At 64.0% G+C, this 55146-nt stretch carries 59 protein-coding genes (2 of these 59 cut by a window edge); 34 read left to right on the forward strand and 25 right to left on the reverse strand.

What is annotated here, in order from left to right; genetic code table 11:
* The 4 genes in view from ACZ2GY_RS15620 to ACZ2GY_RS15635 are tightly spaced (at most 41 nt apart) and all read left to right on the forward strand, a layout consistent with a single transcriptional unit that may run on beyond the window.
* On the forward strand, positions 1–895 hold the 3' portion of the coding sequence (locus ACZ2GY_RS15620; RefSeq protein WP_471672394.1) for a rhamnulokinase. The gene continues 548 nt to the left of window position 1, outside the view; 895 of the gene's 1443 nt are visible here — the last part of the coding sequence; the start codon falls outside the window, past its left edge; the stop codon is at positions 893–895.
* A gap of 13 nt (positions 896–908) precedes the next feature.
* Entirely contained in the window at positions 909–2018 is a 1110-nt protein-coding gene (locus tag ACZ2GY_RS15625; protein WP_471672395.1) for a Gfo/Idh/MocA family protein, read from the forward strand.
* Entirely contained in the window at positions 2011–2916 is a 906-nt protein-coding gene (locus ACZ2GY_RS15630; protein ID WP_471672396.1) for a DUF6807 domain-containing protein, read from the forward strand. Before ACZ2GY_RS15625 ends, ACZ2GY_RS15630 begins: the two co-directional genes overlap by 8 nt.
* A 41-nt stretch (positions 2917–2957) precedes the next feature.
* Complete coding sequence (locus ACZ2GY_RS15635) at positions 2958–3647, forward strand: cupin domain-containing protein (RefSeq protein WP_346027660.1); 690 nt, start codon at positions 2958–2960, stop codon at positions 3645–3647.
* A gap of 99 nt (positions 3648–3746) precedes the next feature.
* Here ACZ2GY_RS15635 and ACZ2GY_RS15640 read toward each other — a convergent pair whose 3' ends face one another.
* Positions 3747–4034 (reverse strand): septum formation family protein, encoded by a 288-nt coding sequence (locus ACZ2GY_RS15640; RefSeq protein ID WP_471672397.1) that lies wholly within the window; start codon positions 4032–4034, stop codon positions 3747–3749.
* A gap of 175 nt (positions 4035–4209) precedes the next feature.
* Here ACZ2GY_RS15640 and ACZ2GY_RS15645 point away from each other — a divergent pair, with 175 nt between their 5' ends.
* Complete coding sequence (locus tag ACZ2GY_RS15645; protein ID WP_471672398.1) at positions 4210–5127, forward strand: DMT family transporter; 918 nt, start codon at positions 4210–4212, stop codon at positions 5125–5127.
* Here ACZ2GY_RS15645 and ACZ2GY_RS15650 read toward each other — a convergent pair.
* The 6 genes from ACZ2GY_RS15650 to ACZ2GY_RS15675 form a co-directional block, all read right to left on the reverse strand.
* Positions 5124–6452, reverse strand: a complete 1329-nt coding sequence (locus ACZ2GY_RS15650; protein WP_471672399.1) for a hemolysin family protein — start codon at positions 6450–6452, stop codon at positions 5124–5126. The genes ACZ2GY_RS15645 and ACZ2GY_RS15650 overlap by 4 nt on opposite strands.
* Before the next feature lie 28 nt (positions 6453–6480).
* Positions 6481–6969 (reverse strand): hypothetical protein, encoded by a 489-nt coding sequence (locus ACZ2GY_RS15655; RefSeq protein ID WP_471672400.1) that lies wholly within the window; start codon positions 6967–6969, stop codon positions 6481–6483.
* A 145-nt stretch (positions 6970–7114) separates the two neighbouring features.
* Positions 7115–7945 (reverse strand): DUF1206 domain-containing protein, encoded by an 831-nt coding sequence (locus ACZ2GY_RS15660; protein WP_471672401.1) that lies wholly within the window; start codon positions 7943–7945, stop codon positions 7115–7117.
* A gap of 80 nt (positions 7946–8025) precedes the next feature.
* Positions 8026–8670 carry a dihydrofolate reductase family protein gene (locus tag ACZ2GY_RS15665; RefSeq protein WP_471672402.1) on the reverse strand — a complete coding sequence of 215 codons (645 nt, stop codon included), beginning with the start codon at positions 8668–8670 and terminating at the stop codon, positions 8026–8028.
* Entirely contained in the window at positions 8667–9764 is a 1098-nt protein-coding gene (locus ACZ2GY_RS15670) for a PLP-dependent cysteine synthase family protein (RefSeq protein WP_471672403.1), read from the reverse strand. Before ACZ2GY_RS15670 ends, ACZ2GY_RS15665 begins: the two co-directional genes overlap by 4 nt.
* A gap of 82 nt (positions 9765–9846) precedes the next feature.
* Positions 9847–10617: a MerR family transcriptional regulator gene (locus ACZ2GY_RS15675; protein ID WP_346027665.1), complete on the reverse strand. Its 771-nt coding sequence runs from the start codon at positions 10615–10617 to the stop codon at positions 9847–9849.
* A 78-nt stretch (positions 10618–10695) separates the two neighbouring features.
* Here ACZ2GY_RS15675 and ACZ2GY_RS15680 point away from each other — a divergent pair, with 78 nt between their 5' ends.
* From ACZ2GY_RS15680 to ACZ2GY_RS15710, 7 genes are all read left to right on the forward strand, one after another.
* Positions 10696–11175, forward strand: a complete 480-nt coding sequence (locus tag ACZ2GY_RS15680; protein ID WP_346027666.1) for a nucleoside deaminase — start codon at positions 10696–10698, stop codon at positions 11173–11175.
* Between the two features lie 136 nt (positions 11176–11311).
* Positions 11312–12427, forward strand: a complete 1116-nt coding sequence (locus tag ACZ2GY_RS15685) for an AI-2E family transporter (protein ID WP_277357479.1) — start codon at positions 11312–11314, stop codon at positions 12425–12427.
* A gap of 13 nt (positions 12428–12440) precedes the next feature.
* Entirely contained in the window at positions 12441–13772 is a 1332-nt protein-coding gene (locus ACZ2GY_RS15690) for an APC family permease (RefSeq protein WP_471672404.1), read from the forward strand.
* A gap of 2 nt (positions 13773–13774) precedes the next feature.
* Positions 13775–14530, forward strand: a complete 756-nt coding sequence (locus tag ACZ2GY_RS15695) for a hypothetical protein (RefSeq protein ID WP_471672405.1) — start codon at positions 13775–13777, stop codon at positions 14528–14530.
* The gene (locus tag ACZ2GY_RS15700) at positions 14527–16161 is read left to right on the forward strand and encodes a RecQ family ATP-dependent DNA helicase (RefSeq protein ID WP_471672406.1); all 1635 of its coding nucleotides are present in this window, start codon (positions 14527–14529) and stop codon (positions 16159–16161) included. The genes ACZ2GY_RS15695 and ACZ2GY_RS15700 overlap by 4 nt, the downstream gene beginning before the upstream one ends.
* A 108-nt stretch (positions 16162–16269) precedes the next feature.
* A complete protein-coding gene (locus ACZ2GY_RS15705) occupies positions 16270–16473 on the forward strand; it encodes a hypothetical protein (protein WP_056545214.1) in 204 nt (67 codons plus the stop codon).
* Between the two features lie 133 nt (positions 16474–16606).
* Positions 16607–16945: a hypothetical protein gene (locus ACZ2GY_RS15710; protein WP_471672407.1), complete on the forward strand. Its 339-nt coding sequence runs from the start codon at positions 16607–16609 to the stop codon at positions 16943–16945.
* Here ACZ2GY_RS15710 and ACZ2GY_RS15715 read toward each other — a convergent pair.
* Positions 16926–18056: a winged helix DNA-binding domain-containing protein gene (locus ACZ2GY_RS15715; RefSeq protein ID WP_471672408.1), complete on the reverse strand. Its 1131-nt coding sequence runs from the start codon at positions 18054–18056 to the stop codon at positions 16926–16928. The two genes, ACZ2GY_RS15710 and ACZ2GY_RS15715, sit on opposite strands and share 20 nt — an antisense overlap.
* Positions 18057–18113: 57 nt before the next feature.
* Between ACZ2GY_RS15715 and ACZ2GY_RS15720 the strand changes: the two genes are divergently transcribed.
* The 3 genes from ACZ2GY_RS15720 to ACZ2GY_RS15730 all read left to right on the forward strand — a co-directional run bounded on the left by ACZ2GY_RS15720 (position 18114) and on the right by ACZ2GY_RS15730 (position 19917).
* Positions 18114–18776, forward strand: coding sequence for an alpha/beta hydrolase family protein (locus tag ACZ2GY_RS15720; RefSeq protein ID WP_471672409.1), 663 nt, complete (start codon positions 18114–18116; stop codon positions 18774–18776).
* Positions 18777–18806: 30 nt separating this feature from the next.
* The gene (locus tag ACZ2GY_RS15725; RefSeq protein ID WP_471672410.1) at positions 18807–19553 is read left to right on the forward strand and encodes an alpha/beta hydrolase; all 747 of its coding nucleotides are present in this window, start codon (positions 18807–18809) and stop codon (positions 19551–19553) included.
* A gap of 187 nt (positions 19554–19740) precedes the next feature.
* Entirely contained in the window at positions 19741–19917 is a 177-nt protein-coding gene (locus ACZ2GY_RS15730; protein WP_471673607.1) for a hypothetical protein, read from the forward strand.
* A 56-nt stretch (positions 19918–19973) separates the two neighbouring features.
* Here ACZ2GY_RS15730 and ACZ2GY_RS15735 read toward each other — a convergent pair whose 3' ends face one another.
* Both ACZ2GY_RS15735 and ACZ2GY_RS15740 read right to left on the reverse strand, forming a co-directional pair.
* Positions 19974–20372 carry an ArsR/SmtB family transcription factor gene (locus ACZ2GY_RS15735; RefSeq protein WP_471672411.1) on the reverse strand — a complete coding sequence of 133 codons (399 nt, stop codon included), beginning with the start codon at positions 20370–20372 and terminating at the stop codon, positions 19974–19976.
* 140 nt (positions 20373–20512) lie between these two features.
* Positions 20513–20728: a hypothetical protein gene (locus tag ACZ2GY_RS15740; protein ID WP_471672412.1), complete on the reverse strand. Its 216-nt coding sequence runs from the start codon at positions 20726–20728 to the stop codon at positions 20513–20515.
* Between the two features lie 289 nt (positions 20729–21017).
* Between ACZ2GY_RS15740 and ACZ2GY_RS15745 the strand changes: the two genes are divergently transcribed.
* Genes ACZ2GY_RS15745 through ACZ2GY_RS15755 form a run of 3 tightly spaced genes read left to right on the forward strand, consistent with a single transcriptional unit; the run spans position 21018 to position 23917 of the window.
* On the forward strand, positions 21018–21563 hold the full coding sequence (locus tag ACZ2GY_RS15745; RefSeq protein ID WP_471672413.1) for a GNAT family N-acetyltransferase: 546 nt from the start codon (positions 21018–21020) through the stop codon (positions 21561–21563).
* Between the two features lie 54 nt (positions 21564–21617).
* A complete protein-coding gene (locus ACZ2GY_RS15750) occupies positions 21618–22889 on the forward strand; it encodes a 6-phospho-beta-glucosidase (RefSeq protein ID WP_471672414.1) in 1272 nt (423 codons plus the stop codon).
* Positions 22877–23917, forward strand: coding sequence for an N-acetylglucosamine kinase (locus tag ACZ2GY_RS15755; RefSeq protein ID WP_471672415.1), 1041 nt, complete (start codon positions 22877–22879; stop codon positions 23915–23917). Before ACZ2GY_RS15750 ends, ACZ2GY_RS15755 begins: the two co-directional genes overlap by 13 nt.
* Here the strand turns inward: ACZ2GY_RS15755 and ACZ2GY_RS15760 are convergent.
* The 8 genes from ACZ2GY_RS15760 to ACZ2GY_RS15795 form a co-directional block, all read right to left on the reverse strand.
* Positions 23907–24983: a Gfo/Idh/MocA family protein gene (locus ACZ2GY_RS15760; RefSeq protein WP_471672416.1), complete on the reverse strand. Its 1077-nt coding sequence runs from the start codon at positions 24981–24983 to the stop codon at positions 23907–23909. The genes ACZ2GY_RS15755 and ACZ2GY_RS15760 overlap by 11 nt on opposite strands.
* Positions 24984–24999: 16 nt before the next feature.
* Positions 25000–26019, reverse strand: a complete 1020-nt coding sequence (locus ACZ2GY_RS15765) for a LacI family DNA-binding transcriptional regulator (RefSeq protein ID WP_428831011.1) — start codon at positions 26017–26019, stop codon at positions 25000–25002.
* Positions 26020–26069: 50 nt separating this feature from the next.
* A complete protein-coding gene (locus tag ACZ2GY_RS15770; protein ID WP_471672417.1) occupies positions 26070–27569 on the reverse strand; it encodes a GH1 family beta-glucosidase in 1500 nt (499 codons plus the stop codon).
* Complete coding sequence (locus ACZ2GY_RS15775) at positions 27569–28468, reverse strand: carbohydrate ABC transporter permease (protein ID WP_277357503.1); 900 nt, start codon at positions 28466–28468, stop codon at positions 27569–27571. The genes ACZ2GY_RS15770 and ACZ2GY_RS15775 overlap by 1 nt, the downstream gene beginning before the upstream one ends.
* On the reverse strand, positions 28465–29589 hold the full coding sequence (locus ACZ2GY_RS15780; RefSeq protein ID WP_471672418.1) for a carbohydrate ABC transporter permease: 1125 nt from the start codon (positions 29587–29589) through the stop codon (positions 28465–28467). The genes ACZ2GY_RS15775 and ACZ2GY_RS15780 overlap by 4 nt, the downstream gene beginning before the upstream one ends.
* Positions 29590–29646: 57 nt before the next feature.
* Positions 29647–30942: an ABC transporter substrate-binding protein gene (locus tag ACZ2GY_RS15785; RefSeq protein ID WP_428831024.1), complete on the reverse strand. Its 1296-nt coding sequence runs from the start codon at positions 30940–30942 to the stop codon at positions 29647–29649.
* Between the two features lie 293 nt (positions 30943–31235).
* On the reverse strand, positions 31236–33524 hold the full coding sequence (locus ACZ2GY_RS15790; RefSeq protein ID WP_471672419.1) for a beta-galactosidase: 2289 nt from the start codon (positions 33522–33524) through the stop codon (positions 31236–31238).
* A gap of 41 nt (positions 33525–33565) precedes the next feature.
* Positions 33566–34267 carry a FadR/GntR family transcriptional regulator gene (locus ACZ2GY_RS15795; RefSeq protein WP_471672420.1) on the reverse strand — a complete coding sequence of 234 codons (702 nt, stop codon included), beginning with the start codon at positions 34265–34267 and terminating at the stop codon, positions 33566–33568.
* A gap of 131 nt (positions 34268–34398) precedes the next feature.
* Here ACZ2GY_RS15795 and ACZ2GY_RS15800 point away from each other — a divergent pair, with 131 nt between their 5' ends.
* The 6 genes from ACZ2GY_RS15800 to ACZ2GY_RS15825 all read left to right on the forward strand — a co-directional run bounded on the left by ACZ2GY_RS15800 (position 34399) and on the right by ACZ2GY_RS15825 (position 39318).
* On the forward strand, positions 34399–35916 hold the full coding sequence (locus tag ACZ2GY_RS15800; protein WP_471672421.1) for a four-carbon acid sugar kinase family protein: 1518 nt from the start codon (positions 34399–34401) through the stop codon (positions 35914–35916).
* Entirely contained in the window at positions 35903–36805 is a 903-nt protein-coding gene (locus tag ACZ2GY_RS15805; RefSeq protein ID WP_346027686.1) for an NAD(P)-dependent oxidoreductase, read from the forward strand. Before ACZ2GY_RS15800 ends, ACZ2GY_RS15805 begins: the two co-directional genes overlap by 14 nt.
* Positions 36806–36923: 118 nt before the next feature.
* Entirely contained in the window at positions 36924–38339 is a 1416-nt protein-coding gene (locus ACZ2GY_RS15810) for a GntP family transporter (protein WP_471672422.1), read from the forward strand.
* A gap of 172 nt (positions 38340–38511) precedes the next feature.
* Positions 38512–38769, forward strand: a complete 258-nt coding sequence (locus tag ACZ2GY_RS15815) for a hypothetical protein (RefSeq protein ID WP_471672423.1) — start codon at positions 38512–38514, stop codon at positions 38767–38769.
* Positions 38766–39047 (forward strand): hypothetical protein, encoded by a 282-nt coding sequence (locus tag ACZ2GY_RS15820; RefSeq protein WP_277357510.1) that lies wholly within the window; start codon positions 38766–38768, stop codon positions 39045–39047. Before ACZ2GY_RS15815 ends, ACZ2GY_RS15820 begins: the two co-directional genes overlap by 4 nt.
* Positions 39037–39318 (forward strand): hypothetical protein, encoded by a 282-nt coding sequence (locus ACZ2GY_RS15825; RefSeq protein WP_471672424.1) that lies wholly within the window; start codon positions 39037–39039, stop codon positions 39316–39318. Before ACZ2GY_RS15820 ends, ACZ2GY_RS15825 begins: the two co-directional genes overlap by 11 nt.
* 6 nt (positions 39319–39324) lie before the next feature.
* Here the strand turns inward: ACZ2GY_RS15825 and ACZ2GY_RS15830 are convergent, their stop codons facing one another.
* The gene (locus ACZ2GY_RS15830) at positions 39325–39483 is read right to left on the reverse strand and encodes a hypothetical protein (protein ID WP_471672425.1); all 159 of its coding nucleotides are present in this window, start codon (positions 39481–39483) and stop codon (positions 39325–39327) included.
* On the opposite strand from ACZ2GY_RS15830, the gene ACZ2GY_RS15835 reads away from it, so the two are divergent.
* The 4 genes from ACZ2GY_RS15835 to ACZ2GY_RS15850 all read left to right on the forward strand — a co-directional run bounded on the left by ACZ2GY_RS15835 (position 39427) and on the right by ACZ2GY_RS15850 (position 41656).
* Positions 39427–39642, forward strand: a complete 216-nt coding sequence (locus tag ACZ2GY_RS15835; protein WP_471672426.1) for a hypothetical protein — start codon at positions 39427–39429, stop codon at positions 39640–39642. The genes ACZ2GY_RS15830 and ACZ2GY_RS15835 overlap by 57 nt on opposite strands.
* 53 nt (positions 39643–39695) lie before the next feature.
* The gene (locus ACZ2GY_RS15840) at positions 39696–39932 is read left to right on the forward strand and encodes a type II toxin-antitoxin system RelE family toxin (RefSeq protein WP_471673608.1); all 237 of its coding nucleotides are present in this window, start codon (positions 39696–39698) and stop codon (positions 39930–39932) included.
* Between the two features lie 215 nt (positions 39933–40147).
* Complete coding sequence (locus ACZ2GY_RS15845; protein WP_471672427.1) at positions 40148–40591, forward strand: PRC-barrel domain-containing protein; 444 nt, start codon at positions 40148–40150, stop codon at positions 40589–40591.
* 27 nt (positions 40592–40618) lie between these two features.
* Positions 40619–41656 carry a zinc-dependent alcohol dehydrogenase family protein gene (locus tag ACZ2GY_RS15850; RefSeq protein ID WP_471672428.1) on the forward strand — a complete coding sequence of 346 codons (1038 nt, stop codon included), beginning with the start codon at positions 40619–40621 and terminating at the stop codon, positions 41654–41656.
* A gap of 27 nt (positions 41657–41683) precedes the next feature.
* Here ACZ2GY_RS15850 and ACZ2GY_RS15855 read toward each other — a convergent pair whose 3' ends face one another.
* Together ACZ2GY_RS15855 and ACZ2GY_RS15860 are read right to left on the reverse strand one after the other, a co-directional pair.
* Complete coding sequence (locus ACZ2GY_RS15855) at positions 41684–43645, reverse strand: FG-GAP-like repeat-containing protein (RefSeq protein ID WP_471672429.1); 1962 nt, start codon at positions 43643–43645, stop codon at positions 41684–41686.
* 362 nt (positions 43646–44007) lie between these two features.
* Positions 44008–45900 (reverse strand): FAD-binding monooxygenase, encoded by a 1893-nt coding sequence (locus ACZ2GY_RS15860; protein WP_471672430.1) that lies wholly within the window; start codon positions 45898–45900, stop codon positions 44008–44010.
* Positions 45901–46140: 240 nt separating this feature from the next.
* Between ACZ2GY_RS15860 and ACZ2GY_RS15865 the strand changes: the two genes are divergently transcribed.
* From ACZ2GY_RS15865 to ACZ2GY_RS15890, 6 genes are read left to right on the forward strand one after another with little or no spacing between them, the layout of a single operon-like run.
* Positions 46141–47643 carry a fumarylacetoacetate hydrolase family protein gene (locus ACZ2GY_RS15865; protein ID WP_471672431.1) on the forward strand — a complete coding sequence of 501 codons (1503 nt, stop codon included), beginning with the start codon at positions 46141–46143 and terminating at the stop codon, positions 47641–47643.
* A gap of 1 nt (position 47644) precedes the next feature.
* Positions 47645–48343 carry a GntR family transcriptional regulator gene (locus ACZ2GY_RS15870; RefSeq protein ID WP_277357589.1) on the forward strand — a complete coding sequence of 233 codons (699 nt, stop codon included), beginning with the start codon at positions 47645–47647 and terminating at the stop codon, positions 48341–48343.
* A 24-nt stretch (positions 48344–48367) separates the two neighbouring features.
* A complete protein-coding gene (hpaE, locus tag ACZ2GY_RS15875) occupies positions 48368–49903 on the forward strand; it encodes a 5-carboxymethyl-2-hydroxymuconate semialdehyde dehydrogenase (RefSeq protein WP_471672432.1) in 1536 nt (511 codons plus the stop codon).
* Between the two features lie 36 nt (positions 49904–49939).
* Positions 49940–51031, forward strand: coding sequence for a 3,4-dihydroxyphenylacetate 2,3-dioxygenase (hpaD, locus tag ACZ2GY_RS15880; RefSeq protein WP_471672433.1), 1092 nt, complete (start codon positions 49940–49942; stop codon positions 51029–51031).
* 2 nt (positions 51032–51033) lie between these two features.
* A complete protein-coding gene (gene hpaH, locus ACZ2GY_RS15885; RefSeq protein WP_471672434.1) occupies positions 51034–51819 on the forward strand; it encodes a 2-oxo-hept-4-ene-1,7-dioate hydratase in 786 nt (261 codons plus the stop codon).
* A complete protein-coding gene (locus ACZ2GY_RS15890) occupies positions 51804–52610 on the forward strand; it encodes an HpcH/HpaI aldolase family protein (protein ID WP_471672435.1) in 807 nt (268 codons plus the stop codon). Before hpaH ends, ACZ2GY_RS15890 begins: the two co-directional genes overlap by 16 nt.
* Here the strand turns inward: ACZ2GY_RS15890 and ACZ2GY_RS15895 are convergent.
* From ACZ2GY_RS15895 to ACZ2GY_RS15910, 4 genes are all read right to left on the reverse strand, one after another.
* A complete protein-coding gene (locus ACZ2GY_RS15895; protein ID WP_471672436.1) occupies positions 52607–53182 on the reverse strand; it encodes a HutD/Ves family protein in 576 nt (191 codons plus the stop codon). The two genes, ACZ2GY_RS15890 and ACZ2GY_RS15895, sit on opposite strands and share 4 nt — an antisense overlap.
* 63 nt (positions 53183–53245) lie before the next feature.
* Positions 53246–53680 (reverse strand): DUF2269 family protein, encoded by a 435-nt coding sequence (locus ACZ2GY_RS15900; RefSeq protein WP_277357523.1) that lies wholly within the window; start codon positions 53678–53680, stop codon positions 53246–53248.
* 47 nt (positions 53681–53727) lie between these two features.
* Positions 53728–54435: an ABC transporter ATP-binding protein gene (locus ACZ2GY_RS15905; RefSeq protein ID WP_471672437.1), complete on the reverse strand. Its 708-nt coding sequence runs from the start codon at positions 54433–54435 to the stop codon at positions 53728–53730.
* 49 nt (positions 54436–54484) lie between these two features.
* Positions 54485–55146: the 3' portion of an ABC transporter permease gene (locus ACZ2GY_RS15910; protein WP_471672438.1), read on the reverse strand. The gene runs 418 nt beyond the window's last position; 662 of the gene's 1080 nt are visible here — the last part of the coding sequence; its start codon lies beyond the right edge, outside the window; it ends in the stop codon at positions 54485–54487.

Consider the following 55146-nt stretch of genomic DNA (forward strand, 5'->3'; position numbering starts at 1 on the left):
GACCGGCAACTTCTCGGGCGAACTCTTCGAGGCCCTGAACCTTCCGCGCAAGCTCTTTCCCACACTGATCGAACCAGGTGAAACGATGGGTCCGCTGCTGCCAGCCGTTGCCGAGCGGACAGGGCTGAACGCGGAGACGAGCGTCGTCGCCGTAGGCTCCCACGACACAGCATCCGCCGTGGCCGCAGTGCCCGCGGATGTAGACAACTTTGCCTACATCTCCTCGGGCACCTGGTCGCTGGTGGGGGTGGAGCTGTCGGAGCCGATCCTCACCGAAGCCGGCCGTGCCGCCAACTTCACGAATGAACGCGGCGTTGACGGCACCATCCGGTACCTGCGCAACTGCGGCGGACTGTGGCTGCTCCAGGAGTGCCTGCGTGAGTGGGGGCGATCCGTGACCCTCGAGCAAGTTCTCGCTGAGGCTGCCGAGCTGCCCGCCGGCGGTCCACGAATCGACGCCGATTCCGACGACTTCATCGCGCCTGACGACATGCCACACCGCATCCGCAGCGCGGCGGGCGAAGCGCTTGAGTCTCCTGCCGCCGTCGTTCGCTGCATTTTGGACAGCCTCGCGCAGGTGTATGCACGCACGCTCGAGCAGGCGGCAGAACTTAGCGGTAAGCCGATCGACGTCGTACACATTGTCGGCGGCGGTTCGCAGAACCGGCCGCTCTGCCAGCTCACCGCGGACGCCACCGGACTGCCCGTGGTGGCAGGGCCGGTGGAGGCCACGGCCCTTGGCAACGTGCTGGTTCAAGCGCGTGCCGACGGCGCACTTGGCGCGGGAGCTCTCGGGACGGGGGCCACGCTGGACGACATCCGTACCGCCGTCCGTAGCACAGCCCAGACCACGCGTTATGAACCTTCCCGACAAACCGAAACAGCACTGACCTAGCAAAGGATTCACAGTGGCAGTTCGCACCAGACCCATCCGCACCGCCGTCGTTGGAGCAGGAGGCATCGCGCAGGGGCAGCACCTTCCCGGGCTGCGCGTCCTCGGCGATCGGGTGGACATCGCAGCCATCGTGGACATGGACGGCAGCCGCGCCGCTGAGGTTGCAGCAGAGTGGGGCGCGCCGCTCTCTTTCACCTCCGTGGCCGAGATGCTGGACGAGGTGCAGCCGGATCTCGTGCTGGTGTGCACGCCGCCCGGCTCACACACTGACGCGGTCATCCGCTCGCTCGACGCCGGAGCCTCAGTCTGGTGCGAAAAGCCGCCGACCCTTTCCCTGGCCGAGTATGACGCCATCCTCGAGCACGAAGGCGCCGCGGGCCCGTATGCGTCCTACGTCTTTCAGCACCGCTTCGGCTCAGCAGCGCGAACGCTGCGGTCGCAGATCGCCGCAGGTGATCTCGGGGCTCCTTTGGTGGGCGTCTGCCACACGCTCTGGTACCGGGATACCGTCTATTACGACGTCGCATGGCGGGGTAAGTGGGAGACCGAGGGCGGTGGACCCGCCATGGGCCACGGCATCCACCAGATGGACCTGCTGCTGTCCCTGCTGGGCGACTGGACCGAAATCAGCGCGACCATGGCGACCCTGCGCCGTGATGTTGAGACCGAGGACGTCTCCTTTGCACACGTCACGTTCGAAAGCGGAGCGATCGTATCGGTGGTGAACAGCGTGCTGTCGCCGCGGGAGACCAGCTACCTGCGGTTCGACTTCGCCGATGCCACCGTGGAGGTGGAGCACCTCTACGGGTACGACAATTCGCACTGGAAATGGACGCCGGCTCCGCACGTTGATACGGACACAGTGAGCACCTGGGCGCCGACGCAAAACTTCGCCAGCTCACACGCTGTGCAGTTGGAGGAACTCGTGTCCTCCCTCGAGCGCGGTGAGCGCCCCGCGGCTTCCGGTCACGACGGACGGCGGGTGCTTGAACTGATTGCGGGCCTGTACCAGTCAGCGATTACTGGCCGACGGGTGCAGCGCAACGAGCTGACCCGGGAGAATCCGTTCTACTGGTCGATGAACGGTGCTTCCGCCACATTGAAGGAGACACTCGATGCCTGAACTGCAGCTACGCCGTCCATCCAACAGCGAGCTGGTGATTTCCTGCGGCGCCGTTGACCTGGCGACGTACGTGTTCATCCCGCCCGCCACCCGCTCGGAGGCACCGAAACCGTACCTGCACCCGCTGCGCACCCTGAGCGGTGCGCCGCTTACGGGTTTCCGCCCGTGGGATCACCGCTGGCACAAGGGCCTGCAGATGACGTGGTCCCATGTTTCGGGGCAGAACTTCTGGGGCGGGCCGACCTTCTCTCCGGAGACGGACTACCAGTGGCGGGACAACCTCGGTTCGATCGAACACGAGGGGTTCCCCGGGCTCTCCGCCTCGCCCGACCGAGTCTCACTGGGTGAAGCCCTGACCTGGCGCAACTCCGCCGGTGAGCGTTGGCTCTCGGAGCAGCGCGAGACCGTCTTCTCCAGCGTCGATGTGCAGGAGCAGTCCTGGCAGTTGGACTTCACCACGGAACTGACCAACATCTCCGAGCGATCGCTTGATCTTGGCAGCCCTACCACCCATGGCCGCGCCAACGCCGGGTACACCGGGTTCTTCTGGCGGGGCCCGCGCAGCTGGACCGGTTGCTCGATCTTCGGTCCCGATGGTGCCGAGGGTGAAGCGATGATGGGCACCTCTGCGCCCTGGATTGCCCTCGCCGGGCAGAATGACGAGCTCGACGGCGGTGCCACCATCGTGGCGCTGGCCGGGACGTCGTCGTCGTCGGTTCCGTTAAAGTGGTTCGTGCGTAGCGAGCCGTTTGCTGCGTTGTCGCCCTCCCCCGCCTTCGACGAGGAAATTACGCTGGCGCCTGGGGAGTCGCTTCGCCTGCAGCACCGGTACGTCTTCGTGGACCGGATCTGCGAGCGCGACGACATCGAGCGGATCGCGAAGGGCGCCTCCCTGTGAGCGGATCGCCGCGGCTCCCTCTCTTCCCGGGATCGGTCGGCATGAGCGACCTGCGGGTGTACGAGTGGGAGACCGACGACGGCCACCACGGCGGGACGCCGCACCTGCACACTGTGTCCAACGAGGGTTACGTGGTGATCGGCGGATCAGGTGAGGTTCACACCCTCTCTTCGGAGGGCTATGCGCGGGATCCGCTGAGTGCCGGATCGGTGCTGTGGTTCAGCCCGGGGACGGTGCACCGGCTCATCAACACAGGGGACCTCCGCATCCTCACGGTCATGCAGAACTCAGGGCTGCCGGAGGCCGGCGACGCTGTGCTGACGTTTCCGCTCGAGATCGTTTCCCACGCCGAAAGGTACCGGTCAGCGGTCACGTTGCCCGAGGGCACCGAGGCGGAGCGCGGCGAGGCGGCCCGCCGTCGTCGTGATCTGGCGATCGAGGGCTATGCGGAGTTGCTTTCAGCGCTGGAGGAAGGCGACCGCGGACCGCTCGACGCGTTCTACGCCGCCGCGTCCGCGCTGGTGCAGCCTCGTGTGGAGGAGTGGACGAAGCTGTGGACGGACACGGTGCTTGCCGACGTCGAGACGACCCGGTCCCAGCTGGCAGCCCTTGCGGAAGGGGACGCTTCGCACCTGGGTGATGCCGCCGTCGTACGTGCCGTGCCGAGGCCTGAGCCGCGAGCCTTCGGAATGTGCGGGCGCCTGGGGATCTGGGACGCCGACCGGCGCTGAACCCTGCGCATCGCTACCGCAAAAGTGCCGGTAAGCGGCACGATCGTGGGGACGTCCCCACGATCCTGACAATCACCGGCGCGTTTGCGTGCTAAGACGTTATCGCCCGGAACCCTTCATGCTTCCGGTGAGCAGCTCGCCTTCATCGCCGCTGACGAGGCACAGGATCTCGCGGTCACCGTCGAACGCCCAACTGGCCTTTGTCGGCGTGAAGGATTCGAAATAGAGCGACGACTCCTCGTACTCCGTTCCTATGAACCCGGGGAATTCGTTGTAACAGAACTCTTCTGCCAGAGCGACGATCTCGGAGTCGCCGGGAAAATCACCGTCGGGAAGATCGGTTGTGGCGTACGCTTCCAGGTCGTGCTCGCTGCTGCAGGGCAGCACGTGATCTCGGAGAAGCTGTAGCTTTCCTCCTCGGAGGCCTTCTCCTGTTCCTTGGGGTAGTTTGCGCAGTCATTGAGAATGGGGCCCGACGGCGGCTCGAGACCCCTTCTGCGGGAAGACACGCCGGGATTGTTTGCGTGGATAGGCTTATTCGCATGACGCCCAGCGAGCAGCAGTGACCCACCATCCGGGTGCCGGCATCGGCGCCGTGTTTGTCCTGATCGCGGCGGTGCTGTGGGGAACCACCGGCACCGTTGCCAGCTTCGCGCCAGGCGTCGGCCCGCTCGCTATCGGCGCGGCGGCAATGGGAATCGGCGGCCTGCTTCAGGCAGCCCTCGCCGGACCGGGGCTGGTCCGCGCCCGCCACGAATTACGACGGCGGTGGCCCACCATCGCGCTCGGCGGAGTCGCCGTAGCGGTGTACCCCCTCGCCTTCTACAGCTCCATGCGATTGGCCGGTGTTGCCGTGGGTACCGTCATTTCGATCGGCTCGGCGCCCATCGCGTCGGCGGTCATCGAACGCGTCATTGACGGGCACCGGTTGACGCGGCGCTGGGCGGTGGGTGCCGGCGTCGGGCTGGTGGGAGTAGTGCTGCTTACCTTCGTGGAGCCGGCGCAGGCGGCGGGTGCAGGCAACACCACTGCCGGGATTTTGCTGGGGCTGCTCGCCGGGGTCACGTACGCGCTGTACTCGTGGGCGGCACACCGGACTATGCAGCGGGGCGTGCGTTCCAGGGTTGCAATGGGTGCGATCTTCGGGGCGGGCGGTGTGTTGTTGATGCCGGTGCTTTTCCTCACCGGCGCGCCGTTGCTTGAGTCCTGGCACAACTTTGCCGTCGGCGCCTACATGGCGCTGGTGCCCATGTTCCTGGGCTACGTCTTCTTCGGGCTCGGCCTCGCGCGGGTCATGGCAAGCACGGCGACCACGCTGTCCTTGGCGGAACCGGTCGTGGCGGCGATGCTCGCCGTCGTCATTGTGGGTGAAAGGCTGCCGGCGGCAGGATGGATCGGCGTCGGACTCGTGATTGCGAGCCTTGCAGTCCTCACCGTGCCCGTGCGGCGCAATGTCCGCACAGCGGTTGGCGTTCCCTAGGAGCCCTCTGATGGACCGTTGGACTCGTCGGGCGCTTCACTACGGGTGACACGGACACGTTCGATCCGATGGCTCGCCATCTCCGCAGCTTCGAAACGCAGTCCCTCGATTTCTACGCTATCGCCGGTCTTCGGCATTCTGCCAAGCCGGTCAAGAACCAGGCCGGCAAGCGTCTCATATTGGCCGTCGTCGGGAAGGTCCACACCGATCTCCTCGGAAGCCTCTTCGATGATCAGACCGCCGTCCAGCACGACGCTGCCACCGTCACTGAGCGTGTGCCGCGCGGATGCGTCAACCTTCTCGTCGTCATACTCGTCATAGATTTCACCGACGAGTTCCTCGAGGAGGTCCTCAAGTGTGGCAATACCGTCAGTGCCTCCGTATTCATCGACGACGAGGGCTATGTGGTGCCCTCCTCCACGCATTTGGCTGAGTGTGGGCAGAATTCGGTTCGAACCCGGCACAGCGAGGATCGGCCGGGTAATCGACGCTATGGCATCACCGCCCGATCCTTCGTGGCTGAGGAGGTCGCGGATATGAATGAAACCAACGACGTCGTCGATGGACTCCCGGTACACCGGGTATCGCGTGTAGGGAAGGTCACGGATTGCCGCAGCAGCTTCACTTAACGGCATGGTCTCAGCGAGGAATTCAACGTCAGTGCGCGGTCGCTTCACCTCGTCAATCAGGCGTTCTCCGACGCTGAAAGCGTCAGAGAGAATCTGACGGTGTTCCCTCCGCAGATCCGGGGTCTCCTGAACCAGCTGCCGCAGTTCCGCGGCGGTGTACTCCTCGGTGGTGGCATTCGGATCCCCGCCGACGAGCTTTACGACGAAGTTGGTGGACACCGAGAGCAGCCAGATCACGGGGCGCATCACTCGCGCGAACATGTTGAGCGGAGGCGCCAGGACCCTCGTGAAGCCGACGGCGCGCTGCATGGCCAGTCGTTTGGGAGCGAGCTCACCCAGGACGAGGGACAGGTAGGCGATGACCAGGGTCATCAGAATCAGGGCAACCGTGTCGGCAGTGCCGTCCGGTATGCCGATGTTGATGAGCAGCGGCGCGAGATCGGGGGCAAGAGTCGAGGCGCCGTAGGCCGACGAGAAAAATCCTGCAAGCGTGACGCCGATCTGCACGGCGGAGAGAAAAAGATTCGGGTTGCGAACCAGTTTGGCTGTCCTCATGCCGCTGGGCCCGGACTCCTCGATGCGCTTGATCTGGCCCTCGCGAAGATTGACGATGGCCATCTCGGTGCCTGCGAAAACGCCGCCTATCAGCACGAAAACGAGAACCAGCAGGGCATTCAGGAGAGTGTCGGTATCCACAACGCCACTCTATCCGTGGCGACTCGGCCTACTTCGGTTGTTCAGCCACAGCGAAGATGTACTCCACGCCGGCGGCAGCGGCCGGGTCCCCACTGAAGGTGATGAAGTAGCCGGGCTCCGGCACAGACACGTTGAACCAGGTGGGCCCGCCGCACACGAAGCCGGTCATGCCCTCGCTGCGAGATTGAGTGGTGTAGGCAAATGTGAGCCGGTCCGTTCCGCGGCACTGGGCGTGGACGAGGTACTCGCCCACGGGAAGCTCGGTGTCCGGCCAACCGATGGTTCCCAGCGTGGTGGAATCACCCGCGCCTTCCTGGATGACGTCCGCGGGATCAAGTCCGAGATCCAACGGCGCCGTGGACGCATCGGGTGCACTCGCCACAACCTCGGTAGTGTCTTTCGATTCCTCGCCCACCGCGGCGGATATAGCCGAACACGAGCTAAGAATGAGCGCTGCCCCGCCCCACGCTGCCGCAGTGACTAATCGGGCAAGTGTGTGTCCCCCGGATTTCCCCATCCGCCAACCTTAACTGGAAGTTGCGCTAGCGAACAGAGTTACCTCGTCCAGGCGTCCAACCCCGGCAACTTTCGTGCAGATCCGGTGGCTTCCTACCCCTTCGAAGTCGCCGGACCTGCGCAAAAGTTCCAGAAACGCGTGGGGGCTACATCCGCCCGAACTTCGCCCGCACCAGCGCAAAAATGCCGTAGCAGATAAGACCCACGGCAATGAGGACCAGCAGCGCATCGCCGAAGGGATGGTCCGTCAGCGCTTTCAGGCTTCCATCGAGTCCGGTGGACCGGCTGGGGTCATGGGTGATCACGGCGGCGCCGAACAGGATGCCCACCAGGATGAGGGCAATCCCTTTCGCAACGTGCCCGATGACGCCCAGCACCTCGATGAGGGCCCCGCGGTGCGTGTCTTCGAAGTGCCGGAGCTCAGGCCGGAACTTGCGCGCGAGCCCCTTGAAGACAAAGTAGACACCAATGCCGAAGACGGTGCCGCCTACGGCAACGATCACGAAGACTCCGAAGGGCGAGCCCATCATCGCGGCGGTGAAATCGCGAGTGGATTCGCTCGAATCGACTTCGCCGCCGAAGGCGAACCGGGCGAAGGTGAAGGCCATGCTGCCGTAGATAATGCTCAGTGATCCGGAAGATATTGTCTTGGAGACCCGTTCCCCGGTGGGCAGGTGGCGGGCGCGCAGGGTCGCTTCGCTCAATTGCCAGGCGGCGAGTCCGAGGCACCCGATCGCGCAGGCCCACATGACCCACGGGCCGGACGTTCCACCAGCCAACTGTTCCAGCGCACCGGTCGGCTCAGCCTCGCCGCTTCCCCCGGACGCGATCTGCAAGGCAATGATGCCGATGAGGATATGGACGACGGCGAGAACCGCGAACCCGAAACGCGCGACGGCGTCGAGCACTGCATGATCCGACACCTCTTCTGCGGTGTCAGCGGCCTCCCGCGCCCGGGAGTTTTTATCCGTTGACATGCCACGCTCCTGTATTTCCCTGGTATTTCAGGGTACAACCGCGGGTGACGTTCGATGGGCGGACGTCCACGGGCCAGGGTTCAGCGCCGCCAGAACAGGTGATGGGTTACGCCGCTGGCGCTGGGAACGACGTCGACATGGAAGCGGTCCAGCAGGTCATCGGGCGATTCCCACAAGCGCGACCCGCCGCCGAGTTCAACCGGCGAGACAGCTACATGCAACGTATCCACGAGATCAGCGTCGAGAAACTCCCGGATGGTGGTCGCGCCGCCGCCCAGCCTGACGTCCTTGCCGTTGGCTGCCTTCCGCGCTTCAGCCAGCACCGTTGCCGGATCAGCGCCGGTGAAATGGAACGTGGTGTCGGAAAGGGCGAAGGATGGCCGCTCATGGTGGGTCATCACGAACACTGGAGTATGAAAGGGCGGTTCGTTACCCCACCAGCCCTGCCAGTCCTCGTTCTGCCACGGGCCACGGTGCGGACTGAATTTGTTCCTGCCCATGATCTCCGCTCCGATGTTGTTGCTGAAATCCCGGGTGAAGTAGTCATCGAGTCCGCGGGATCCGCCGGGATCGGTTCGGTTGGGCCAGCTTGCCGTTGCTCCTGCCCAGGCGAACATTGCGCCCGGGTCCGCGTGACCGAACGGCCTTTCCAGGCTCTGGTTCTCACCGGCTCCGAAGCCGTCGCTGGACACACCGAAATTCTGGACCCTCAACAGCTGGTTCACCTGACACTCCTCATCGTGGCAACCGGCCACTCCCCGGTTTCGAAAAAATCCTCCAGCAGCCCGAGCGCAGGCTCCGGATCCAGTCCGCGCGTCGCCAACCAGGCGTCGTCGTTATAGGAACACGCATAACGCTCACCCGAGTCGCAGAGAAGGGAAACGATACTCCCCTGCTGACCCGCTGCCTTCAGTTCGGCGACGAGCTTCCACACTCCCCACAGGTTGGTCCCGGTAGACGGGCCGGCCGAAATCCCCGTCCAGGCACGAAGGTGCCGGGAAGCGGCAACAGAGGCGGCATCGGGGACCTGGATCATCGCGTCAATCACCGAGGGTACGAAACTCGGCTCAGGCCGGGGACGGCCAATCCCCTCGATCCGCGACGGCTTCCCGACAGCGGCGACCCCTTCCGCCCAGGTGGGATAGAAAGCCGAGTTTTCCGGGTCCACCACGGCAAGCCGCGTGGGATAGCGGTTGTAGCGGAGGTACCTGCCGATGGTGGCGCTGGTTCCACCGGTTCCTGCGCCGACCACTACCCACTCGGGGACAGGGAACCTCTCGTGTTCCATCTGCCGGAAAATCGATTCGGCGATGTTGTTGTTGCCGCGCCAGTCCGTGGCACGTTCCGCGTAGGTGAACTGGTCCATGTAATGGCCGCCGGTCTCCGCCGCAATGCGCTCGGCTGCCGCATACACTTCCGAGGCCCCGTCAACAAAGGAGCACGTTCCGCCATACTGCTCAATCAGCGCGATCTTCTCGGGACTGGTGGAACGGGTCATCACCGCAACAAACGGCAGCCCGAGCAGCTGCGCAAAGTACGCCTCGGAAACTGCAGTGGATCCACTGGACGCCTCAACAATGGTGGCGCCCTCCCGGATCCAGCCGTTCACGAGTCCGAAAAGGAAGAGCGACCGGGCGAGGCGGTGCTTCAGGCTTCCCGTCCGGTGCGTCGACTCGTCCTTGAGGTAAACGTCAATCCCCCAGCTCTGGGGCAGGGGCAGCGCAAGCAGGTGGGTGTCAGCGGACCGGTTGCCCTCGGCCTCGATGCGCCGGATGGCCTCATCCGACCATGCGCGGTCAGCGGCAGCGGAAATCGTCATATCTGCACCTTACGGATTCACACCGACAAAGGAACAACGGACGACGACGCCACGATGGGTGCCGCCGTCGTCGTCTCTGCCGCTAGAGGTGGCGGCCGGCGAAGATCTTCAGCGCGTCGCGTACCAACTCCGCGCCCTTCCGGCCGCCGTAGTTCGCGCCGAAGCGGTCATCGGCGACGTACATGTCACCGAGTCCGGTGACGTACTCCTTCGAGGGCCCGTTGCCCGAGGACCCGCTGCCCGACGACGGCGGGCCGGGCACGCCGGCAAGCCACTCGTAGTGCCGCCGCGCCAACTCCTGCGCCTCAGCGCTGTCAGCCGCGACACCCTGCTCCGCAGCGGATGTCCAGTCAGCGCCGAGCTGCGCCGACCGGGCCTTCCAACCGGCTCGCTCAGCATCACTCATGCCGGTCCACCAGCGGTCCCCCGAGGCATAGGCCTCCTTGCCCCACCGCTGCTCCACCTCGTCCTTGTACTGCGTGTGGTCGAAGCCGTTGAACATGTTCTCAGCCATCAGTTGTCCACCTCCTTCCAGTTGTTTAATGGTCAGCGAGACCGACGCGATCTGCCGCGCCAGCCGCTCCTGTTCCTGCCTCAGTAGCTCCAGGTGCTTGTGCAGCGCATGGGCAGGCTCCGCTTCCCTGTCCAGTACCTCCGCGATCGCAGGAAGCCCCAGCCCGAGGTCGCGCAGCAGGAGGATCCGCTGCAGCCGGACCAGGGCGCCGTCGTCGTAATAGCGGTAGCCGTTGCTGCCCACCCTGGACGGCGGCAGCAGGCCCAGCCGGTCGTAATGCCGCAGGGTGCGGCTGGTGGTCCCGACCAGCCGCGCGACGTCCTGAATCGACCTGTCCATATGCTCCTCCGTGCGCCTTTCCCTCACCGTATAGGTTGACGCTGCGTCAAGGTCAATGGCCGGGTGTAGGGTTCGGGAATGAGCATTGGAGAGGAACAGTTCATTGCCCGCGCCATCGATCTTGCAATCCGGAATGTGCACGACGGCGGCGGTCCCTTTGGAGCTGTCATCGTCACCGGTGATGGGCGTCCGTTTGACGGAACCAACCGCGTGACCGCGAATAATGACCCCACTGCCCATGCCGAAGTGATGGCCATCCGCAACGCCTGTTCATCGCTCGGAACCTTTGATTTGAGCGGGTGCGTGCTCTACACGAGCTGCGAACCGTGCCCCCTGTGCCTGTCCGCCGCGCTCTGGGCCCGCGTTGACGGAATTGTGTACGCGGCAGACCGGCACGATGCTGCAAGGGCCGGCTTCGACGACGCCCGCTTCCACGATTTCTTCACTCAACCTGTGGAGGAACGGTCCATGCAGGTCCGGCAGCTTGTCCTTCCGGACTCCTCCGGTGCCAACCCCTTCCGCGCCTGGGCCGAGCTGGCCAACCGCATCGAGTACTGACCCCGCTTCACCTGCTGCGGACGTGCGGACCTACCGCTGCCGCAGCACCGCGCTGACGTCCCTCCAGAAATTACACAGTATGCTTAGCATTTAGTTGCCCGCAGCACATCGAATACTTCCGGGGAAGGGGAAACCTATGGCCGGCTCCCGCTTGCACAGCACCAGATCAAGCCCCTGGACGGACGGTCTCGGCCGGACCGCCTCCCGGTCAGCGCAGATTCTGCTGATTCTGACCCTTGCGGTGGTGGCCATCTACGGGCTGCTCCAAATCCGGCTGCTCGTGATTCCGGTCATCATTGCGCTGATCCTCGCAGCCGCCATCGGGCCGTTCGTCAATCTGCTGCGCCGGCGCGGAGTGCCCGGCGCACTCGCCACGGCCATCGCCTTCCTTGCCCTGCTGATCGCCATCTCCGGCGTCATCACCATCATCGTTTTCTCGGTCCGCAGCCAGGCCGATGAGCTGATTGCCGCGGCCACCGAAGGCCTGGACGAACTGCAGGCCTTCCTGACCAGCGGACCCTTCCCTATTTCGCCGGAACAGCTCGACCAGGCGCGCACCGCGATCATCGATTTCGCCACCAGCGCCCAGTTCCGCTCAGGCGCAATCTCCGGTGTTTCCGTGGTGGCTGAATTCCTCACCGGCGCCACCCTGATGGCCGTGATTCTCTTCTTTTTCCTGAAGGACGGCAAGAAGATCTGGGAGTTTTTCCTCCGACCCTTCAAGGGCGAGCGCGAGCAGAAATTGCGCCGTTCAGGCGCCCGCACCCTGGAGGTACTCGGCAGCTACGTCCGCGGAACGGCAATCGTCGCGCTCGTTGACGCGGTGGCCATCGGCATCGCGCTGCTCATCCTCGGCGTACCGCTGGCCCTGCCGCTGGCCATGATCGTGTTCATCGGTGCGTTCATCCCGCTGGTGGGGGCTACCCTCGCCGGCGTGCTGGCTGCCCTCGTTGCGCTGGTGGCCAACGGGCCGATTGTCGCGCTCATCGTGGTCGGCGTCGTCGTCGCGGTCAACCAGTTGGAAGGCGATCTCCTGCAGCCCATCGTGATGGGGAAGTCACTGCGACTCCATGCACTGGTGATTCTGCTCGCGCTGACAGCAGGAACCATCCTCGCCGGCATCATCGGTGCTGTGCTGTCCGTTCCGATCGCAGCCGTCACCTGGGCCGTCCTGCAGGTGTGGACCGATGAGGATCCAAGAATGGAACCGCTGAACCCGGACCTGCCTCCCGCAGGCTCCGAACCAATCTGAGGAGGGGGAGAGAATGACCACAGAAACAGCTCCATCGAAACTTCGCCAGGGCATCTCCGGCAAGCTGCTCTACCTGTTCATCCTCGGCGACGTGCTCGGTGCCGGCATCTATGCACTGGTGGGTGTCATCGCTGCCGAGGTCGGCGGAGCGATCTGGGTGCCGCTGATCGTTGCACTCGCGCTGGCCCTCCTCACCGCCGGGTCCTACGCGGAGCTGGTCACCAAGTACCCCAAGGCGGGCGGAGCTGCAGTCTTCGCGCAGCGGGCGTACAAAACCCCCTTCATCTCCTTCGTCGTGGGATTCTGCATGCTCGCCGCAGGCGTGACCAGCGCGGCCGGGCTCACCCTCGCATTCACGGGTGATTACCTCTCCGCCTTCATCGCCGTTCCACCCGGCTGGGCGGCAGTGGTGTTCCTCGCGCTGCTGGCACTGTTGAATGCGCGCGGCATCAAGGAATCCGTGCGCTCCAACGTGGTCATGACGGTCATCGAAGTGTCCGGGTTGGTGCTCGTGATCGTCCTGGCTGCCGTATTCCTCGGCCAGGGCGGCGGCAACCCCGAGCAGATTTCCCAGTTCCCGACCAACGCCAACCCTGCCGTTGCCGTCTTGGGAGCGTCCCTCATCGCCTACTACTCGTTCGTGGGCTTCGAGGTCTCCGCTAATGTCGCCGAGGAAGTGCAGAACCCCGCACGCGTCTACCCGAAAGCCCTGTTCGGTGCCCTCGCGACGGCGGGCGCCATCTACCTGCTGATCGGACTGGTGTCCGCTGCCGCGCTACCCGCCGAAGACCTGGCCGGCTCCACCGCACCCCTGCTCGACGTGGTCACGGCCACGGGCTTCGGGATCCCGCCGTGGCTGTTCAGCCTGATCGCCCTCGTAGCCGTTGCAAACGGTGCTCTGCTGACCATGATCATGGCGAGCCGGTTGACTTTCGGCATGGCCGAGGAAGGTCTCCTTCCTCCGGTGCTCGGCAAGGTTCTGCCCAACCGGCGCACGCCGTGGGTAGCAATTATTGCGACGACGGCGGTTGCCATGGTCCTGACCCTCACCGGCGACCTCGCCTCGCTGGCCGAGACGGTGGTGCTGCTGCTCCTGTTCGTCTTCATCAGCACGAACATCGCGGTACTGGTACTCCGCCGGGACCGGGTCGAGCACAAACACTTCCGCATTCCGACGGTGATTCCCTACCTCGGCGTTGCCTCGTGCGTCCTTCTTCTCACCCAGCAGTCAGCGGAGATCTGGCTGCGGGCGGCGATTCTGGTGGGTGTCGGCGTCGTGCTGTATTTCATCAGTGCGGTGGTGACCAAACGCAGCCACCGTAAGCCCCAGGCGGAAGCTGGATAGTCATGACCTTCACCGCGGCCCTGATCGCTTCGCTGGTCATCGCACTCGTACTGGCGGCACTGCACCTCGCCGCCCCGCGCATCCGGAAGCTGCCGTTGGTTCCGGAGAGCGTGACCGGTTCCTTCGCGGGAGGACTCGCCGTTGCGTACGTCTTCCTCCACCTGCTCCCGGAAATCGCGGAGGGTAACGAGGCGATCGGCGAGCTGCTCGAGGACACCATCGAGGTCACGCCGCTGTTTGACCTGGGGATCTTCGTCGTTGCGCTTGCCGGCTTCACCCTGTTCTACGGGCTGGACCGGCTGGCAACCTCGCGGCGGACCAGCAAACGGCCGGATTCCGCCGGCGTCTACTGGCTGCACCTCGGAGCGTTCGCGTTCTACAACGCGCTGATCACGTACACGATGGCGCTGCGCGTCGAAACGGGGTACCTCTTCGCAATCCTGTTCGCCATCGCCATGGGCCTGCACTTTGTGCTCACGGACCGGCACCTCGAGGAGAACTATCCGCACCGCTTTGCTGCCAGCGGCCGGGTGGTTCTGGCGGGCGCGCTCCTTCTCGGCTGGCTGCTGTCAGCCCTGTTTGCGCCGACCAGCACGGTTGTCGTCGCCATTCTGACCGCCCTGCTGGGAGGCTCTGTGCTCTTGAACGTCTTCAAAGAGGAACTGCCGTCAAACCGCGGCTCGAGTTTTCCCTGGTTCCTTGCGGGTATGGTGATCTACTCAGTGCTGCTTGCCCTCATTACAGCGGCCGCCGAATGAGCAGAAAATTCGAAGCCACCGCGCGGGAGCACTTTGGCTGGGACTCGCTCCTTCCCGGACAGCGCAAGGCGCTGGAGGCAGCCGACGGCGGCCGGAACCTCCTCTGCGTCCTTCCCACCGGTTACGGAAAGTCCGCCATCTATCAGGTGGCTGCAATGGCAGCGCCGGGTGTCGCCGTCGTTGTTTCGCCGTTGATCGCCCTCCAGCGTGACCAGGCGGAGGCCATCAATGAGACACTCGGCGAAATCCGCGCCTACGTCCTGAACTCCACCGCGACGGACAGCGAGATCGATGAGGCATGGGCAGCCGCAGAAGATCCGGACGAGGAGCGCCGCGCCAAGTTCCTGTTCCTGGCGCCGGAGCAGCTGGCGCGCGAGGAAACAGCGGCCCGGCTGACGGCGCTGGACGTGTCCTTCCTGGTGATCGACGAGGCGCACTGCGTCTCCGCGTGGGGGCATGATTTCCGGCCCGACTACCTCCAGCTCGGCTCGCTGGTGGAGCGTCTTAAACGGCCGGTCATCGCGCTGACGGCCACCGCCTCTCCCCCGATGCGGCAGGAGATTCAGGAGCGGCTGAAGTTGACGGACGCCGTCGTGATCGCTGAGGGCTTCGACCGGCCGAATCTCCACCTCAGCGTGCAGCAGCACGAGTCCGACCGCGACAAGCAGCGCGCAGTATTGGAGCAGGCGGCCTCCCTTGAGGGGCAGGGCCTGCTCTATGCCGCCACCCGGAAGCAGACGGAGCAGTACGCACAGGAGTTGCGGGGTGCGGGAGTGCGCGCTGACGCCTACCACTCCGGGCGGAAGAAGTCCGAGCGGACCGCGCTGCATGAAGCCTTCCACGCCGGTGAGCTGGACGTCATGGTGGCAACAACGGCATTCGGGATGGGCATCGACAAGCCGGACGTGCGGTTCGTGGTGCACGCGGACATTCCCGATTCCCTCGACAGCTACTACCAGGAGGCGGGGCGTGCCGGGCGGGACGGCGAGCCGGCCGCCGTCGTGCTTCACTACCGTCCTGAGGATCTTGGGATCCGCCGGTTCTTTGCTGCGAAGAATGTGCAGGAGGACGGCCTTCGTCAGCTGTTCGCCGCACTGCGGGCAGCGGAAAGCGCACTCGATGCCGCCGGAATCCGGGAAGTGACCGGGCTGACCCAGCGCAAGCTCTCCGGACTCCTGAACCAGCTGGTTGAGGTGGGAGCGCTTCGTGAGCGTTCCGGGAAGTACCGCGCGGTGGCAACGGATGCCGGGCAGGTCATTGCCGATGTCGTCGAGCATCAGAAGCGGCGGCAGGAAGTGGACCGTTCACGTGTGGAAATGGCGCGGCAGTACGCGGAGTACCGCGGTTGCAGGCGGAAGTTCCTGCTCGGATACTTCGGCGAGGAGCACGAGGGCCTGTGCGGTGCGTGCGACAACTGCGATTCCGGACGGTCGGCGGAGCACACTGACGACGACGGCGAGAAGCACCTCTTCCCGCTGCAGAGCACCGTGCGGCATGGCGAGTGGGGCGAGGGCGTCGTGATGGGATACGAGAACGATGTGATCACGGTCCTGTTCGGGGAGCACGGTTACAAATCGCTGTCTGTGCCGCTGGTGGAGGAGAAGGACCTGCTGACTGCGGTGCGGTCCTGAAGGTACTGGTGTGCGTGTGAACAGCGCGTTCCGTCATACGATCTCGCGCAACGCTCAACAGCATGGTTACACTTCGACAGAGAACCGTAATGAGCGCGAAAGTGACCCATGGAAACCAACCACAAGATTTCCCCCGAAGACCCATTCCCAGAAGACTTGACCGTGCTGGATGATGTCGAGGTCGAGGTACTCAACAGCAGAATTCACCGCGAGCTCGAGGCTGAGTATGCAGAAGGCCTCCCGGAGCCGGAAACCGAGGCGCGTCTTGAGGAGGTCAACCTGGAGTTGAACCGGCGCGAGCAGGAGAACTAACCCCTTCATCGGGAACACGTCCGGACTGGACAGGCTGCTGGCCTGCCTGGTCCGGACATGTTCTTTTAACCGGGGTGACTTAATCGAAAATATGTTCTACTTTTAAACCCGGCACTGAAGAAGGTGAAGGGTAATGACGGCGCAGCATGTAGACGAGGTTCAGCCCGGGTCGCGGTCGCTCAATGAGGAGGCAGACGTCCGCTTCACGTCCCGCGGGGAGCCGCTCGCGCTTCGTTGGAGGGCGGGCATCTGGCAGGTTCTGGGTGACCCGATGCACTGGACAAGCTCCCGAAACTGGTGGGAGCCGGGCCCTTCGGGAATCATGGGCCAGGGCAGCATCATGACACAGCAGTACTGGCGGTTCCGGGCACAAACGGGGCCGGCGTCACCCATCTTTGTCTTCGACGTCTGCCGGGATCCGCGCTGGGAGGGCTGGAGACTGGTCCGGGTGACTAACCTCGGGTCCGGTTGAGTTCTCGCGGCTTTCTGGCGTGCGGCTCATCGGCAAGAAAATGCTCATAAGCAGTGCTGGCGCCGTCGAACGCTTCGGTGCCGCTGATTGCGGACTCGGCAAACGGGGCAATGTCCGCCGTGTTGTCCCGCGGATTTCTCCGCCAGGTTCCTACGGCGCGGCCGTCCAGCAGAAGTGCCGGCTTGAACACCCCGTTCTTGGCCAGCTGGATGCGGGAGGCGTACTCGGGCGGAAGTGATGGCGCGCGGTCCTGGTAGCCAAGGATGTACTCGTCATACCCAGCCAGCAGGAGCCCGCCTCCGGCCATCGGGTCCGGCTCGGTTACGCCGGCCAGCGCCCAGTAGCTCGCGCCGTCGTAGACGTACTCCACCAGCTCGCTGCGCGCCTGAGCCAGGCCAACTTTCGCGTCAGCGAGAGTGAGCTTTGACCACCAGGTGAAGTCCTGCAGACGTGCCGGGCCGTGCCCGGTGAAGTACCGGAGGGCGAACCACCGCAGAGCCTCTTCCCGATCCGGCCGCGGGCTGTCATCAGGAGCCCAATCATCAAGCAGCACCAGCGCCTGCTGGGACCGGTCCGGTGGCCCCCAGCAGACCAGTTGCGTCTGTGCCAGATACCAGATGATGTGGTAACCCCGTTGCCCGCTGGTGGAGAGCCCTGACCTGTCGAGGGTATCCAGAAACTCGTCCCGACTAAGCGCCATACCGCCCGCGAGCGCCTCACTGGCTACATCCCGGGCCCGGTGGAGTGTGCGCTGGTCAAGGTCGAGTTCCGCCAGACGCCGCGACGCCGACTTGATCATCCGCTCCGCCGTCAGTCCGAGCATCCAGCGGAGGTCAGCCGGCCGCACAAAGTGGAGTGTGCCGCGCACCGGCGCAGACCGCACCACGTCCGCACTATCGAGGACAGCGAGGACTCGTTGCCGAGTGGAACCATTGACTCGCGAGCCGACCGCCCAGAGCGCCTGGCCGAAGTCCTGCGCCTGGACTGCGAGCATCCTGTCGACCACGCCGGCCGGGCCGGGCAATCCTGATGATGGTCGGCCGTCGCTCACGGGGAAGTGGTGCGCGAGCCGGAGCTGCAGCAACTGGTCCCGGGTGATCGGAGTTCCCATGGCATCAGTATGCGTTGATCGGCACCCGCACAGGTGGACCTGCGGCATGATGGGCAGATGTCCTCCTCCGAGCACTTCACCCTGCGCGTTGACGATGCTGACTTCTCCTGCACCTACGAACAGCCGGACACTCCGACGGCAACCGTGATCATCGCCCACGGTGCCGGTGCGGGCATGGACCACCCTTTCCTCCTCGGCTTCAGCAATGCCGTGAACAACGCCGGCTTTGCCACCTTGCGCTTCAATTTTCCCTATATGGAGCAGGGTCGGCGATTCCCGGACCGCCCTCCGAAGGCGATCGCTGCCTGGCGGGAAGTGATGGCGCATGCGCAGGAGCGCACGCGGGAGGGACCGGTGTGGGCGTGTGGGAAGTCCTTCGGCGGCCGAATGGCGTCCATGGCAGCAGCGGAGGGGATGGACGCCGCCGGGCTGATCTTTCTCGGTTATCCGTTGCACCCGCCGGGAAAACCGGAGAAGGTCCGCGACGAACACCTGGTCCACATTCACATGCCGATGCTCTTCCTGCAGGGAAGCAACGACGCGTTCGCGCGGAAGGAGCTCTTGAATCGGGTGGTCGCAAAGCTCGGCGACCGGGCAACGCTGCAGTACGTGCCCGACGCCGATCACTCCTTCGCGGTCAAGGGCACCAAGCGCAGCCCTTTGGAGATTGGTGCATCGCTGGCTCCCGCGGCGGCGTCATTTATTGCGCGGAGTGGCTGAGCCCGTATCCCCACTGGGTACGGTGAACCTATGCCGAGCCCCTCTCCCGCAAACCTGACAGTAATCCCAGCCGTGGATGGTGCCGATGTTCGCGCTCCTGCGGTCCTCGTGCTTCCGGGAGGCGGCTACGGCAAGACATCTGACCATGAGGGGGAGCCCGTTGCCGAATGGCTCGCAGGGCTCGGCATCCACGCATTCGTCCTTCAATACCGGGTTGCACCTCATCAACATCCTGCGCCGCTGATCGACGCCAAGGAAGCGATGCTCTGGATTCGGGGCGGGGATCACGGTATCGCCGTGGACGGCGGGCGGGTAGGAGTGCTGGGGTTCTCAGCCGGTGGACACCTTGCCGCCACGCTCTCGACAGCTACGTCCGCGAAGACTCCAGCGCTTGACGTCCCCTCCGCCGTCCCCGACCTGTCGATCCTCTGCTACCCGGTGGTGTCTTTTACCGATGCTGTGCATCAGGGAAGCATCGATAACCTCCTGGGCCGCTCGCCGTCGTCGGATCTGCTGCGAAAAATGTCACCGGAGTTGAACGTTACCGACGCAACGCCTCCGGCGTTCCTCTGGCACACGGCCGACGACGGCGCGGTGCCCGTGGAGAATACCTTCGCCTATGCACGTGCGCTGATCGAGCACTGCGTGCCAGCCGAGGTCCACGTCTTCCCTCACGGCTCACACGGGCTGGGATTGGCCGGCGGTGAACCGGGCCCCGATCAGTGGACAGCGCTGTGCGGGAACTGGCTGTCGCGGCAGGGCTGGACCAACCGCTAGAGCCTCAAACCTTGGGAAAAGGTTGGAGGAGTGTGTCCTCCGGCGTCACAGGACTTTCTTATATTACGAATTAATGAAATCCTAAAGTCATCAGGCGCGCTGATGCGCCTCTGCGCCGGAGGAGGAAATCGTGGCCGGTAACTTCGAAATTTTCAGGGACGCCGACAAGCTGTACCGCTTTCGCCTCATGGATGAGCGAGGCGGCATTCTCGTAACCTCAGCCGGGTACGGACACAAAGGTGACGTGGTAACAGCCATAACCGCCGTCCGTGAGCATGCCGCCATGGGACACATCCAGGATTGCTCCGACCCTGCCGCACGGGCGCGGCAAGTGCGGCAAGTGCGGCGTCGCGCTAACGCTTAGTCTCGCATCGTAGCGAGTCTCGCTTCGGCGCGAGTCTCGCTACGGTGCGAGTCTCGCTACGGCGTGGGAGCGGACTGCTGGGATTCCCTGGCTTCGACGGATTCCCGCGCAACCCACTCCGAAGTCCGCAACTGCTGCTGCGTAGACTCAAGGACCTCACCTAACAGCATCTTCGCCGTCGCCAGCAGGTCGGCGACACGCGGATAGGCCAAGCTGTAAAAGACTTGGCTGCCGCGCCGCTCGGACACAACAAGGTGGTGCGTCCGCAGCACGGAAAGGTGCTGGGAAAGGCGGGATGCTTCAACGCCCATATCCGCCATAAGATCCGTCACTGAGACGTCCCGCGACGCGGAGAGTATTTCAAGAACGCGCACGCGTACGGGATGCGCCATGCCTTTGAACAGGTTCGCCTTCACCTCATAGAGGGGCCGGTGCGCTCCTGGAAATGCCTCCAAGAAAACCATCATCCTTTGCGAACATGGACCGGGACGATCACAGGATGACAGCCGGTTCAAAGAAGTGCCTCGCGGCGATCGCCTGGGCAGTTGAGGACTTCATCATACCGTCATGTGCTACTCACCGGTAGCTTTTCCTGTCAGACGGATTCTTCTCCCACTGGTCCGCGCGGATAATCATCCTCACCGTAAACCGCCTGCGCCTGTTCGACGACGTCCGCCTCGTTAGCTTCGCGGGCCTCCGCCTCAAGCGGCTGCTCGCTCACGTCCTCGACGGAATCCTCACCAACTACTTGTTGCTGCTCAATTCGGTCGGCATCATTTGCCGTCAACGGCTCATTGTCTTCGATCGACATGTCTGGCTCCTCCTCGCTCAGTTCCTCCCCTGCTCCTGTTGGGAGGAATCAGTAGGAAATCAATTCGACGAGTTCGCCGACCCGGTCCTCAGGGTAGTTGCGGTCTCGTGCGGTTGTCATGATCAGTCCCCTTTCCTGTGTTCTTTTGATGAGTGGAACAGGTCCGGCACGATGGAAGGGGCCCGTGCGTACGATCATAAGCACGCTTGCTATCTTTGTGAAGAGGTGCCGGTGGTGCCCGCGGCTACGCTGAAACAGGTCCGACAAGCTCAGGCAAGGAGTGCCAGACGTGCAGAACAGTACAGGCGCAGTCCTCCGGCGCTGGACGCCCGACGACGCCGGCGCCCTCCACCGCGCCGTAGCCTGCAGCGATGACTTACGCATCCAATTCGGGCAGCAGGATCTCGCTACCCACGACGCCTGCAGACGGTACATCGAAAACCAGCTGGCAGTCGAAAGCGCTTCAGCCCGCCATTTCGCAGTAGCGGTCGACGGCGTAGCGGTCGGTGATGTCGGCATCAGCTCAATGGAGTTCAATCACGGCACGGCCTGGGTCTCCTACTGGATGAGCGCCGAGTTCCGCGGACGGGGACTCATCACCAGAGGTCTCGCGGCGGCGTCGGAATGGGCATTTTCCGAAAGCCTCTTCCGGTTGGAGCTGGGGCACCGGGTCAATAACCCTGCCTCGTGCCGGGTGGCAACGCGCGCCGGATTCCAGGCGGAGGGAGTTGAGCGCTCGAAACTGCGTTACGGTGTTGAACGCTACGACGTGGAGACGCACGCCCGCCTGGCAACTGACAGTTCACCGGATGATATCGAGCCGCTTCCCCGGTGAACTCAATGCGAGGATTGAGTTCAGAAGCTCGCGCATCGCATGGAAGGGATGACCATGAAAGTTGCTGTTGTTGGGGGCGGGTCGACCTATACGCCCGAGCTCGTGGATGGCTTCGCCCGCCTCCGGGAGATGCTGCCCATCGAAGAGCTCTGGCTGGTTGATCCCGACGGTTCGAGGCTCGAGCTGGTATCAGGTCTTTCCCGCCGCATCTTCTCCAGGGCGGGACATTCCGGCAAGATTCGGACCACTTCCAGCGTCGAAGAGGGGGTCAGCGACGCCGACGTCGTTCTCCTGCAATTGCGCATCGGCGGGCAGGCCGCACGCCATGGCGACGAGACGTTTCCCCATGAAGCCTGCTGTGTGGGGCAGGAGACCACCGGCCCCGGCGGGTTCGCCAAGGCGCTGCGGACCGTGCCTGTGGTACTTCAAATCGCTGAAATCATCCGCGAGAAGGCGAAGCCGAATGCTTGGATCATCGATTTCACCAACCCGGTCGGGATAGTGACGCGCGCACTCCTCCAGGCCGGGCACCGGGCCGTGGGGCTGTGCAACGTGGCCATCGGTTTCCAGCGTCGGTTCGCAGCGCTCCTCGACGCTGATTACAGCAACGTTTCCCTGAATCATGTGGGTCTCAATCACCTCACCTGGGAACTGGGCGTCAACCTGAAAACGGATGGCGGCTCCGTGAACGTCCTCCCCCGAATCCTCGGAGAACATCTCGAGGAAGTGGCGCGGGAGGTGCAGCTACCACCCGCCTTGTTGTCCCTGCAGCAGGCTGTGCCGTCCTACTACTTGCGGTACTTCTACGTCCACGACGAGGTGCTCCGGGACCAGCTGAGCCAGCCATCCCGGGCGCAGGCTGTCATGGAGGTTGAGGATGCGTTGCTGAGAAAGTACGCGGACCCGGCGCTGGACATCAAACCGGAGGAACTGTCCCTGAGGGGCGGCGCCTTCTATTCCGAAGCAGCGGTTGACCTCATGTCGTCGCTGATCTCGGGGCGGGGCGATGTTCAGGTTGTCAATGTCCGCAATGACGGCACGCTGCCTTTCCTGCCGGACGATCACGTGATCGAGGTCCCTGCCGTCATTCAGTCCGGTGGGTTGGCTGTGCCTCCGATCGGCACGCTGCCGGAGGAGATAGCCGGGTTGATCAGCCACGTGGCGTCCTACGAGCGGCTGGCCCTCGACGCCGCACTGCACGGCGGTAGGGAGCGGGTGCTCAAGGCGATGCTCGCCCATCCGCTGGTTGGCCAGTTCGACAAGGCGGAGAAGCTCACCGATGCACTGCTTGCCGCCAACCGTGAGCACCTGGCGTGGGCCCGTTGAACCAGCCCGGCTGCCCTGTTGTTATAGCGGTTGACGGCGGCGGTTCGAAGACGGACCTTGCAGTGCTCTCGGTTGAGGGCGAGGTGGTCTTTCACGCGCGTGGCGGTGGCGCGAATCCCCAGACGGTAGGCCTCGACGCATCTGTCGCGGTGGTCCGGGCGCTTGCTGCCGAGGCGATGGCGGTTATCGGGAACCGGCCGCTGCTGCAGACAAACGTCTATCTCGCCGGTATGGACCTCCCGGTCGAGATTGAGAAATTCTCCTCGGCCATCGCCGAAGATGACTGGGCGGGAGGAGCAGGCGGTAGACGAGCGTTCGTCGACAATGACCTCTTTGCCCTCCTCAGGGCCGGAACCGACAGCCCGGATGCCGTCGCGGTTGTCTGTGGAACCGGAATCAACGCAGTGGGAGTGAGAGCTGACGGCCGGACGGCACGATTTCCCGCGCTTGGCCTCCTGTCCGGAGACTGGGGCGGCGGAGGGGACCTCGGCGCGGCTGCACTGTGGCACGCGGCCAGGTCAGAAGACGGCAGGGGACCACGGACATCCTTGACCGAACTGGTTCCGGCGGCCTTCAACCTGCCCTCCGTGCGCGAAGTCATCGAAGCCATCCACCTCGGGAAAATCCCCGCGCGATCGGTTGCGGACCTCACTCCCGTTTTGTTCACAGCTTCGACGGCCGGGGATGACGTCGCCGCATCAGTGGTTGACCGCCAAGCCGATGAGATCGTTGTCCTGGCGGTCACTGCGCTTCGACGTCTCGATCTGCTGGACGCTCCGGTGCCGGTCGTTCTGGGCGGAGGGGTCCTCGCTGCGAATGACAGCCGGCTCCTCACCAGGATCAGGTCAGGTCTGGAGGAGCAGGCACCCCGCACCCACCTGCATTTGGTGCCCGCTCCCCCGATCGTGGGAGCGGGCATTCTGGCGCTCGAAGTGGCCGGTGCGGAGGCGGATGCATTGGCCCGCGCACGGTCAGCTCTCGATAGCCGCTCCATTCCGCTCCAGCGAAACGTGCGAACTACACCGTGACCTGGTCGCTCCCGTACCGGATGCCGACCTGCCCGCGCACGTCGTCGAGAAGCTCCATTGTGGCAACCGAGTCAGCCCACGGCATGGTGGGGCTTTCAGTCAGTCCGTCCTGGATGCACCGGGTGACTTCGCGCAGCTGGTACACATAATTGCTTCCCACCTGGCCGAAGGATTCGACGCGGGATCGTCCGTCCGTCGTCGTAATGGTGAGGTCGGAAGGATTGCACTGTGGGGTGGAGGCAGTCAGCCAGCCTGCGTTTCCGCTCACCGTAGCGGTGCCGGGACAGGCGGCAACGATCGAGGTGATCAGTTGGGCGTTCGCCCCGTTCTCATAGGAAAGCGTCAGGGCGTTCCGCATGTCCACGCCGTCGTCAGTGAGGGTTGCTTGCGCCGCGACGCCGGTAGGAACCCCCAGCGCTCCGAGCGCCCACGTCAGCGGGTAGACCGCAAGATCCAACAGCGCGCCGCCGCCGGCAGCCGGATCCCAGAGGCGGGAGTTCCGGTCGTAAGCGGACACGAAACCCAGGTCCGCCTGGACCCACTGGACCTCTCCCAGCTCCCCCGAGGCAATGATGTCCCACGCCCGGTTGATGCTCGGCAGGAAGCGCGTCCAGACCGCTTCCATCAGGAAGACGCCGTTGGCCGCTGCGACGTCGGCGAGCGCCCGGGCTTCCGCAGCGTTGACGGTGAAAGGCTTCTCGCACAGGACGTGCTTGCCCGCGGTCAGCGCCGCTTCTGCCACCTCGCGGTGCTGGCTATGCGGCGTGGCAACGTAGACCACGTCCACATCCGGGTCATTGAACAATTGCTGATAACCGCTCACGCCATTCGTGTCGGAGTAGCTGGTCGCGAGGCCGAAGTCGGCGGCGAAGCCGGCAGCATTCGCTTCACTGCGTGAGCTCACCGCGTGCAGCACTGAGTCTTCCAGCAACGCCAGGTCTGCAGTAACCCGTCGGGCTATGGTGCCCGGGGCCACGACTCCCCAGCGCACGTTCTTCCCGGTGGCTTTCAGCGGGTCAGCTCCGGGCTCAGCGCAGGGCGGAACGGGCAGGATGTGTTGGCGCATGGGTTTCCTTGGAAGGTTAGGCGGAGTCCCTGACCACCAGCGAGGTGGGCAGCAGGTTCACGCGGTCCGCCGGCTCCCCCTCGATCAGTGCGAGGAGGATCTCGGCCATCCGGTGTCCCATTTCGACGATGGGGTGGTGAATGGTAGTCAGGGCGGGCGTTACGGAGGTGGCAAAGGAGTCATCATCGAAGCCGACGACGGCGATATCCGCCGGGATGCGTATGTTCCGGTCGGTGAGCACCGAGCAGGCACCGGCCGCCATCTGGTCGTTGGCCGCAAAGAGCCCGTCGATCCGTTGCCCGCGGTCCAGGAGCCGCCGCATCGCCTCCCTGCCGGAGGCCTGCGTGAAGTCGCCGACTTCCACCAGCGAGGTGTCCAGCCGAGCTGATCGCAGGGCAGTCTCCCAGCCGCGCAGCCGGTCGATCCCCGGGTACATGTCCTGCGGACCGGCGATGGTGGCGATGGAGGTGCGTCCGGCGTCAACCAGGTGTTGTGCGGCGCGTGCCGCAGCGGCCTGGTTGTTCACCTCGACGTAGTAGCTGTCACCCTCACCCCGGAAAGGACGTCCCGCGAAGACCACGGGGAGCGAATCGCTGATTCTCGTCCAAGAGTGGTCCCCGCTGTGGTGAGAGACCACCAGCGCACCGTCAACGTTCCCGCCCAACAGGTAGCTTCTGGTCTTTTCAGGCCTTGCTTCAGAGGAGACGATCAGGTTCAGCGTGTACTTCGTCTCCACCAGCGTTTGCGCGATGCTTTCCACCAGGGTGGCGAAGAACGGGTCGGCAAACACTTTCGAGGTGGACTCCGGAACCACCACTGCAACCGAGTTGGTGCGCCTGCTCGCAAGCGAACGGGCAGCGCGGTTGGGAATGTAGTTCAGTGTGGAGATGGCGCTCTGGACGGACTTCACAATGTCCGGGTCAACGTTCGGTGCATCGTTGACCACCCGGGACACCGTTGATCGTGAGACGCCGGCCAGCGCGGCCACCATTTCGAGGGTCGGCGCGGGCCGCGACCGGCTTGCGTCTGTCTTCACAATCATCTCCGTGCATGGTGCTGGAACCTGTGGGTCCAGTCTAGGTTGGCTCAGGCTCCTGACGGCGTGAGCACCTGCACCCTCGACTGTTCCACCTCCCCATTGGCCCTCGCGGAGCTGATCAGCTGCCGGTAGGCGTGGCCGCTGTCCTTGATGGTCCGTTCAAAGGAGTTGTAATCCACCCGGACAATCCCGAAGCGCTTGCCGTAGCCCCACGACCATTCGAAGTTGTCGAGCAGGGACCAGACGAAGTAGCCGCGGACGTCCGCGCCGGCATCGATTGCCTCACCGACGGCGGCAATGTGGTCGAGTACGAACGCGGTTCGCTCGGTATCATGCACCGCGCCGTCGCTGCTGACGGCGTCGTCGTAGGCTGCACCGTTCTCCGTCACGTACAGCGGTGGGAGGGTGGGGTACTCCTCGCCGAGGCGGACCAGCAGTTTCCGGAGCCCGTCCGGGTTCACTTCCCAGTTCATCGCCGTGCGCGGCAGGCCGCGGCTGGGGAAGGCGATGTCCTCGGAGCCGATCCAGCATGAGGACGTCTTGCGGGTGGTGCCGCCGGAGTGGCCGTCGCCGCCCCCGGTCGGGTGACCGCTGATGAGGTCGTCGTGGTAGTGGTTGACGCCAAGGAAGTCGATCGGCGTTCCGATGATTTCCAGGTCACCGAACTGGATGACGTCCCGGATGCCGAACTGCTCGAGGTCCGCGAGGGTGTCTTCGGGGTACTCCCCGCGCAGGATCGGGTCGAGGAAGATCCGGTTCTGCAGGGAATCGAACCGGCGCGCGGCATCGAGGTCAATGGGGTCCGTTGGGTCCTTCGGGATCGAGTTGCTCAGGTTCAGCGTGATGCCGATCTGCTCGGCCCCCCGAGAGCGCAGGGTGTTGACAGCGAGGCCGTGCGCGAGGTGCTGGTGGTGAATAGCGGCAACGGCAGCACTCGGTTCCTGCCGGCCCGGCGCATGCACTCCGGCAGCGTACCCAAGCAGGGAGGAGCAGAAGGGTTCGTTGAAGGTCGTCCAGTGCTGCACCCGGTCGCCCAGCGCCGAATAGACGTCGTTCGCGTAGTCCACAAAGCGGTACGCGGTGTCCCGGTTGGCCCAGCCGCCCTTCTCCTCAAGGGCCTGCGGCAGGTCCCAGTGGTAGAGGGTCAGCCAGGGGAGGATCCCGGCGTCGAGCAGTTCATCCACCAACCGGGAGTAGAAGTCCAGGCCTTCCGGGTTTGGCCCACGGTCCCCCGGCCGGACGCGCGCCCAGCTGGTGGAGAACCGATAGGAGCCCAGCCCGAGCTCCTTCATGATGCGGACGTCTTCGGGCATGCGGTCATAGTGCTGGACCGCGTCCTTCAGGGTGTCGCCGTGGGCAATAGCCCCGGGTACACGGGCGAAGGCGTCCCAGACGGAATCTTCCTTACCGCCCTGATGGCTTGCTCCTTCAACCTGCGCTGCTGCGGTGGCTGATCCCCAGAGGAACCCCTCCGGCCAGGTTCTGGTCGCGCTTCCTGACACGGGTTCACCGCTGATGGGTAGGGGGCGGGTTGCGTCGAGTGGCATTAGCCTTTCACTGCTCCTTGCATGATTCCTGAAATGAGTTGTCGGCCTGCGATGACGAAGAGCACCAGCAGGGGAAGTGTCGCGAGAACCGCACCGGTAAGCACGATCGAGTAATCGACGTACCGGGCGGCCTGCAGTTGGCTCAGCGCCGTCTGCAGGGTGGGGTTGCCGGCGTCGAGCACCAGCAATGGCCAGAGGAAATCCGTCCAGGCGGTCATGAAGGTGAAGAGCCCAAGAATCGCCATGGCCGGCCGCGCGGCGGGAAGCGCCACGTGCCAGAACGTGGAGATCATGGATGCCCCGTCCATGCGCGCGGATTCGATCAGCTCATCGGGAATGACGTCCACCAGGTACTGACGCATGAAGAACACACCGAACGCCGTCACCAGCGTGGGGATGACGACGGCGCCTATCTCGCCGGTCCAGCCCAGGGTCCGCATCATCATGAACAGAGGGATGATGCCCAACTGGGTGGGGATCGCCATGGTGGCGATCACCGCGACCATCAGACCGTTGCGCCCCTTGAAGCGAAGCTTTGCGAAGGAGTAGCCGGCAAGGGTCGAGAAGGACACCACCGAAACGGTGATGATTCCCGAGATCAGGACGCTGTTGCCCAGCGCCAGCCAGAACGGGATGGTGTCCAAGACTTCGCCGGCGTTGCTCCAGAAGTTGCCGCCGGGCAGGAGCGGCGGCCAGGTTCCGGCGAGTGCCGAATTGGACCGGCTGCCGATGATGACGGACCACCACAGCGGGTACGCCGAGGCGAGGAAGAAGGCAAACAGCAACCCGTAGGTCAGGAACCCGGGACGGTACCCGTTGCCGAGCAGCTTTCTCCGCAGAGCCGGCGGGCGCGTACCTTTCTTGCGATCGGTGGTCTGCGTCCTGTCGATGACGGTCATTTTCCACTCCTTGTGGTCGCGTCGTCTGTGCTGGCTGGGTTTCCAGCCGCTGATTCCCCCGACGGTGCCGGCGGCTGCGTTCCGACGGCAGGGAGTACGACGGCGGGAGCCGAGGACTTCTTCCTGCGCCGGCTGAGTGCCCCGCGGCGAGAGCCGCGTTCGTCTCCCGTGGTTGCAATGCGGCGCGAGATCAGCCAGTTCACGATGCCGAACAGGACGATGATGAGGAACAGGAGCCACGCGATGGTCGCAGCCTTGCCGAAGTTCTGGCGCTGGAACGCCATTTCCCACAGGTAGAGGACGGTGGTCTGGAACTGACGTGCGGTTCCACCGGCGCTCCTGGGATCGTAGAGCTTGGGTTCGGTGAAGATCTGCAGGCCACCGATGGTTGCGGTGATGACCACGAAGATCATGGTGGGGCGGATGCTCGGCAGGGTGATGCTGAAGAAGCAGCGGAATGGCCCGGCGCCGTCAATGGCGGCGGATTCATAGATGTCCCGCGGCACGGCCTGCATGGCTGCGAGGAGAATCAGGGCGTTGTAGCCGGTCCAGCGCCAGTTCACCATGGTGGCAATGGCGATGTGGCTGGGCAGGGTCTCGTTCATCCACATGATCCGGTCAATGCCCATGCTCGCCAGAATGTTGTTGATGAGCCCGTACTGCTCGCCGAACATGTTCGCGAAGATCATGGCAACCGCTACCGGAGTAACGATGTAGGGGAGCAGGATGCTCATGCGCCAGAACGTCTTGGCCCGCAGATTCTGGTCCAGGACGGCCGCAATGGCGGTTGCGACCACCAGTTGCGGGATGGTGGAGAGCAGGAAGATGCTCACGGTGTTGAACAGTGAGTTCCAGAAGAACCTGTCCTGCAGTACCTCGACGAAGTTCTGCAGTCCCACAAACTCGCCCTGACCCTTCAACAGATGCCAGTCGAAGAGGGAGACAACAAAGGTGTAGCCGAGGGGGAACAGCCCCACGAGCCCGAACAGGAGAAAGAACGGGGCTATATAGAGGTACGGCGACGCCTTCACATCGAAAACATTCAGGCGCTGGCGGAAGGTCGGTGCGGTCTTGCTGGCAGCGGGAGTCCCGGCTGCCGGTCGATTCAGTGTCGTGGTCATGACGATTCCAGTCCATGAGGGGGCCTCCGGTACTCCGGAGGCCCCACGGCCGGTGTGCTAGTTGTTGACGACGAGCTCGTTGAGGAGCTTGACGGCTTCGTTCCAGGCTTCGTCAGCCGTACCGGAGCCTGTATCGAGGATCTTCAGTGCCGGCGCGAAGACGTTCTCCTGAATCACCGAGTCCTTCGGACCCTTGAACTGCGCGACGACGCCCTCGGCCCGTGAGGCGAAGATGGCACCGTAGGGAGCGTCATTGAAAAGCTCATTGGGTACGGCGTCTTCCACAATCTGCTGCTGTGCCTCGATGGTGCTGGGGAAGTTGTTCGCTGCGGCGGACTGCTTGACCTGCTGCTCCGGGGCGGTCAGCCATGCTGCCAGCTTGGCTGCCTCTGCCGGGTGTTCCGAGCTTTCAGGAACGGAGAGGAAAGCTCCACCCCAGTTGGAAGCGCCGCCCGGGAAGACGTCAGCTACGTCCCAACCGCTCTCGGGTCCTCCGCCTGCGGATTCGAGCTGCTCCTGAATGGTGCCGAGCATCCACGCGGGGCAGACATGCACGGCGAAGGAGCCGTCAACGAAAGCCTTGCCCTTGCCCCAGTCGAACTGCTTCTGGTTGGCGGACAGCCCGTCGGCTGTGCCGGCTGCGAGGAGGTCGAACTTGGCGCGCATGGCCTCGTTACCCTCGACGTTCAGCGCGCCGTCGGCCGTGTAGTAGCCCTCCTCCATCTGGTTCACCATGGAGTTCCACACGAACGCAGACTGGTCATACCAGGCTTTGCCGGTGGCCTCGTTGTACTGCCGGCCCAGGTCGAAGTAGGTCTCCCAGGTGGCGTCGTCGCCGCCGAAGAGTTCAGCAACTTCTTCGCGGTCCGTGGGGAAACCTGCTGCCTCGAAGAGGTCCTGGTTGAAGCACAGTGCCTGCGGCCCGATGTCGGTGCCGTAGCCGATGACGCGGCCGTTGGGATCGGTGCCCTGCTCGAACTTCCAGTCCACCCAATTCTCCTTGATGTCCTGGGCACCGTGCTCATTGAGGTCCACGAACTGGTCAGACACCTCCATGATCTGGCCGAGCCAGCCCTCCTCGACGGCGACGACGTCGCTCAGACCCGATCCGGCTGCGAGTTTGGTGAACGCATCGACGCGGGCGTTGGCGCTGCCGTCGATGTTGTTGGCCTCGATGGTTACGCCGGGGTTGGCTTCTTCGTATTCGGCATACAGATCGTCATAGCCGAAGTTGCCGAAGGTGGTGATGGACAACTCGATGGGGTTCTCGGCGCTGGCCGGTTCATCGCTGCTGCTGCCGCAGCCCGTGGCAACGAATGCCAGGGTCATAGTGCCGGTGAGGGCGGTGATCATTTTGGTGCGTCGTGAAAGGCTCACGGTCACTCCTTTGTGTGCGTGCTTCGATGGGGAAAGGGCGTGCTGGATTCCACTGGCTGGTCTTCTGGAAACGGACGCGATTAGCCTGCGTGGAGAATGGTGCGAAAGTTTGATGGAGCGCTCCATCGGCGGTTCAGTCAATCTACAGATGACCTGGGTCACATGTCAATAGAGCGCTCCATCAAGAATTCTGGGCCCATCGCGGCGCCGTCGGGCTAGAGCTGTTGACAGCCCCGGTGCGGGACCGCGTGCACCCGCCTGACTAGCCGCTATGTCAGCGGCGTGAGCCTACCCGTGAGCACCGAGGCGCTGCAGATCTCCGCTGACGGCTCCGCCAGGGATGCCTTGATCCGTTGCGCCGCTTCCGGAAGACAGATAGGCGTATCAGCCGTCAGCGGGTACACGGCCACCTCGACCGCCCGCCGGTCGGTGTCCTTAGCCGGCGTGATGTCGATCTCCCACGCCGAACCGTCCCAGAACACGTCTTCCTCACGGCCTTCAAACAACGACGACGCGGTGTCACCCACCAGCTCAAGGCGCAGCAGGGAGCGCTGCCCTGCCTTCGCCTCCCCGGTGACGCTGATCGTGTAGCGGGCGGCGTGCGCAGCGAAGTCATCGGGGGACGGCGCGGAGGCGCGCCCCGGTACGGTGACGGGCCGTGCCGGCGGTGCGGAAGCGGGAGCTGTCCGCGTGATCGTCACTTCGTGCGCCTCGGACGATACGGTGAACGGGTGGCGCGAGAAACCGTCGTCGTCCGCTTCTCCGATGGGAGGGAATACTGCCGCGGTGCCGGGTTGGTGCGCGTACACCGCCAGCCCTCCGTCCCGCTCCACCACCGAAGCTGGCGAAAGCACCAGACGACGACGGCCGCTGACAGTAGGCGCCCACGCTTCCAACGCTTGGGACGCCGAAAGAACCAGCACGCGCAACCTCCCACCCCTCTCACTGGTCAGCGTGAAGAAGCCGGGGCGAAGGTCTTCGAGCACCCGATCCCCGCCCACCGGCACACTGGGGTGGCCCTCAACCGCGTACGCGGCCGGCACGGCCAGGTGGGCAGCGACGCCGTCGTTCGCGGCGAGTACCAAAACCGGCGGCTCCCCCTCGGCTTCAATCACGGTGAGGACGTTGAGCGTGGCCCACCGGACGACGACGCCTGCCACCTCCAGCTGCACCGGCCAGGACAGGAACTCCCCGGCTGGGAGATCGACCGGCCGGTGCGGCAACAGGACACTCTGGTCATCCAATCCGATCTCGAACTGCACGCCGGTCCGGGCAGGCAACGGCTCATGCGGCCGGTGATTGTTGATGAAAACAAAGCCGCTCCCACCGTCGCTGCGCAGGGACCAGCGCAGGCCGCCGTCGTCGTCGTTTTCCGGGATGGTGGCATTCATCGCCGCGAGGCGGGAGCCGAAAGCCTCCAGGAAGGAGTGCTGGTTCCGCAGCCGGTGGAAGCTTTCCCGAATCTGGAGGTGGGCGCCGACGGGTGCGCCGAAGTCGTAGTTCAGTTCCGGCAGGTCGTTCGGGTAGCCGGTTGCGTGGGACTCCTGCAGGCCCTTGCGCGGGTTGGTGCCGCCCACGAACATGTAATAGCCCTGCCAGGTGGACCCACTGCCGAGCTTGCAGAGCGCGACGGCGGCAATATCCCGTGCGGTCGGCGCCGGACGCCGGTGGTAGGCCTTCGCCATTCCGCCGCCGAGTTCGCAGGTGGCGGCCGGGAAGTCGGGATGCTTGGCGCCGACGACGCCGGTCCAGCTCTCACCCGCTAGGTCTTTGCCGATTCCAGGGTCATCCCACTGGTGGGAAAAGGTGAAGTGGGCCCGGAAGCTCTCATCCCAGCCCTGATCCGTATCCACCCAGAAGCCGTCCGAGTAGCCGCCGTAGAGCGGGAATACCTCGCCCACCGGGATGTCCGCGCTGCCCCAAGCCGTTGCGGTCCAGAGCGGCGCGTAGAGCCCGCTCTCCCGGGCGATGTCCTTGAGGGCGAGAATGTGGTCGGGCTGGTCATAGATCTCGTTCTCAAGCTGGATGCCGATCACCGGACCACCGCTGCCGCAGAGACCGGCCACCTCACGGCCGATCTGCCCGAACCAGGTTCTGACGGCGTCGAGGTAACGGGGATCGTTGGTGCGTTCGGTGTAGTCCGCGTTGACCACCCAGTCCGGATGACCGCCGTTGCGGACCTCGCCATGGCACCACGGGCCGAGGCGAAGGATGACCTCGAGCCCAATCTCCTCACACAGCTGCACGAACGCCGCGAGGTCGAGGTTGCCCTCGAAGCTTGGAGTGCCGTGTTCCTCCGGCTGGTGATGAATCCAGAAGATGTAGGTGGCGACGACGTTGATGCCGCCCGCCTTCATCAGCCGCAGCGCATCGGCCCAGCGTTCGCGCGGCTGGCGGCTGTAATGCATCTCGCCGGTGACGGGAATCCACGGTTCACCGTTCCGGAGAATGCTGCGGTTGGTGAGCGCTAAGCCGGGGCGGGCGTCGACGTCGTTGGCCATCCGCGGGCGGGTTTCGGGAGCGTCCCAGCCAACGTGGGAGATTTTCAGGGCGGGCATGGTTCCGACGGTAAGCGCATTCCGCGCACCGAGCAACAATGTCAGGGTTCCAGGACGTACGCCACCAGGTCATTGAGCGTCTGCTCCATGTGCCGATCCATGGCCAGCCGGGCGCGTTCGGTGTCATGCGAGCGCATGGCGTCCATGATGTTGGCGTGCTCGGCAATGGCGTTGATTTGAATCTGGACCACCTTCGAGGTCTGCGCGCGCCGGGAGGCAAGGATCCGGGTCAGCGGCTCAAACAGCACCGCAACAAACACGTTTCCGGACGCATGCAGGATCAGATCATGGAAGGCGAGATCGGCAGCGACGAAGCGGTCGACGTCGTTCTCTTCATGGGCTGCGCGCATCTGCGCCAGCTGCCCGTCCATCTCGGTGAGTTCCTCGGCGGTGATGCGGCTCGCGGCGAGTTCGGCGGCGCCGGTCTCGAGCATGCGTCGCAACTCGATCAGCTGCACGGCCACCGCAGCATCCTCCTGGCCCTCGGACGCGGCACGCAGCACGGCTTCAAGGGACGACCACTGGTTCAGCGGGTTCACGAACGTCCCCCGCCCACGCTCCACCCGGAGGATGCGACGTGCCACGAGGGTCTTCATCGCTTCCCGGACGGTCATGCGGCTGACCTCGTGCCGCGCGCTCAGTTCCAGTTCGCCGGGGACACCTGATCCAGGCGGGAATTCACCGGCAACAATGCGGTCGAGCAGTTCATCAGCAACTTCATCGACCAGCGATTTGCGTGCCATGCTCCCCCTCTTCCAGTAACCAGCCCAGTGTACTTGCGCGTCTGCATGGCCTGTGTCACACTAATCGATATGCAAGATGTCTGACATCTTACATTTAGAATAAAGGCCAGCTATACACAACGGAGTGCACAGTGACTACTGAGACGAACCTCCTCGCCGGTTACCCGGCCGAGCTCGCCGTATCCGCCAACGCGGTGGCGCAAACGCTTGAGAACCGCATCTTTGTAGTGCTCGACGACGACCCCACCGGCACGCAGTCGGTCTCGGATCTGCCGGTCCTCACCCGCTGGGAGACCGAGGATTTCACCTGGGCGTTCGGCGAGGGAAAGCCTGCGGTGTACGTGCTGACCAACACCCGCAGCCTTGATCCCGCGGAAGCCGCCGCCCGCAATGACGAAGTGGTCCGCAACGCGCTCGACGCCGCTACCCGGCTAGGATCCGACCTTCGCGTGAGTTTCGTCAGCCGCAGCGACTCCACCCTACGAGGGCACTACCCGCTGGAGCCGGACGTTATTGCCGCCACCGTGGCCGAGATGTCCGGTGAAGCTACCGACGGCGTCGTCATCATCCCCGCCTTTCCCGACGCCGGCCGCATCACCATCGGCGGAGTGCACTACACGCGCGGAAGCGATGACGAACTCATTCCGGTCGCCGAGACCGAATTTGCGAAGGATGCCACCTTCGGTTTCGCGAACTCCGCGCTGCCGAAGTATGTGGAGGAGAAGTCCGGCGGGCGGTTCTCCGCCGGTGACGTGATCGTTCTCGACCTGAACATCATTCGCGCGGGCAGCGAAACCAGCAATCCGGAGCTCTCGGCGACAGCCATCGCAGACGCGCTCGACGGCGCTACCGGCTCCACTCCGATCGTTGCGGACATCGTCACCGAGAACGATCTCCGCGCGCTCTCGCTCGGCCTCGCCGAAGCTGAGCGGCGCGGCAAGCGCCTCCTGTACCGGGTGGGCCCGCCGTTCATGCGTGCCCGCATCGGGCAGGATGTCCGCGAGCCGCTCACCAGCGATGAGGCGTTCGCCGGTACCAGCCCGAGCACTGCGGGCGGCCTTATTGTTGTCGGCTCCCACGTGGGCGTGACTACACGGCAGTTGAACGTGCTGACCACTGAACACAGCGCAGCCCGCATCGTGGAGATCGATGTCGAGCGCCTGTTCACCGCGGACGCGGACCGCTACCTCGACGAGGTCGTGGACACCGTCAGCACCGCCCTCAACGGCGCGGACGTCATTATGCACACCAGCCGCCTCCTGGTGCGCGCCGATGATCCGGCCGAGAGCCTGCGCATCGCGCGCACCGTTTCTGCCGCCGTCGTCGACGTCGTCAACCGGACGCTGAAGGCGTTCCCTCCCCGCTTCGTCATTGCAAAGGGCGGCATTACCTCATCCGATGTTGCAGCCCATGGCCTCGAGATCCGCCACGCGATTGTGCGCGGTCCCATGCTGCCCGGAATCGTGAGCCTCTGGGCGCCCGTTGACGGCCCCGCCAAGGGCATCCCCTACATCGTCTTCGCGGGGAACGTCGGCGACGACCGCTCCCTTGCAGACGTGACGCGCACCCTCAGCGCCACTTCTGACAGCTTTCCCACTGCACAGTTCAACCCAGTACGTACCAATGGAGATACAGATGAGCACCACTGATTACCAGGTCACCGTCCTCGGCCTCGGCGCGATGGGGCTGCCGATGGCAACCCGACTCGCAACACAGCTGACCGTGCACGGCTTCGACATCGCCGAGGAGCGGCTCAAGCTGGCGAACGACGCCGGTGTGCGCACCTTCGCTTCCGGGCGGGACGCGACGCACGGCGCCGACGCCCTCCTGCTGGCCGTCCGTAACGGCGAGCAGCTCACCGAGGTCCTGTTCGGCGAAAACGGTGTCGCCGCAGCGCTGAAGCCGGGCGCCGTCGTCATCCTTACCAGCACCGTCGGCACCGAGGCGATCTCCGGCACTGTCTCGCGTCTCGCGGAATTCGGCGTTGCCCTCGTTGACGCGCCGCTGTCCGGCGGACCGAAGCGGGCCGGGGAGGGGGACCTGCTCATCGTCGTGGGCGCCGACCCTTCGGCTGTGGAAGCGGCCCGCCCGGTGTTGGAGCTGCTGGCGTCAACGCTGAGCATCGTCGGCGACAAGCCGGGCGACGGCCAGGCCCTGAAGACGGTGAACCAGCTGCTGTGCGGCGTTCACATTGCCGCTGCCGCTGAGGCGATGGCACTGGCCGACGCCCTTGGCCTCGACCAGCAGAAAACCTTGGCCGCCCTCGAGGCTGGAGCCGCCGGATCCTTCATGCTCTCCAACCGCGGCCCGCGGATCCTCGAGGCCTACAGCGAGGACGGCGCCGAAGTACTGAGCCGGCTCGACATCTTCGTCAAGGACATGGGGATTGTCGGCAAAGCCACGCGGGGCGCCGGGCTGGCGACGCCGGTCGCGGCCGCGGCTGAACAGCTCTACCTTCTCGGTCAGGCCCAGGGCCTCGCCGCTGCGGATGATTCCGCCGTCATCCGAGTTGTTGCGCCCACGAGGCGCAGCGCCTGACGTCGTCGCTCACTGCACCATCACTGAGCGCACCGTTCGCTCTCAGGCGGCTCCCGCCGTCGTCGTATTTACTAGCAGCCTCACCGCGAGGCTCCCGTTGTCATAGGAGACACCCCTTATGAGCCCTCTCGCTCTCCTCGCCATTGCAGTAGCGGGCGTTGCCCTGCTACTCGTGGGAGTTATCAAGTTCAAGATTCCGGCGTTCCTCGCGCTGCTGGTGGTGAGCGTGCTGGTGGCGCTGGTTGCGGGCATTCCGCTCGGCGACATCGTCAGCACCGTGACTGAAGGTATGGGTGGAACGCTCGGCAACGTCGCGATCCTCGTGGGCCTCGGTGCCATGCTCGGCAAGATGATCGAAATCTCCGGCGGCGCCCAGGCGCTGGCGGGGAAGTTCACCTCGGTGCTCGGCCCGCGCCGCGTGGTTGCAGCACTGACCTCCGCGGCGTTCCTGCTGGCCATTCCCGTGTTCTTCGATGTCGGCTTCATCATCCTCGTGCCGATCATCTACGGATTCGCGAAGGCTGCGGGCGTGAACCCGGTCAAGTTCGGCCTGCCGGTGGGCGCCATCATGCTCGCCATCCACGTGGTTGTTCCGCCGCACCCCGGCGTTGTGGGAGGAGCCGGGATCCTCGGCGCGGATATCGGATGGACCACGGTGCTGGGCCTGCTGCTCTGCATCCCAGTCGGCGTACTGGGCTACTTTGTTGCGCAGAGGCTGAACCGCCGCGAGTACGAGATGCTTCCCGCAACCGCCGCCCAGTTCAAGCTTTTCGGTACCGGTGAGTCCGACGTCGAGCGCGACACAGCGTCCGGCGGCACCGGTGGAGTAGCAACGCAGGTCCGCACCGCGCCGAGCCCCGCAATGATCATTTCCCTGATCGTGCTTCCCATCCTGATGATCATGGTCGGAACCGTCGGCGCCATCCTCCTGCCCGAAGATACCTTCGGCCGGGACCTCGCCGGGTTCATCGGCTCACCGCTGATCGCGCTGCTGACGGCTCTTGGCCTCACCTACTACTTCCTGGGCATCCGCCGCGGCTGGTCCTCCCAGCACACCGGCGAGGTCATGGATTCAGCGCTGGCTCCCACCGCGATCGTCATCCTCGTGACCGGCGCCGGCGGCGTCTTCGGCAAGGTGCTGACCGTTTCCGGGATCGGCACGGCGCTGGCTGAGGGTCTCGCTGCCGTTGGTCTGCCCATCATTGTCATGGCGTTCATCCTGGCCGCAGTTCTGCGTGCGTCGCAGGGTTCGGCAACCGTCGCCATCATCACGACGGCGGGCCTTCTCAGCGCGGCCGTCGCGGCCGGCGGATACTCCCCAGTGCAGACGGCGCTCATCCTGATCGCGATCGGTTTCGGAGCGTTCGGTTTGAGCCACGTGAATGACTCCGGCTTCTGGATTGTTACCCGCTTCCTGGGCCTCTCGGTGGCGGATGGACTTCGGACCTGGACCGTGCTGACGACCATCCTCGGCGTTGCCGGCTTCCTGCTCACCCTTGTGGCGTGGACGCTCGTGGGCGGGTTCGCGGTCTAGTTTCACCTTCGCGCGATATCGTTCGCGCCTCCCGTTAGCTTTTTTGCCATCCGATAGCGGCCTACCGCTATCGGATGGCAAAACTGTTATCGGATCAGTTGTAGTCATCCGCTCTCCCACCCGTTATTGTTCGGAACAGTCCGCTCCTTGTGCAGGGGCGCCAGGGGGGGAAATGAACTGGATCCGCGCCAACCGGCTGATTGCAGCCGGTCTTGGCATCGCCGTCGTCGGGCTTGTGCTCGTTCTTGTTGCCGGGGCCACCGCGCCGCCTGCGACGTTCGGCTGGTTCGCCTATGCACCGTTGGCAAACAACGCCGTCGTAGCACCCGGCCCGACGGCGGGTGAAATCTTCGGAGCGTCCCTCGCCGGAGCGGGTCTCATCCTGTGCGCCGGAGCTCTCGGTTACCTGCGGGGACGGCGCGGCACATGAGGCCGCTGCTGATCTCGCTGCTGGGGGTCGCCGCGCTCCTGATACTGGCCGGAGTGTCGCTGCTGTTTGGCCGGCCGCCAGCCGCTCTCCCGCTTCCCACCGCTCAGTCTGAAGCGAGCATCGCGTACGGTTCGGAGCTCGTGATCGCGTACGACGACGGCGCCTCCTCCTCCGATCTGCTCACCACCGCCGCTGGCCTGCTGGTGCTGGGCGGCCTGATGATCAGCGCCGGCGCCTACGGCGGCCGGCTCGCGAGGGAGGCTCCGGATGCGGACTGATTCCGGTTGGCGGAAAGCGATCGCGGTGTTGTCTGTGGGAGCGCTGCTGGTGGTTCTTGGCGTGTTTCTGGTGATCGGTTCCCAGCCGGCTCCCACGCAGGACTTCGGTTTTGTCGGAGGGCAGGGCCAGGAATTCCACATCACCTCGAACGGCGTCCTGAGCAATGGGCCGCTGTTGCTCAGTCCCACGATGGGCGGGGTGTTGCTCGGTGTCGGGGCCGCGCTCGCGGCGGGCGTCGGCGGGTTCGTGCTCGGCTGTCGTCGTCGTTAGCTCCGGCTAGCTGTATTGCCCAAGCCATCTCGTTTCAGCGTGGCGATGTACAATTTGTACATGACCACAGACATGACGGTAAGTCAGGGCCGGGCTGAACTCAGCGCCGTGACCGCTCGTGCAGAATTCGGCGGCGAGACCACCTACCTCACCAAACACGGGCATCGTGCCGCAGCCGTGGTGCCGGCAGCATCTGCCGAGTTGCTCGAACAACTGGAGGATCTCATCGATGCGAGGAGCGTTGAAATCGCCCTCGCAAACCTTGACTCCGGGAAGGACGAGCGAGTGCCCTTCGTCCGCCGCAGTGGCGCTAACCCCGCATAGTGACTTACTCCATTGCGCTCCTTCGTTCAGCAGACAAACTTTTGTCCAAGTTGGTGAGACAACAGCCGACCGATGCGCAGAATATTGAAGAAGCGATTCAAAGCCTGGCGGAATCACCTCATCCGCCCGGATGCAAACAACTCAAGGGCTACTCCGGCATATTCCGTATCAGAGTAGGCAACTACAGGATCTGCTACCGCGTAGACGACGGCGAGCTACTCATACTTGTGATTGTCATCAACAAGCGGGACGAAATCTATCAGGAGCTGCGGCGTCATCTAGGGCGCTGAGCGAGATTGCTGGACGTTACGTAGCTATCCAGTAGCGAAGCTTCGCCCCTCGCTGGACTACTCCGGGATTCTCCGTGGCGCGTAGACGTGCTGTACATCGGACCGCGCCCTTGCCTGATCCCCCGGCCCGTGATTCGGTGGGAAGTGGGGCTGACAGCCCCGGTCGGGTTCCGACTCACCGAATCCATAGAGGAAACCGAGAGTAGGAGAGGCACATGGCTACGAACAACCCCGCCAAACTGATCAAGCTAAGCGACAGCGATCAGACGGTGACCGCCGAGGAAGACATCCGCGGACTCAACGTCAAGGACAAAGACGGCGAGGATCTGGGGCAGATCGATGCACTGCTGATTGACGACGACGAGAAAAAGGTCCGCTTCCTGGTGGTCGCTTCCGGTGGATTCCTCGGGATCGGCAAGGAGAAGTCGTTCATCCCGGTCGAGGCGATCACGCGTATTGCCGATGAGGTCACGATTGACCAGTCCCGCGAACTGGTCGCCGGAGCTCCAGGTTATGATCCTGAGCTCGTCGACGAGGCCTCCTACTACGAGGACGTGTACGGGTACTACGGATACGTGCCGTATTGGGGCGCCGGATACGCCTACCCGACCTTCCCGTACTACCCGCCTGTTCCGCCTGACCGCTCTGCGGACAAGTAAGGGCGATTCCACGCTTAGACTCCGAGGATGCGCGCAGTAGTTTTCGACCAGGTTCAGGGCCGGCCCGATGTTCGGGAGGTACCGACTCCAGCAGTCACTCCGGGCGGCGTCGTGGTCAAAGTGATGGCAACAGGTTTGTGCCGCAGTGATTGGCATGCTTGGGCGGGCCACGAGGACATAGCGTTTCCCCACGTTCCCGGCCATGAGCTTGCCGGCATCGTCACCGAGGTAGGCGCCGACGTCGTCCGGTGGAAGGCCGGCGACCGCGTGACGGTCCCCTTTGTGTGCGGCTGCGGCCGGTGCGAATGGTGTCTGACCGGAAATGCCCAGGTGTGCCCCAACCAGCAACAGCCCGGCTTCACACACTGGGGATCCTTCGCCGAGTACGTCGGCCTGCATGCTGCCGACACCAATCTGGTGGCTATTCCCGAAGGGATAGATTTCACGACGGCGGCCAGCCTGGGTTGCCGGTTCGCTACCGCGTACCGCGCGCTGGTCAGCCGCGCGCAGGTTAGACCCGGCGAGTGGGTGACCGTTGTAGGTGCGGGCGGTGTGGGTTTGAGCGCGGTGATGATCGCACGCGCGGTAGGCGCACGTGTGATCGCTGTTGACCGTCACGCCGAGGCCCTTGCCGTGGCGTCCGCCCTCGGCGCGGAGCACGTTCTCACGGCCGACGGCGGTGACATCCCGTCCGCTGTTGCTGAACTGACCGACGGCGGAGCTCACGTCGCCATTGATGCGGTAGGCAGTGAGCAGACCTGCGCGGACTCCATTCTGAGTCTTCGGCGCAGGGGCCGGCATGTGCAGATCGGGTTGCTGCCTCCGGTTGGCGGCAATCCCCGCGTTCCGATGGCACGGGTGATTGCGTGGGAGCTTGATCTGCTGGGCAGCCATGGCATGGCCGCCGCCGACTATCCGGGAATGATGGCGCTCATCGAGGAAGGTTCGCTGCGGCCGGACCTGTTGATTGAACGCACCGTTGGACTCGCGGAGGCCGCTTTCCTGTTGCCCGGGTTCGATCGGGCCAAGCCCGCGGGGATGACGATCATCGATCCGTGGCGGTGACGATTCAGGTGGGTGGACGTGGTCCGGTCAGAGGATTGTACTGAAAATGTTCCATCCGGAACCGACCTTGGAACGGGCCTTCCAGCCGCCGGCTCCGTTACCTGGATACAGCCAGAGCGCTCCGTCGGAGCTGCGCGCCATCACGTCGACATGCCCGTCTCCGTCGAAGTCACCGGGGACTAGGATGCTGGTGAATCCGTTCCACCCTGAACCGGCCTTCACACGAGTCTTCCACCCACCGGCTCCGTTGCCCGGGTAGAGCCAAAGGTATCCACTGGCGTCGCGTGCGAGGATGTCCACGTTGCCATCACCGCTGAAATCGCCCGGCCCGAGGATCGCAGTCATAGCGTTCCACCCGGTACCAACCTGCACCCGCGGAAGCCACCAGTGCCAGCCGTCACTGGGATAGAGATAGAGAGCGCCCTGCCGATCACGCGCCAGCACGTCAGCGTTGCCGTCACCATCGAAGTCTCCTGGTGCAATGATGCTGGTCATCGCATTCCAACCGGAGCCGACAGCGGCGGGCGGCTCCCAACCGCCTGCACCGTTTCCGGGATATACGTGCAGGCCGCCTTTGACATCCCGGCCGAGCACGTCCGCAAAGCCATCCCCATTGAAATCGCCGGGTGCAACGATGCTGGTGAGAACGTTCCAGCCGGAACCCACCTGCTTCCGGGGCTTCCATCCACCCAGTGGGTTTCCGGCATACAGCCACAGCCTTCCCGCGGAGTCACGCGCGAGCACGTCTGAATGGCCGTCGCCGGAAAACTCCTTCAGGGTGCCGGTAATGAAAGGTGTGGGCTTGGAAGATGTCGAGTATGGAAAGTATGCCGCCTTGGTGGCGGTTACTCTCACGGATATCGCGGCTCCGATGTCAACGCGCTGCAAGGTGTAGTCAGCGCTGATCGCCCCGGTGATGTCGGCCCCGTTACGCTGCCATTGGATCGAGAGAGTCGCTCCCGCCGTCCAGTCGCCAGTGATAGCCGAGAGGGTACTGCCGGCGCGAGGGGCTCCCGCGATGGTGGGAACGGGCGAGATAAATTCCCCGCGATGAATGCCTGTGTGAGCGGATGTCAGCGAGGTCGGCGGGAGACCTTCTTTGGTCGCAGTCACCGTGACGGTGAGGTACTTCATGTAGTCGGCAGCCGTCGTCGTAAATTTCTCTGCGGTGGCGCCGGCGATCGGGACGCCATTGCGGTTCCACTGATAAGTGAACGTTTCCGGTGCAGGGGACCATATCCCTGGTACGACGGTCAGTGTTTGATCAACCTTGGCAGTGCCCAGGATCGTCGGGACCGTTACCGAAAAGCCTTCCGGTTGCACTTGGCCCGTGCTGCTGGATTGCTGAACCGCGGTGACATATCCGGGTTTCGATCCCGTCACTCGGACACTGATGTTCGCGCCGATATCTGCTTCCACCGGAATGTAGGTAGATTCCGTCGCTCCCGGAATTTCTGCTCCGTTCCGCAACCACTGGTGAGCTCGTGTAACCGGTGCGGGCCCCCATTCCGGTCCAACCTCCGCAAGCGTGGAACCTACCTGCGGGATACCGGTGATTACGGGTCCCCGGTGGGTGAGCATTTGAGCGGGTCTTATCGGGCCAATCTGCTCAGTCGCGCGGGCAAGCAAGGTGCCGCTCTCGTCTCTGCCCGTGGCGAAGCCCTGAATAAATCTGTGCAAGTCCTCATCGGTCAGCGTGTAGCTGGCGCTGGCGGCGCCGTCTATGATGCGGCCGTCGCGTGTCCATGAGTAGGCGAGGTCGGCAGGGAGGGGGCTCCAGTCGCCCGGCTGTATGGTGAGCGTGGAATTCACTACGTGCCCGGCGTTCGATTCGAGCACCAGTGTCGGCGAGGTGAGAGCTTCCGACTCTACGGTCTCTTGCGGGACGGCAGGCTGGAAATCAGCGTCAGCCGGGAGACTGAGAAATTGGCTGGCGATCAGTGCCGCGACAACGGTGGCCGTAGCACGGACAAGACGGGGACGGCTCATTGGCTTCCTCGAAGTGAGACCCCCGGAAAACCGGGCAGTGGGACGCCCGGTTGCTTCCCCCGCGCGTAGTGTATATCGGCTGGGATCAGTGAGGGAATAGTTCGACGACGAGCGCTCGGCCCGCATGCTCGAATCGACAGGTGCCGCGCACGCCCCCGACTCACCTTAAGCTGGAACGCGTGATCAACGGGACAGTGCGCGCGCAGGTAGACAAAGCGTGGGTACCTCCAAATTTACATTCAGACCACGCGGTATAAGGAAGGCAATAACGTCGACCTGGAAACGATTCAGCCTTCGTCGACTTCGAGTTACCCTACATGCACAAATATCTACTCAGTAGGTTGCAGCAGTAGCGACAACATTCAGCGCGGCACGCCCGCCCACATTCCCGCAAAGAACTCGCCCAGCTCCGCCGTCGCCGTCAGAGGCAACACATTGGCCACGTACTGGTCGGGGCGGACAACGACGACGACGCCGCCACGGTCCAGCCCGCGCAGCTCGAAGATGTCCTCCGCCTGGTCGGTGCCGAAAACCTTCTCCAGGTAGTTCAGCTTGAACGGCCCGACTTCCGGCTTGAAGACCGCTGGCACGGCGTTGATGTCGATGCTCTGGTGGTCCTGCTGATAGATCACCTTGACGTCGAACCACGCGTCGAGGTCGGCTCCCTCGGGCGTTGCAGCGAGCGGTGACTCCGGTGAGTTCGTCAGCCACTCGGCGAAGTTGGTTACCTTCGATGGATTGCCCGGCAGTGGCTCGTCCGCGAAGACGTAGATCCGCCAACGACCGTCAGCCGTTGCATGGTGGCCGAGGTGAAGCGGGTTGGTGTCGCACACCCGGACTACCGGTGCAGATTTGAAGCGCTTGCCCACGGGGAAGCCGGTTGCCAGTTCCTGATGTATTGCCTCGGCAACGATCATCGACGGCGAGTACTCCGTCATGAATCCGGCGGGGAACTCCATGGTTCGGACGTAGAAGTTCTCGAGTTCGGTGGGGTCCTCGAACTCTTCGGGCTTCTTCGCCATGAGCGAGGACCACTGCTTGTCGAAGTCGATGAGGTTCTTCGCAACCACCTGGCGTTCCGCCGAGTAGGTGGACAGCAGACTTTCCTTGCTCCGGCCTTCCAGCACATGGCCGAGCTTCCAGGCGATGTTGAAGCCGTCCTGCATGGAGACGTTCATGCCCTGGCCGGCTTTGGCGCTGTGTGTGTGGCAGGCGTCTCCGGTGATGAAGACGCGCGGGGTGCGGGTTCCAATGTCCTCCGGAAGGACGTCGTCGAACCTGTCCGTGAGTCGGTGGCCAACCTCGTAAACACTGTTCCAGGCGACGTTGCGGACATCGAGCGTGTAAGGGTGCAGAATTGCGTTGGCCTTCTCGATGACCTCCTCGATGGTGGTGCTGCGGATGTCACCCTTGGTGTGCGCGTCCACCTCACCGAGGTCCACGTACATGCGGAACAGATGGCCCCCTTCGCGCGGAATGAGCAGGATGCTTCCGCCCGTACCGGATTGGATGGCGCACTTGAGCCGGATGTCCGGGAAGTCGGTGACGGCGAGGACATCCATGACGCCCCATGCGTGGTTCGCCGCATCACCGGCGAGCGTGCACCCAATCGCCTGGCGGACTTTGCTGCGTGCTCCGTCCGCCCCGATCACGTACTTGGCGCGGACCGTGCGCTCCTGCCCTTCGCGGGGCCCGGCGGTGTGAAGCAGGGTGACGGTCACGGGGTACTCTCCGCCTTCATCGACCTCAAGGCTTTGGAAATCGAGTCCATAGTCCGGGGTCATGCGGGTAGGTGCGTTTGCCATGAACTCAGCAAAGTAGTCCAGCACCCGCGCCTGGTTGACGATGAGGTGTGGAAACTCGCTGATGCCCGTCGGGTCATCGAGCGGGCGAGCCGTTCGGATGATGCGTGAAGGATCCGCCGGATCCGGCTTCCAGAACGCCATCTCGGTGATCCTGTACGCCTCGGCGATGATGCGCTCGGCGAACCCAAAGGCCTGGAAAGTCTCAACGCTACGGGCCTGGATACCGTCCGCCTGCCCAATTGCGAGCCTCCCTGGGCGGCGCTCCACCAAACGCGTGGTGATATTCGCGAACTGTGACAACTGCGCAGCGGCAAGCATGCCGGCCGGACCGCTGCCGACAATCAGGACATCGACCTCCTCCGGCAACTCCTCGGGCCGATCTACGCCGACGCCGGCTGCCGCCTGGACACGTGGATCACCGGAGACGTAGCCATGATGATGGAAGTGCACGCGCTGTCCTCACTCACTTCTTTGTGAAACTTTTGGGGATGCCCGTCACCGTGTTCACTATCTGAACAGCTATTTCTATAATCGAATGACGGTGCCAAAACTGTACGACGAACATGATGCACAGCACAACCGTTCCGAACACGCGAACGGGGGTTGACGTGCCACACTTCACAAGACAGACTCATCGTATACGATTTCGTACATCGAAACATCGCCTGGATCTAATGAGGAGTACGCGGCATGACAACGGAGTCACAGACCACCGAAGCAAGCACCCAGCTCCTTGCCCGCACCCGCAAGGTCATCGCCGTCCACATCAACTACCCGAGCCGCGCCGCGCAGCGTGGGCGCACCCCCCAGAAGCCCTCCTACTTCCTCAAGCCGCCGTCGTCGCTCGCGGTGGGATCCACCGAAGCGCCCGGTTCGGTCGAACGCCCGGCCGGCTGCGAACTGCTCGGTTATGAAGGGGAAATCGCCCTCATCATCGGCAAGCCGGCACGCCGGGTCGGCTTGGAGGACGCCTGGAGCCACGTGGAGTGGATCACCGCAAGCAATGACCTGGGCGTCTATGATCTCCGCTACGCAGACAAAGGCTCCAATCTCCGTTCCAAGGGCGGTGACGGATTCACCCCCGTCGGGCCGCAGCTCATCCCCGCGGGTGAGGTCGATCCCGCCGCAATGCGGGTGCGCACCTGGCACAACGGTGACCGGGTGCAGGATGACACCACCGAGGACCTCCTCTTCCCGTTTGCCCAGCTCGTTGCGGACCTCTCGCAGCTCCTCACTTTGGAGGAGGGCGACATAATCCTCACCGGCACGCCCGCGGGAGCGTCAGTCGCCCAGCCCGGTGACGTCGTCGAGATCGAGGTCACCGCCGGCAGCTACAGCAGCGGCAAGCTCACCACCCGAGTGGTGGAGGGAACCGCGCCGTTCGCGGACTTCGGCGCGCAGCCCAAGGCGGATGACGCCCAGCGTGAAGAGGCGTACGGATCACGCGAGGCCGCCGGTTTTGAACCGAGCAGGCAGGCACTGACACCGGAAGTCAGGAAGAAACTCGAAAGCGTTGCTACCGCCACCCTGTCCTCCCAGCTGCGCAAGCGCGGTCTGAACAACGTCAGCATCGACGGCCTGCAGACCACGCGCCCGGACCGCCGGGTTGTGGGCGTGGCCCGCACTCTGCGTTTTTTGCCCAATCGAGAAGACCTCTTCAAGACCCATGGGGGTGGCTTCAACGCACAGAAGCGCGCCATCGATTCAGTGAACGACGGCGAGATCATCGTTATGGAGGCACGCGGCGAGAAGGGCACGGGAACAGTGGGTGACGTCCTGGCCCTGCGCGCCCAGGTACGCGGTGCGGCAGCCATCATCACGGACGGCGGCGTCCGGGACTTCTCGGCCGTCGCTGATCTTGATATGCCAACCTACTTCGCCAATCCCCACCCCGCGGTCTTGGGCCGCCGGCACATTCCGTGGGACACGGACATCACCATTGCATGCGGCGGAGCCACCGTGCAGCCCGGAGACATCATCGTGGCTGATTCCGACGGCATCATCGTAATCCCACCGGCCCTGGCCGAAGACCTCGTCGAGGACTGCATCCAGCAGGAAAAGGAAGAGACTTTCATCTTCGAGATGGTCAAGCAGGGCAACGGCGTTGACGGGCTTTTTCCGATGAACCCGGAGTGGAAAGCGAAATACCAGGAGTGGGTGGCCTCAGCTTCGGAAGGAGCATCAGGTGGTTGATATCGCCTTCGGGCCATCCGTCGTTGTACAGACCGCCGGTGACATCAAGCCCGGCAGCAAATCCGAGCAGGCATACATTTCAATCAAGGCTCGCATCGTCGAGGGGACCTTCTCCCCTGGATACCGGCTCGTATTGGCGAAGATCGCCGAGGACCTCGGCTTCAGCGTGGTGCCGGTGCGGGAAGCGATTCGGCGGCTGGAAGCCGAAGGGCTTGTGAAGTTCGAGCGCAACGTCGGCGCCACAGTCTCCGGGATCGACCCTACGGAGTACCTCTATACAATGCAGACGCTCAGCATTGTGGAGGGGGCGGCCACCGCGCTGTCCGCGCCGCTGATTGACTCCGCGGCGGTCGCGCGGGCGCGGGCCGTCAACAAGGAAATGCACGACTGCCTTGATCACTTCGACCCCGTGCGCTTCACAAGGCTCAACCAGGACTTTCACAGCGTTCTGTTTGAGCACTGCCCCAACCCGCACATCCTTGATCTGGTTCATCGGGGCTGGAATCGACTCGCAACGCTGCGGTCCTCAACGTTCCGGTTTGTCCCCGGACGCGCACGCGAATCGGTCAGCGAACACGAAGACCTGCTCCAACTCATCGAATCGGATGCCGACGCCGACACCATTGAACGCGCGGCGCGAAGACACCGCTCTGCCACTCTCGACGCTTACCTCGCGCAAGCGCCCGCCACCACCCAGTAGATTCCAGCAGTCAGGAAGAGAACAATGACGTCCACCGTTTCTGAGACCCATTACGTGCCGAAGGACCTGCCCACGCACATCCAGCACTACATCAACGGCAACTTCGTCGACTCACTCAGTGGCAAGACCTTCGATGTCCTGGACCCGGTATCCAACAAAAACTACGCGACCGCAGCGGCGGGCCAGAAGGAAGACATCGACCTCGCGGTTTCCGCCGCACGTGATGCGTTCCTCAACGGTCCCTGGCCGAAGATGAAGCCCCGCGAACGGGCCCGCGTCCTGAACAAAATCGCTGACGCCGTGGAAGCGCAGGAAGCCCGCCTCGCCGAGCTCGAGACCTTCGATACCGGCCTTCCGATCACCCAGGCCAAGGGCCAGGCGCTGCGGGCAGCCGAGAACTTCCGCTTCTTCGCCGACCTCATCGTGGCCCAGTTCGACGACGCCATGAAGGTTCCCGGATCCCAGATCAACTACGTCAACCGGAAACCCATCGGCGTTGCTGGCCTGATCACCCCGTGGAATACACCGTTCATGCTCGAATCCTGGAAGCTGGCCCCCGCGCTGGCGACCGGCAACACCGTGGTACTCAAGCCGGCTGAGTTCACGCCCCTTTCCGCCTCCCTCTGGGCGCAGATCTTCAAGGACGCGGGGCTCCCCGACGGGGTCTTCAACCTGGTCAATGGGCTCGGCGAGGAAGCGGGCGACGCCTTGGTCAAGCACCCAGATGTTCCGCTGATTTCCTTCACCGGCGAGACCACCACCGGGCAAACGATCTTCCGCAATGCCTCGGCCAACCTTAAGGGCCTGTCGATGGAGCTCGGCGGAAAGTCACCGTGCGTGGTTTTCGCCGACGCGGACCTCGACGCCGCCATTGACTCCGCGCTCTTCGGCGTCTTCTCCCTCAACGGCGAGCGCTGCACCGCCGGATCCCGCATCCTCGTGGAACGCGCCATCTACGACGAGTTCTGCGGAAGGTACGCGGCGCGCGCGAAGACCATCGTCGTCGGAGATCCGCATGACCCGAAGACGCAGGTCGGCGCGCTGGTCCACCCCGAGCACTACGAGAAGGTGGCCTCGTACGTGGAGATCGGCAAATCCGAGGGCCGGCTCCTTGCCGGCGGCGGTCGTCCGGAGAATCTGCCCGAAGGCAACTACATCGCACCGACTGTCTTTGCCGACGTTGCGCCTGAAGCACGGATCTTTCAGGAGGAAATCTTCGGCCCGGTTGTAGCAATCACTCCCTTCGAGAACGACGACGAAGCGCTGGCTCTCGCGAACAACACAAAGTACGGTCTGGCCGCCTACATCTGGACCCAAAACCTCACCCGTGCGCACAACTTCGCCCAGAACGTGGAGGCCGGCATGGTCTGGCTCAACAGCCACAATGTCCGCGACCTCCGCACGCCGTTCGGCGGGGTGAAAGCCTCCGGTCTGGGCCATGAGGGCGGCTACCGCTCCATCGATTTCTACACCGACCAGCAAGCCGTACACATCACCCTTGGCGCCGTCCACACCCCGAAGTTCGGCAGCGTCGAAGACTCCGCCGCCAACGAGGGCTAGTAACTTTCCTGCACTGCTCGAAGAAGAGAGAACATCATGACCAACTTCGTTCCCACGCCCGCCGCCCCGGCTCCGGACATTGTCCGCTGTGCCTACATGGAGATCGTGGTCACCGACCTGGCCAGGTCGCGCGAGTTCTACGTTGACGTCCTCGGCCTGCACGTCACCGAGGAAGACGACAACACCATCTACCTGCGACCCCTCGAAGAGTTCATCCACCACAACCTCGTGCTGCGCAAGGGACCGATTGCCGCCGTGGCCGCCTTCGCCTACCGCGTGAAGTCCCCCGCTGAGGTGGACGCTGCGGAAACGTACTACAAAGAGTTGGGCTGCCGCACCGAACGCCGCAAGGAAGGCTTCACCAAGGGCATCGGTGATTCCGTCCGCGTCGAGGATCCGCTGGGCTTCCCCTACGAGTTCTTCTACGACGTGGAGCACGTCGAGCGCCTGACCCAACGCTACGACCTCTACTCGGCGGGTGAACTGGTGCGTCTTGACCACTTCAACCAGGTGACCCCGGACGTGCCCCGCGGCCGGAAGTACCTCGAGGACCTCGGCTTCCGCGTCTCCGAGGACATCAAGGATTCAGACGGTGTCACCTACGCCGCGTGGATGCACCGCAAGCAGACCGTCCATGACACGGCGCTGACCGGCGGCAACGGACCACGCATGCATCACGTTGCCTTCGCGACCCACGAGAAGCACAACATCATCCAGATCTGCGACAAGATGGGCGCGCTGCGCATCAGTGATCGGATTGAGCGCGGCCCCGGCCGGCACGGCGTGTCCAACGCGTTCTACCTGTACATCCTGGACCCGGACGGCCACCGCATCGAGATCTACACCCAGGACTACTACACCGGGGATCCCGACAATCCCACCATCACCTGGGACGTGCATGACAACCAGCGCCGCGACTGGTGGGGCAATCCGGTTGTGCCGTCCTGGTATACGGAAGCCTCCCTGGTCCTGGACCTTGACGGTAACCCCCAGCCAGTGGTTGAGCGTGAGGAGAAGAGCGAGATGGCGGTCACCGTTGGCGCCGACGGCTTCTCCTACACCCGGAAGCAGGACGACGACGGCGCGAGCAGCCAGCCGCAGGGGTTCAAGCTCGGGGCGCAGCTGTAAGCATGATGGATCACGCAACAATCGAGGCCATTGCCGACGAACTCGTGGAAGCCGGCCGCAGCCGCACCCCGGTTCCCCTGCTGACCGCCCGCTACCCGGACATGACGGTGGAGGATTCCTACGCTGTCCAGCAATTGTGGCGGCGCCGCAACGAGGAAGCCGGGCGCAAACTCGTAGGCCGCAAGATCGGTCTCACGTCCAAAGCCATGCAGACCGCTACCGGAATCACAGAGCCCGACTACGGCGCCATCTTCGATGACATGGTGCTGGAGACCGGGTGCTCGGTGGAGTGGGACAAGTACACCCATCCACGTGTTGAGGTGGAACTCGCGTTCGTGCTGAAGGACGGGCTGAAGGGCCCCGGCTGCACCATTTTCGACGTGCTCAATGCAACGGACTATGTGGTTCCGGCCCTCGAGATCCTGGACTCCCGGATAGAGATGGAGGGCCGGACCATCGTGGACACCATCTCCGACAACGCCGCGATGGGCGCGATGGTGGTGGGCGGCCGTCCGGTGAAACCCGACGCCGTCGACCTTCGCTGGGTTTCCGCCATCCTCTACAAGAACCAGACGGTGGAGGAAACCGGCGTAGCAGCCGGCGTTCTGGACCATCCTGCCGCGGGCGTCCACTGGCTGGCGAACAAGATCGCCGCCCACGGAGACAGTCTGTTAGCCGGAGACATCATTCTCGCCGGCTCCTTCACCCGTCCGCTCTGGGTTCATAAGGGCGATACCGTGCACGCCGACTACGGGCCACTTGGAGCTGTGACATGCCACTTCCACTAACCGCCACTTTCCGCGACGTGATGGCTACGGCCGAGCGTCCGCTCGCCGGCATGTGGGTTTGTTCCGGTAGCCCGCTGATCGCCGAGCTGTGCGCGGGAGCGGGCCTCGACTGGATCCTGATTGACGCCGAGCACAGCCCGAACAGCCTGGAGACAATCCTCGCCCAGCTCCAGGCCATCCACGGCTACCCGGTGCACACCATGGTGCGGCCACCCGTGAATGACACTGTCCTGATCAAGCAATACCTGGACCTCGGCGTGCAAAACCTACTCATCCCCATGGTTCATTCGGCGGCCGAGGCCGAGGCCGCTGTGGCTGCCACCCGGTACCCGCCGGAGGGTGTGCGCGGCGTTGGCTCGGCACTGGCGCGGGCGGCCCGCTGGAACCGCGTTCCCGATTACCTTGCCCGGGCCGGGGAAACGGTCAGCGTGGCGGTTCAAATCGAGTCCGCAGCAGCTGTTGAAGCTGTGGAGGACATCCTGGCGGTGGAGGGCGTCGACGCCATTTTCATGGGTCCCGCCGACCTCGCCGCTTCCATGGGGCTACTCGGCCAGCAGGAGCATCCGAAGGTGCGCGCCGCCGTCGAACGCTGTCTTGATGCGGCGAAGAAGGCCGGCAAGCCTGCCGGTGTGAACGCCTTCAATCCCGACACCGCTCGACACTACATGGACGCCGGCGCCGGTTTTATCCTGGTCGGCGCTGACGTTGCCCTGCTGGCAAGGGGATCTGAGGCCCTCGCTGCTCAATTTGTACCCGCTGCCGACGGCGATGGACCCACGGTGAGCTACTAACCCTCCGGCAGACTCCCGCCTTCGCCCTCCCGGGTCCATAGCTCGATGACAGCAGCGTGACCGCCGCGCTCTCCCTCGATATCGAGGGAGAGCATCGCGCCGGTGCCGTTCTCGATTCTTGCGAGTTCCTGCTCGCCGAGTAGAAGTCCACTTCCCTGGGAGCATCTAAGTGCCGCCTGTCCCGCCGCAGCGAAGATGAGGATCGTCGGCGCGTCCGTGACCAGGTGCTGCGCATTCGATAATTCGACCCAGGTGAGCCGGGAGTCTATGCGGCACTTCCGGTAAATCAGGTTGAAGTCTCGAATAGGGCCACCAACCAGCGCGCATTCAGTCCTGCCGGCGCCGTCGAACGTGAAGGCTTCGAAGGGACCCAGCGCTTCACTTGGCTGACCATCCACCGTCAGGTGCATCCCGGCACCTTCAAGCACCGTGATGACTCGCCAATAATCCGGAAAGGAGGAGAACGGCCCGTCGGTGGCGATGTCGGCTATGGAGAGCCGCCAGTCGTACCCTTCCACCGGGCCGGAGCGCGCCACCTCAGTAGTGAAGCCGGCGCCATTTTTCCACGGCATCCGAACATAGCTTTCCGCCGTATAGTGACGCATCGCTCAACCCTATCGGCTGACCGCTATCGGTCAGGGCTTCCACACCATGAGGACAACAGTGGCAAGGAGCAGGAGCGCGACCGTACCTGATCCGGCGGCAACCGCCGGGTAGGTGGCGCCGCGACCACCGTTCACGCTCATGGTGTGAGCTGCTTTCCGCAGACCGGGAACAACGAGGACAAGATTCAGCGCGAAGGCGATGACGTAGAGGATCAGTGACGCCATCACCCACGGGGTGGTGACGGAGAGGTCGTACTGCGGGTCCGCCATTCCCAGCACCCCGAAGCCGAAAAAGGCCACGGCTAGAGACAGGTAGGTGAAGAGCGCAGTCGATTTCGCGAGCGTCGTCACCTGGCTGGCCGCCCCAGTGCGGATGGTGCGCAGAGCGGTCATCGGGAGTATGGCCATCGGACCAATGATGAAAACGGCCGTAGCGACGTGGAGGATGTTCAGGATGGTGTCCATGGTGCTTCTTTCTCCTGTAAGTAGTGGCTGAGATGAGGTTGTCGAACTTAGGCCGCGATGAGCCGGGAATCGGTGAGGCGGCCGTCACGCATGCTGGCAACGGCGTCGGTGAGGGGCACGAACTCGGTGTCGTGAGTGACCATGACAGTGGCCACATTGAATTCACGCGTGATGCGGCACAGCAGCCGCACGATGGACTCCGAGCGCTCATTGTCCAGCGCTGCGGTAGGTTCATCGACGAGCAGCACTGTCGGCTGGCCCATCAGGGCGCGGGCTATGTTGACCCGCTGGCGTTGCCCTCCGGAGAGCTGGTGGGGGCGCCGTCCGCCGGAATCGGAGAGGCCAACGACGTCGAGCATCTCCATGGCGCGGGAGGTAGCGCGTTTGCCGGCGTTTCCACGGAGGTGCTCTCCGATCACCAACTGTTCGACGGCGGTCAGCGAGGGAAGCAGGTTCGGTTGCTGGAAGATGATGCCGATGTTTTCGCGGCGCAGCGTGGTTCGATGCTTGTCATCCAGGGCCGTAACGTCAGTCCCGTCGATGGTGATCAACCCGCTGGTCGGCCGGATCAAAGTTGCTGCCACGGCCAGGAGGCTGGACTTTCCTGAGCCGGATGGACCGACCAGCGATGTGACGGTTCCTGCCTCGGCGGTCAGGTTCACGCTGTCGAGCGCTTTGAGCGTTCCGTTCTCGCCGTCTGGGTATTCAAGGGTGACGCCCTGCATGGTGAGGGCCGGGCTGGGGGTGGTGTTCATGGCATGTCCTTCACTGAACTGATGAGTGGTATGAGCCGGTGCCGGCTGGTTAGTTCCCGCCGAGCGCGATCAGCGGGTCGACCTTGGTCACCCGGCGCACGGCCAACGCGGATCCGGCCAGCCCGAGCAGGACGACGCCGGTGATGGGCAATACCGTTGTGGCTGCGGTGGTGAGGAAGGGCGCGGCCTGCGCGGCAAACAGTCCCCCAATGACGCCCAGCCCACCGCCGAGCGCTGCACCGGCGAGCAGCACGAGGGCGGCCTGTGTCATGGCGTCCTTCAGCACATAGCCGTTGGAGCCGCCGAGCGCCTTGAGCACGGCGATGTCCCTGGTCCGCTGGACCGTCCAGACCGTGAGGAAAGCAATGATCACGAGCGCGGAGATCCCATAGAGGAACCCTTGCATCATCGTCAGCGAGCCATTCTCCGAGGAGAACGCACCCAGTGCGGAGAAGCTGCCTGTCTTTGTCATACTGACCGTGTCTGCGGCGGCGTCAATGTCAGCGAGCGGAGTCGCCTGGGAAGCGTCGTCGTAATTTGCTGTGATCACAGTGCCGACGACGTCCGGATCCGACAAGTGGGCAAGGTCCTGCCAGTCCGCCAGGGTGGTCCACACCACGGGGGTATGGCTGTACCACTGGTCTTCGATGATCCCGGTGACGGTCAGCTCAGTGCCGCTGATGGCTGCCGTGTCGCCGACGGCAATATCGA

The organism is Arthrobacter sp. KKT183, assembly GCF_055657625.1.

What these genes read in the sequence shown, in the direction of transcription:
- ACZ2GY_RS15630 (WP_471672396.1), top strand. Translation starts at nt 2,011, where the DNA reads ATGCCTGAACTGCAGCTACGCCGTCCATCCAACAGCGAGCTGGTGATT.
- ACZ2GY_RS15635 (WP_346027660.1), top strand. Translation starts at nt 2,958, where the DNA reads ATGAGCGACCTGCGGGTGTACGAGTGGGAGACCGACGACGGCCACCAC.
- ACZ2GY_RS15655 (WP_471672400.1), bottom strand. Translation starts at nt 6,969, where the DNA reads ATGGGGAAATCCGGGGGACACACACTTGCCCGATTAGTCACTGCGGCA.
- ACZ2GY_RS15660 (WP_471672401.1), bottom strand. Translation starts at nt 7,945, where the DNA reads ATGTCAACGGATAAAAACTCCCGGGCGCGGGAGGCCGCTGACACCGCA.
- ACZ2GY_RS15670 (WP_471672403.1), bottom strand. Translation starts at nt 9,764, where the DNA reads ATGACGATTTCCGCTGCCGCTGACCGCGCATGGTCGGATGAGGCCATC.
- ACZ2GY_RS15675 (WP_346027665.1), bottom strand. Translation starts at nt 10,617, where the DNA reads ATGGACAGGTCGATTCAGGACGTCGCGCGGCTGGTCGGGACCACCAGC.
- ACZ2GY_RS15680 (WP_346027666.1), top strand. Translation starts at nt 10,696, where the DNA reads ATGAGCATTGGAGAGGAACAGTTCATTGCCCGCGCCATCGATCTTGCA.
- ACZ2GY_RS15685 (WP_277357479.1), top strand. Translation starts at nt 11,312, where the DNA reads ATGGCCGGCTCCCGCTTGCACAGCACCAGATCAAGCCCCTGGACGGAC.
- ACZ2GY_RS15690 (WP_471672404.1), top strand. Translation starts at nt 12,441, where the DNA reads ATGACCACAGAAACAGCTCCATCGAAACTTCGCCAGGGCATCTCCGGC.
- ACZ2GY_RS15695 (WP_471672405.1), top strand. Translation starts at nt 13,775, where the DNA reads ATGACCTTCACCGCGGCCCTGATCGCTTCGCTGGTCATCGCACTCGTA.
- ACZ2GY_RS15700 (WP_471672406.1), top strand. Translation starts at nt 14,527, where the DNA reads ATGAGCAGAAAATTCGAAGCCACCGCGCGGGAGCACTTTGGCTGGGAC.
- ACZ2GY_RS15705 (WP_056545214.1), top strand. Translation starts at nt 16,270, where the DNA reads ATGGAAACCAACCACAAGATTTCCCCCGAAGACCCATTCCCAGAAGAC.
- ACZ2GY_RS15710 (WP_471672407.1), top strand. Translation starts at nt 16,607, where the DNA reads ATGACGGCGCAGCATGTAGACGAGGTTCAGCCCGGGTCGCGGTCGCTC.
- ACZ2GY_RS15715 (WP_471672408.1), bottom strand. Translation starts at nt 18,056, where the DNA reads ATGGGAACTCCGATCACCCGGGACCAGTTGCTGCAGCTCCGGCTCGCG.
- ACZ2GY_RS15720 (WP_471672409.1), top strand. Translation starts at nt 18,114, where the DNA reads ATGTCCTCCTCCGAGCACTTCACCCTGCGCGTTGACGATGCTGACTTC.
- ACZ2GY_RS15725 (WP_471672410.1), top strand. Translation starts at nt 18,807, where the DNA reads ATGCCGAGCCCCTCTCCCGCAAACCTGACAGTAATCCCAGCCGTGGAT.
- ACZ2GY_RS15730 (WP_471673607.1), top strand. Translation starts at nt 19,741, where the DNA reads ATGGATGAGCGAGGCGGCATTCTCGTAACCTCAGCCGGGTACGGACAC.
- ACZ2GY_RS15740 (WP_471672412.1), bottom strand. Translation starts at nt 20,728, where the DNA reads ATGTCGATCGAAGACAATGAGCCGTTGACGGCAAATGATGCCGACCGA.
- ACZ2GY_RS15750 (WP_471672414.1), top strand. Translation starts at nt 21,618, where the DNA reads ATGAAAGTTGCTGTTGTTGGGGGCGGGTCGACCTATACGCCCGAGCTC.
- ACZ2GY_RS15760 (WP_471672416.1), bottom strand. Translation starts at nt 24,983, where the DNA reads ATGCGCCAACACATCCTGCCCGTTCCGCCCTGCGCTGAGCCCGGAGCT.
- ACZ2GY_RS15770 (WP_471672417.1), bottom strand. Translation starts at nt 27,569, where the DNA reads ATGCCACTCGACGCAACCCGCCCCCTACCCATCAGCGGTGAACCCGTG.
- ACZ2GY_RS15775 (WP_277357503.1), bottom strand. Translation starts at nt 28,468, where the DNA reads ATGACCGTCATCGACAGGACGCAGACCACCGATCGCAAGAAAGGTACG.
- ACZ2GY_RS15780 (WP_471672418.1), bottom strand. Translation starts at nt 29,589, where the DNA reads ATGACCACGACACTGAATCGACCGGCAGCCGGGACTCCCGCTGCCAGC.
- ACZ2GY_RS15785 (WP_428831024.1), bottom strand. Translation starts at nt 30,942, where the DNA reads ATGATCACCGCCCTCACCGGCACTATGACCCTGGCATTCGTTGCCACG.
- ACZ2GY_RS15790 (WP_471672419.1), bottom strand. Translation starts at nt 33,524, where the DNA reads ATGCCCGCCCTGAAAATCTCCCACGTTGGCTGGGACGCTCCCGAAACC.
- ACZ2GY_RS15795 (WP_471672420.1), bottom strand. Translation starts at nt 34,267, where the DNA reads ATGGCACGCAAATCGCTGGTCGATGAAGTTGCTGATGAACTGCTCGAC.
- ACZ2GY_RS15805 (WP_346027686.1), top strand. Translation starts at nt 35,903, where the DNA reads ATGAGCACCACTGATTACCAGGTCACCGTCCTCGGCCTCGGCGCGATG.
- ACZ2GY_RS15810 (WP_471672422.1), top strand. Translation starts at nt 36,924, where the DNA reads ATGAGCCCTCTCGCTCTCCTCGCCATTGCAGTAGCGGGCGTTGCCCTG.
- ACZ2GY_RS15815 (WP_471672423.1), top strand. Translation starts at nt 38,512, where the DNA reads ATGAACTGGATCCGCGCCAACCGGCTGATTGCAGCCGGTCTTGGCATC.
- ACZ2GY_RS15820 (WP_277357510.1), top strand. Translation starts at nt 38,766, where the DNA reads ATGAGGCCGCTGCTGATCTCGCTGCTGGGGGTCGCCGCGCTCCTGATA.
- ACZ2GY_RS15825 (WP_471672424.1), top strand. Translation starts at nt 39,037, where the DNA reads ATGCGGACTGATTCCGGTTGGCGGAAAGCGATCGCGGTGTTGTCTGTG.
- ACZ2GY_RS15830 (WP_471672425.1), bottom strand. Translation starts at nt 39,483, where the DNA reads ATGCCCGTGTTTGGTGAGGTAGGTGGTCTCGCCGCCGAATTCTGCACG.
- ACZ2GY_RS15845 (WP_471672427.1), top strand. Translation starts at nt 40,148, where the DNA reads ATGGCTACGAACAACCCCGCCAAACTGATCAAGCTAAGCGACAGCGAT.
- ACZ2GY_RS15850 (WP_471672428.1), top strand. Translation starts at nt 40,619, where the DNA reads ATGCGCGCAGTAGTTTTCGACCAGGTTCAGGGCCGGCCCGATGTTCGG.
- ACZ2GY_RS15855 (WP_471672429.1), bottom strand. Translation starts at nt 43,645, where the DNA reads ATGAGCCGTCCCCGTCTTGTCCGTGCTACGGCCACCGTTGTCGCGGCA.
- ACZ2GY_RS15865 (WP_471672431.1), top strand. Translation starts at nt 46,141, where the DNA reads ATGACAACGGAGTCACAGACCACCGAAGCAAGCACCCAGCTCCTTGCC.
- hpaE (WP_471672432.1), top strand. Translation starts at nt 48,368, where the DNA reads ATGACGTCCACCGTTTCTGAGACCCATTACGTGCCGAAGGACCTGCCC.
- hpaD (WP_471672433.1), top strand. Translation starts at nt 49,940, where the DNA reads ATGACCAACTTCGTTCCCACGCCCGCCGCCCCGGCTCCGGACATTGTC.
- hpaH (WP_471672434.1), top strand. Translation starts at nt 51,034, where the DNA reads ATGATGGATCACGCAACAATCGAGGCCATTGCCGACGAACTCGTGGAA.
- ACZ2GY_RS15890 (WP_471672435.1), top strand. Translation starts at nt 51,804, where the DNA reads ATGCCACTTCCACTAACCGCCACTTTCCGCGACGTGATGGCTACGGCC.
- ACZ2GY_RS15895 (WP_471672436.1), bottom strand. Translation starts at nt 53,182, where the DNA reads ATGCCGTGGAAAAATGGCGCCGGCTTCACTACTGAGGTGGCGCGCTCC.
- ACZ2GY_RS15900 (WP_277357523.1), bottom strand. Translation starts at nt 53,680, where the DNA reads ATGGACACCATCCTGAACATCCTCCACGTCGCTACGGCCGTTTTCATC.
- ACZ2GY_RS15905 (WP_471672437.1), bottom strand. Translation starts at nt 54,435, where the DNA reads ATGAACACCACCCCCAGCCCGGCCCTCACCATGCAGGGCGTCACCCTT.